The sequence below is a fragment of the Actinosynnema sp. NPDC091369 genome (genome assembly GCF_044757065.1).
Lineage (GTDB): Bacteria > Actinomycetota > Actinomycetes > Mycobacteriales > Pseudonocardiaceae > Actinosynnema.
Map to the genome: position 1 here is coordinate 1 of NZ_JBIVUG010000026.1, position 40,404 is coordinate 40,404.

The 40,404-nt window shown below is 69.8% G+C and carries 43 protein-coding genes and 4 tRNA genes; 21 read left to right on the forward strand and 26 right to left on the reverse strand.

What is annotated here, in order from left to right; translation table 11 throughout:
• Positions 1–103: 103 nt before the first annotated feature.
• Positions 104–280 carry a hypothetical protein gene (locus tag ACIQMJ_RS40135; protein ID WP_499766258.1) on the forward strand — a complete coding sequence of 59 codons (177 nt, stop codon included), beginning with the start codon at positions 104–106 and terminating at the stop codon, positions 278–280.
• Positions 281–1,069: 789 nt separating this feature from the next.
• Here ACIQMJ_RS40135 and ACIQMJ_RS40140 read toward each other — a convergent pair.
• The 7 genes from ACIQMJ_RS40140 to ACIQMJ_RS40170 are packed head-to-tail and all read right to left on the reverse strand — an operon-like array spanning position 1,070 to position 6,180.
• Positions 1,070–2,074 carry an ImmA/IrrE family metallo-endopeptidase gene (locus ACIQMJ_RS40140; RefSeq protein ID WP_499766259.1) on the reverse strand — a complete coding sequence of 335 codons (1,005 nt, stop codon included), beginning with the start codon at positions 2,072–2,074 and terminating at the stop codon, positions 1,070–1,072.
• Positions 2,064–2,789: a hypothetical protein gene (locus ACIQMJ_RS40145; RefSeq protein ID WP_499766260.1), complete on the reverse strand. Its 726-nt coding sequence runs from the start codon at positions 2,787–2,789 to the stop codon at positions 2,064–2,066. Before ACIQMJ_RS40145 ends, ACIQMJ_RS40140 begins: the two co-directional genes overlap by 11 nt.
• On the reverse strand, positions 2,779–3,375 hold the full coding sequence (locus ACIQMJ_RS40150; protein ID WP_499766261.1) for a sigma-70 family RNA polymerase sigma factor: 597 nt from the start codon (positions 3,373–3,375) through the stop codon (positions 2,779–2,781). The genes ACIQMJ_RS40145 and ACIQMJ_RS40150 overlap by 11 nt, the downstream gene beginning before the upstream one ends.
• Before the next feature lie 35 nt (positions 3,376–3,410).
• The gene (locus ACIQMJ_RS40155; RefSeq protein WP_499766262.1) at positions 3,411–4,988 is read right to left on the reverse strand and encodes a hypothetical protein; all 1,578 of its coding nucleotides are present in this window, start codon (positions 4,986–4,988) and stop codon (positions 3,411–3,413) included.
• A 9-nt stretch (positions 4,989–4,997) separates the two neighbouring features.
• The gene (locus ACIQMJ_RS40160; RefSeq protein WP_499766263.1) at positions 4,998–5,447 is read right to left on the reverse strand and encodes a hypothetical protein; all 450 of its coding nucleotides are present in this window, start codon (positions 5,445–5,447) and stop codon (positions 4,998–5,000) included.
• Positions 5,444–5,857, reverse strand: a complete 414-nt coding sequence (locus ACIQMJ_RS40165) for a hypothetical protein (RefSeq protein WP_499766264.1) — start codon at positions 5,855–5,857, stop codon at positions 5,444–5,446. The genes ACIQMJ_RS40160 and ACIQMJ_RS40165 overlap by 4 nt, the downstream gene beginning before the upstream one ends.
• Positions 5,857–6,180, reverse strand: coding sequence for an EsaB/YukD family protein (locus ACIQMJ_RS40170; protein ID WP_499766265.1), 324 nt, complete (start codon positions 6,178–6,180; stop codon positions 5,857–5,859). The genes ACIQMJ_RS40165 and ACIQMJ_RS40170 overlap by 1 nt, the downstream gene beginning before the upstream one ends.
• 993 nt (positions 6,181–7,173) lie before the next feature.
• On the opposite strand from ACIQMJ_RS40170, the gene ACIQMJ_RS40175 reads away from it, so the two are divergent.
• Both ACIQMJ_RS40175 and ACIQMJ_RS40180 read left to right on the forward strand, forming a co-directional pair.
• The gene (locus tag ACIQMJ_RS40175; RefSeq protein ID WP_499766266.1) at positions 7,174–7,560 is read left to right on the forward strand and encodes a helix-turn-helix domain-containing protein; all 387 of its coding nucleotides are present in this window, start codon (positions 7,174–7,176) and stop codon (positions 7,558–7,560) included.
• 95 nt (positions 7,561–7,655) lie between these two features.
• Positions 7,656–8,759 carry a tyrosine-type recombinase/integrase gene (locus ACIQMJ_RS40180; RefSeq protein ID WP_499766267.1) on the forward strand — a complete coding sequence of 368 codons (1,104 nt, stop codon included), beginning with the start codon at positions 7,656–7,658 and terminating at the stop codon, positions 8,757–8,759.
• A gap of 116 nt (positions 8,760–8,875) precedes the next feature.
• Here ACIQMJ_RS40180 and ACIQMJ_RS40185 read toward each other — a convergent pair.
• From ACIQMJ_RS40185 to ACIQMJ_RS40200, 4 genes are all read right to left on the reverse strand, one after another.
• A tRNA-Val gene (locus tag ACIQMJ_RS40185) sits at positions 8,876–8,947 on the reverse strand.
• 49 nt (positions 8,948–8,996) lie between these two features.
• Positions 8,997–9,425: a TIGR02611 family protein gene (locus tag ACIQMJ_RS40190; protein ID WP_499766268.1), complete on the reverse strand. Its 429-nt coding sequence runs from the start codon at positions 9,423–9,425 to the stop codon at positions 8,997–8,999.
• Between the two features lie 92 nt (positions 9,426–9,517).
• Positions 9,518–9,736, reverse strand: coding sequence for a hypothetical protein (locus ACIQMJ_RS40195; protein WP_499766269.1), 219 nt, complete (start codon positions 9,734–9,736; stop codon positions 9,518–9,520).
• A 454-nt stretch (positions 9,737–10,190) separates the two neighbouring features.
• Entirely contained in the window at positions 10,191–10,817 is a 627-nt protein-coding gene (locus ACIQMJ_RS40200; RefSeq protein WP_499766270.1) for an RNA polymerase sigma factor, read from the reverse strand.
• Between the two features lie 242 nt (positions 10,818–11,059).
• Between ACIQMJ_RS40200 and ACIQMJ_RS40205 the strand changes: the two genes are divergently transcribed.
• From ACIQMJ_RS40205 to ACIQMJ_RS40220, 4 genes are all read left to right on the forward strand, one after another.
• Positions 11,060–11,485 carry an SsgA family sporulation/cell division regulator gene (locus tag ACIQMJ_RS40205; RefSeq protein ID WP_073893954.1) on the forward strand — a complete coding sequence of 142 codons (426 nt, stop codon included), beginning with the start codon at positions 11,060–11,062 and terminating at the stop codon, positions 11,483–11,485.
• Positions 11,486–11,628: 143 nt separating this feature from the next.
• Positions 11,629–11,701: transfer RNA gene (locus ACIQMJ_RS40210), tRNA-Gly, on the forward strand.
• Positions 11,702–11,759: 58 nt separating this feature from the next.
• Positions 11,760–11,831, forward strand: a tRNA-Cys gene (locus tag ACIQMJ_RS40215).
• Position 11,832: 1 nt separating this feature from the next.
• A tRNA-Val gene (locus ACIQMJ_RS40220) sits at positions 11,833–11,907 on the forward strand.
• 847 nt (positions 11,908–12,754) lie between these two features.
• Here ACIQMJ_RS40220 and ACIQMJ_RS40225 read toward each other — a convergent pair.
• Positions 12,755–13,114 carry a tyrosine-type recombinase/integrase gene (locus ACIQMJ_RS40225; protein WP_499766271.1) on the reverse strand — a complete coding sequence of 120 codons (360 nt, stop codon included), beginning with the start codon at positions 13,112–13,114 and terminating at the stop codon, positions 12,755–12,757.
• Between the two features lie 614 nt (positions 13,115–13,728).
• Here ACIQMJ_RS40225 and ACIQMJ_RS40230 point away from each other — a divergent pair.
• Positions 13,729–13,923 carry a hypothetical protein gene (locus ACIQMJ_RS40230; protein ID WP_499766272.1) on the forward strand — a complete coding sequence of 65 codons (195 nt, stop codon included), beginning with the start codon at positions 13,729–13,731 and terminating at the stop codon, positions 13,921–13,923.
• Between the two features lie 310 nt (positions 13,924–14,233).
• Here ACIQMJ_RS40230 and ACIQMJ_RS40235 read toward each other — a convergent pair whose 3' ends face one another.
• Positions 14,234–14,962, reverse strand: a complete 729-nt coding sequence (locus tag ACIQMJ_RS40235; RefSeq protein WP_499766273.1) for a calcium-binding protein — start codon at positions 14,960–14,962, stop codon at positions 14,234–14,236.
• A gap of 894 nt (positions 14,963–15,856) precedes the next feature.
• Here ACIQMJ_RS40235 and ACIQMJ_RS40240 point away from each other — a divergent pair.
• Positions 15,857–17,623 carry an autotransporter outer membrane beta-barrel domain-containing protein gene (locus ACIQMJ_RS40240; protein ID WP_499766274.1) on the forward strand — a complete coding sequence of 589 codons (1,767 nt, stop codon included), beginning with the start codon at positions 15,857–15,859 and terminating at the stop codon, positions 17,621–17,623.
• 99 nt (positions 17,624–17,722) lie between these two features.
• Here the strand turns inward: ACIQMJ_RS40240 and ACIQMJ_RS40245 are convergent, their stop codons facing one another.
• Entirely contained in the window at positions 17,723–18,775 is a 1,053-nt protein-coding gene (locus tag ACIQMJ_RS40245; RefSeq protein ID WP_499766275.1) for a fatty acid desaturase family protein, read from the reverse strand.
• 681 nt (positions 18,776–19,456) lie between these two features.
• Here ACIQMJ_RS40245 and ACIQMJ_RS40250 point away from each other — a divergent pair.
• Together ACIQMJ_RS40250 and ACIQMJ_RS40255 are read left to right on the forward strand one after the other, a co-directional pair.
• Positions 19,457–19,870, forward strand: coding sequence for a hypothetical protein (locus ACIQMJ_RS40250; RefSeq protein WP_499766276.1), 414 nt, complete (start codon positions 19,457–19,459; stop codon positions 19,868–19,870).
• Positions 19,871–20,205: 335 nt separating this feature from the next.
• Entirely contained in the window at positions 20,206–20,436 is a 231-nt protein-coding gene (locus ACIQMJ_RS40255; protein ID WP_499766277.1) for an RGCVC family protein, read from the forward strand.
• Here ACIQMJ_RS40255 and ACIQMJ_RS40260 read toward each other — a convergent pair.
• The gene (locus ACIQMJ_RS40260) at positions 20,420–20,809 is read right to left on the reverse strand and encodes an STAS domain-containing protein (RefSeq protein ID WP_499766278.1); all 390 of its coding nucleotides are present in this window, start codon (positions 20,807–20,809) and stop codon (positions 20,420–20,422) included. The two genes, ACIQMJ_RS40255 and ACIQMJ_RS40260, sit on opposite strands and share 17 nt — an antisense overlap.
• Positions 20,810–21,249: 440 nt before the next feature.
• On the opposite strand from ACIQMJ_RS40260, the gene ACIQMJ_RS40265 reads away from it, so the two are divergent.
• The 3 genes from ACIQMJ_RS40265 (at position 21,250) to ACIQMJ_RS40275 (ending at position 23,557) form a co-directional block, all read left to right on the forward strand.
• Entirely contained in the window at positions 21,250–21,705 is a 456-nt protein-coding gene (locus ACIQMJ_RS40265; protein ID WP_499766279.1) for a DUF5994 family protein, read from the forward strand.
• A gap of 328 nt (positions 21,706–22,033) precedes the next feature.
• Entirely contained in the window at positions 22,034–22,759 is a 726-nt protein-coding gene (locus ACIQMJ_RS40270) for a GAF and ANTAR domain-containing protein (protein ID WP_499766280.1), read from the forward strand.
• Between the two features lie 51 nt (positions 22,760–22,810).
• Positions 22,811–23,557, forward strand: coding sequence for a GAF and ANTAR domain-containing protein (locus ACIQMJ_RS40275; RefSeq protein WP_499766281.1), 747 nt, complete (start codon positions 22,811–22,813; stop codon positions 23,555–23,557).
• 7 nt (positions 23,558–23,564) lie between these two features.
• Here the strand turns inward: ACIQMJ_RS40275 and ACIQMJ_RS40280 are convergent, their stop codons facing one another.
• From ACIQMJ_RS40280 to ACIQMJ_RS40290, 3 genes are all read right to left on the reverse strand, one after another.
• Entirely contained in the window at positions 23,565–24,284 is a 720-nt protein-coding gene (locus ACIQMJ_RS40280) for an AfsR/SARP family transcriptional regulator (protein ID WP_499766282.1), read from the reverse strand.
• 430 nt (positions 24,285–24,714) lie between these two features.
• Positions 24,715–25,182: a calcium-binding protein gene (locus ACIQMJ_RS40285; protein ID WP_499766283.1), complete on the reverse strand. Its 468-nt coding sequence runs from the start codon at positions 25,180–25,182 to the stop codon at positions 24,715–24,717.
• A gap of 217 nt (positions 25,183–25,399) precedes the next feature.
• Positions 25,400–26,716, reverse strand: a complete 1,317-nt coding sequence (locus ACIQMJ_RS40290; RefSeq protein WP_499766284.1) for a hypothetical protein — start codon at positions 26,714–26,716, stop codon at positions 25,400–25,402.
• Positions 26,717–27,126: 410 nt separating this feature from the next.
• Between ACIQMJ_RS40290 and ACIQMJ_RS40295 the strand changes: the two genes are divergently transcribed.
• Together ACIQMJ_RS40295 and ACIQMJ_RS40300 are read left to right on the forward strand one after the other, a co-directional pair.
• Positions 27,127–28,134, forward strand: coding sequence for an NsdA family TPR-like regulatory protein (locus tag ACIQMJ_RS40295; protein WP_499766285.1), 1,008 nt, complete (start codon positions 27,127–27,129; stop codon positions 28,132–28,134).
• A gap of 274 nt (positions 28,135–28,408) precedes the next feature.
• Entirely contained in the window at positions 28,409–29,188 is a 780-nt protein-coding gene (locus ACIQMJ_RS40300; protein WP_499766286.1) for a hypothetical protein, read from the forward strand.
• A 76-nt stretch (positions 29,189–29,264) separates the two neighbouring features.
• Here ACIQMJ_RS40300 and ACIQMJ_RS40305 read toward each other — a convergent pair whose 3' ends face one another.
• Together ACIQMJ_RS40305 and ACIQMJ_RS40310 are read right to left on the reverse strand one after the other, a co-directional pair.
• A complete protein-coding gene (locus ACIQMJ_RS40305) occupies positions 29,265–29,648 on the reverse strand; it encodes an HPF/RaiA family ribosome-associated protein (RefSeq protein WP_499766287.1) in 384 nt (127 codons plus the stop codon).
• Between the two features lie 69 nt (positions 29,649–29,717).
• Positions 29,718–30,620 carry an acyl-CoA desaturase gene (locus tag ACIQMJ_RS40310; RefSeq protein WP_499766298.1) on the reverse strand — a complete coding sequence of 301 codons (903 nt, stop codon included), beginning with the start codon at positions 30,618–30,620 and terminating at the stop codon, positions 29,718–29,720.
• 569 nt (positions 30,621–31,189) lie between these two features.
• Between ACIQMJ_RS40310 and ACIQMJ_RS40315 the strand changes: the two genes are divergently transcribed.
• The 3 genes from ACIQMJ_RS40315 (at position 31,190) to ACIQMJ_RS40325 (ending at position 33,115) form a co-directional block, all read left to right on the forward strand.
• Entirely contained in the window at positions 31,190–31,747 is a 558-nt protein-coding gene (locus ACIQMJ_RS40315; protein ID WP_499766288.1) for a DUF5994 family protein, read from the forward strand.
• Positions 31,744–31,899, forward strand: coding sequence for a DUF6307 family protein (locus ACIQMJ_RS40320; RefSeq protein WP_499766289.1), 156 nt, complete (start codon positions 31,744–31,746; stop codon positions 31,897–31,899). Before ACIQMJ_RS40315 ends, ACIQMJ_RS40320 begins: the two co-directional genes overlap by 4 nt.
• A gap of 76 nt (positions 31,900–31,975) precedes the next feature.
• A complete protein-coding gene (locus ACIQMJ_RS40325; RefSeq protein ID WP_499766290.1) occupies positions 31,976–33,115 on the forward strand; it encodes a glycosyltransferase in 1,140 nt (379 codons plus the stop codon).
• On the opposite strand, the gene ACIQMJ_RS40330 is transcribed toward ACIQMJ_RS40325, so the two are convergent.
• From ACIQMJ_RS40330 to ACIQMJ_RS40355, 6 genes are all read right to left on the reverse strand, one after another.
• Positions 33,080–34,171, reverse strand: a complete 1,092-nt coding sequence (locus tag ACIQMJ_RS40330) for an IS630 family transposase (protein WP_499766291.1) — start codon at positions 34,169–34,171, stop codon at positions 33,080–33,082. The two genes, ACIQMJ_RS40325 and ACIQMJ_RS40330, sit on opposite strands and share 36 nt — an antisense overlap.
• A 15-nt stretch (positions 34,172–34,186) precedes the next feature.
• Positions 34,187–34,993, reverse strand: coding sequence for a hypothetical protein (locus tag ACIQMJ_RS40335; protein ID WP_499766292.1), 807 nt, complete (start codon positions 34,991–34,993; stop codon positions 34,187–34,189).
• 498 nt (positions 34,994–35,491) lie between these two features.
• Positions 35,492–36,235: an SDR family NAD(P)-dependent oxidoreductase gene (locus tag ACIQMJ_RS40340; RefSeq protein ID WP_499766293.1), complete on the reverse strand. Its 744-nt coding sequence runs from the start codon at positions 36,233–36,235 to the stop codon at positions 35,492–35,494.
• A gap of 109 nt (positions 36,236–36,344) precedes the next feature.
• Positions 36,345–36,776 carry an Rrf2 family transcriptional regulator gene (locus tag ACIQMJ_RS40345; protein WP_499766294.1) on the reverse strand — a complete coding sequence of 144 codons (432 nt, stop codon included), beginning with the start codon at positions 36,774–36,776 and terminating at the stop codon, positions 36,345–36,347.
• Between the two features lie 110 nt (positions 36,777–36,886).
• Positions 36,887–38,389 (reverse strand): MFS transporter, encoded by a 1,503-nt coding sequence (locus ACIQMJ_RS40350; RefSeq protein WP_499766295.1) that lies wholly within the window; start codon positions 38,387–38,389, stop codon positions 36,887–36,889.
• Complete coding sequence (locus ACIQMJ_RS40355) at positions 38,379–39,200, reverse strand: hypothetical protein (protein WP_499766296.1); 822 nt, start codon at positions 39,198–39,200, stop codon at positions 38,379–38,381. Before ACIQMJ_RS40355 ends, ACIQMJ_RS40350 begins: the two co-directional genes overlap by 11 nt.
• Before the next feature lie 200 nt (positions 39,201–39,400).
• Between ACIQMJ_RS40355 and ACIQMJ_RS40360 the strand changes: the two genes are divergently transcribed.
• Both ACIQMJ_RS40360 and ACIQMJ_RS40365 read left to right on the forward strand, forming a co-directional pair.
• A complete protein-coding gene (locus tag ACIQMJ_RS40360) occupies positions 39,401–40,132 on the forward strand; it encodes an enoyl-CoA hydratase/isomerase family protein (RefSeq protein ID WP_499766297.1) in 732 nt (243 codons plus the stop codon).
• Positions 40,133–40,246: 114 nt separating this feature from the next.
• A partial coding sequence (locus ACIQMJ_RS40365) for an S-adenosylmethionine synthetase N-terminal domain-containing protein (protein WP_499766299.1) occupies positions 40,247–40,404 on the forward strand: 158 nt, incomplete at its 3' end.

Consider the following 40,404-nt stretch of genomic DNA (forward strand, 5'->3'; position numbering starts at 1 on the left):
AACGCCCGAGCCCAGCCCAAGACCGGCTTCGCCACCGACTCACCCATCCGCACCTGGACCCATTACCCCGCCAAGGCTGCGTGACAAGCCACTAGGTAACTGAATGGTCTTGCTCAGCCGGTCGTCCGCGGCCAAGGTCGTTGAACTGCTGGTGCTGCGGCACGAGGTCGCCGTGCTGCGCCGGACAACCCTCGCCCGCGGTTGGGCTGGGCCGATCGCGTGGTGCTCGCCGCGCGTGTTCGCCGACTCCCCCATCGGCTGCGCGAGCACCGGTTGGTGACACCGGGAACCATCCTGCGATAGCACCGGCGCCTGGTCGCGAGGAAGTGGACCTACCCCAACCGCACCGGCCTATCAGCCGCCTGCGGAGCCTCTGTGCTGAACCGGCCAATCTGGACCTGTTCGGTGAAGATGGTGCTCATCACGGCGTCGGCGGCGAGGTGATGATTCAGGTCAGCCCTTGATGGCTCCTGCCATGACGCCCGTGACCAGTTGCCTGCCGCGAACCCGAAGAGGACGAACAGGGGGATGGTGGAGAGCCGTGCTTCGGTGAGGATGAGCAGGTAGTCGGTGTAGTACTGCGACTGGAGTCCTTGGAGGGCTACGGGCAGGGTGGCGCTCTTGCTGTCGAGGACGATGTAGGGCCAGAAGAAGTTGGTCTAGCTGCCCCCGAAGGTGAAGAGGAACAGCATCGCCGCGGCCGGGCGGGCGGCCGGTAGTGCGACGTGCCAGAACGTTTTGATCAGGGAAGCGCCGGAGGTGGGCCAGCAGTGCTACCGGCATGGCGAGGACCACGTTGATTCTCGCGTCCAGCGCGTCCCACACCGACGTCATGACTCACCTCCGCTGCCCATGAGGTCGCCACCCTGGTTCGGCTTCCGGGGAGCGGCCCTCGCTGCCCCGGTTACCCACATCACCGGTCATCCATTCCAATCAACAGCGCGGCAGCGACAGCTCCTGGCGTGGCTATTTCTCCTGAGGGTGTCGAGGTCGAATCAGTAGGAGTGCCCGCCACGACTACGCAGCGGGTCGGGTCGCGGTAGCCGGTTTGGCGATGTCGTCGCGGTGTCTACCTACAATCGTCGCACACGCCGTTGATCAGCGTGTGACGCGGAAGGTGTAGCGAGCAGCCACCTCTGCACCGCTCGGTGAGCGCCGCTCTCCGCTCGCAGTCGCATCGGCCGCACTTCTTGCAGTAAGGTTTTTCGCAGTCAGGGCAAGGCCATCCGCTGACCATGCCGTTGAACCCGCACGCGCAGCTCACTGGATTTTGAGGGCGTCCGTCATCACCGAATCTGGGCCTGTTCAAGTGGAGGCTTGCGACATTCCAGAGGTCGAGCTCGGCGAGGACGCTGTAAGTGCGTTTTTGTCTGGCCGTCGCATTGAGGTAGTAGGTATGTCGCGTCCCCCATGGGGTTGACCAGAAGGATTCTCGGCACACCTGCTGCCGGGGCAGAATTCGGGACAACGGGTGGTCGGTGGGTACGTCTTGGTTCCTGCTCGGGTAGACGCTGGGGTTGTCGACCAGGGCGGCGTACACGACCTTGTTCGTCGACCGGTCGGTCAGCATGATCGCGCCCGTGCACGGTAGTCGGCTCGCCAGGGCGATCGCGCAGGCGACCTGGCTGGCACTGGTCTGGAGGAACAGGTCAAGGAGGTGTTGCCCCGTCACAGGCCCGTGGCCCACGACGCGGTCAACGACGTGCGCCGGGAGGAGCAGGATCCCCGCAATGTCGTCGCAGAGCCGCTCAAGCACGGTGTTCGGCTCGTCCTGGTCGGCCAGCCAGACCGTCGCTTCGGCGTCGTCCGAGACCAGCCGGTGCGCGTACTCGTGCAGCAGCGTGAAATTCTCGCGGCGGGAGTCGGTCGTTTGCGCATAGAGGATAGTGCCGAATTCTGTGAACGACAGTCCGTCGCACCACCCGCCAGCTCCGCGGTTGACTCTGAGTTCCGGCACCGATCTCACGTGGAGACCAATGCCCGTCAGGGCTGCATGAGGATCCGCACTGAGCAGTTGGCGCAGATAGGACGGCACCTTGTAGGCGATTCTTGTGGCATGCTGCTTACGGGTCATGGCGTTCCAGCAGGTCGGGAATCGATCTCAAGGTCCGCAGGACGCCGAGCAGCCCTTCCACCGAGCCGCTGGACTTGTTCCGAAAGGCGGCCGTGGTGAGCATCTTGCCCGTGCGTTCGCGCAAGAATTCGACCGGTACGTCGACTTCGGCTGCCCAGTCGGCGAGGAACGCGCGGACACGATCGTTGTCGAACAAGTCACCCTGCTCGTGGCTGGCCCACGGAGAGGCCACCAGGTTCCGGCGGTCGACACCGAGTTCATCGGCGATCGCATCGACGAGAGCCGGGGCCAGAACGGTCGAGTTCTGCTCCCACTGGAACGCCTGCTGAAGGGTCGCGTCCCAGCCGCGGCTGTTGAGGCGTTCGAGGAACTGGGCGAGGTTGAGCTTCGCCCTCTTACGCGCCAAGGCGAGCTTGCGGCCGTCGAGGGCGACGTCCGGGTCGGGCACGAGTCCGAGCATCTGCGCGACGGGATCGTCGCGGCGGACAGGCGGAGCGCCACCGATGGCTGTCTCCGAGGGCGGTGAGGTGGACTGCGCTGCGGCTTCCAGGGCGTCCAGCCAAGGGGCGAGGTCATCGACGAGTTGGCGTTGTGCGTCGTCGAGGGCTAGGTCGGGAGGGATCGGTTGGCCTCGTCGCAGCGCCTGGAGCGCGCGGTCGATCGGCGTCACGTCGGGATCAGATTCGTGCTCTGACCTGGCGTGGTCATTGGTCATGAGTCCGGTTCACCTCCTCCTGCAGCAACGTAAGGGCCTTCTCGTACAGTTGCCCGACTCTCTGACCGGTAAGGTCGAGTTGCGCACCGATGTCGCGGTTCGTGCGTTCTTCGATGAGCTTGCCTATCACGATGGGGCGCAGTCTGGCATCCGTCGCGTCCAAGACCTCGAACGCCGCGTTGGCCAGCCTCAGCTTCTCCTGCCGCGACATCGCGTCGACGACCGTGTCGCCCGTGGGGTCCGCAGGCGCTTCGCGGTGGATCCACGGATCCTCCGGGTCGAGTTCCTCGTGATCGCGGTCGGTCCTCAGGATGTCCAGGCAGGCGTTCTTGACCGCGAGCTTGAGGTACGCCTCCCAGTTCGGCTGCTCCTGAAGCCTGCCTTCCGCCTTCATGTCGACGAGGCGCTTGAACACGGTCATCATCCCGTCGTTGGCGTCGGCGTGCCGATCGGAGGGCAGGAACCGAGTCGCATAGGCGTGCAGCACGGCGTGGTACCGCTGGTAGAGCGCCGGGACGTCGACCCGGGTCGGCGTTCCCGATGCGGCGTCTGCTTCCTCCCCTGGCGATTCCCGGTCGACGCTCATAAGTGAAGTATGAGGTCGACCCATGTGGCTCACGGTCACGACACTCCAACGGATAGGCCGCCGTCGGTGCTGGTGTAACCGCCGTAGAGCTTGCGGTACCACCGGATGCGCGTGCCCGACCGACACAGGCAGCGACCGGTTCGGTCGGCCGCCGCCCGCCGCACCAACCCGGGAGGCAGCCCGCTCAGATCGACATCGACCCGGCGGTCCACGAGGGGCAGGCCGGTCAACTGCTTGACGACCTCCGCGGCGGCCACCACGCCCGCGAACCACGACACCTGAGGCGCCGCGACGGCGACCACGTCGTCTGCCGACGCCTGACCACCGACGCCACGAACTTCGACCTCCGCGTAAGCCTGGCGGACCAGATCGCTCAGGGGCGCCGCGATCAGGGACTCCCGCCGGGCGGCGGGCAACCTGCCCGCGGCGACGGCCGTGTCGACGTCGGCCACCGTCAGCCGTGCCCCGTCCTGGAGCAGCGCGAGCACCCGTTCGACGGTCAACCCGGTGGCTTGCGCGTATACGCCGGCCTGGGTCTGGGGCGGGTCCGCGCTGATGTAGTCACAGAACGGACACGCGAACCCGTCCGCGAACCCTTCACGCTGCGCGTGCAGCGCCAGCCCTGACACCCCGACCGACAGTGTCGAGCGCGCCAGGACGTCGGTCACGTCCAGCCGACCGCCGATGGTGTCCACCGACGAGACGATCAAGCCGTCGAACCCCGGCTCGTCTCGCTCACGAGCCCACGCTGCGACCGTCCGGGGAACCGGAACGGCTGGCAGCCCGAGGTCGGTCAGGCGCGCCGCGAAGAACTCCGCCTTCCAGCCCGTTTCACCACCGAGCAGGGCCGGGTAGCGGAACGGGTTGCGGTGGGAGTCGATCGTGTCGGCGTCGATCACGATGATCTCGATCGGCCGCGCCACGGGGTTCTGGGTCAGCTTGGGGGCGAGCGCGGTCGCCACCAGCGCCAGGGTGCTGCTGCCCACCGAGCCGGCACCCGCGACGGCGAGGCGCAGCGAGCGTGCGTCGGACACGGAGGTCGATTCGGCACGCAGTTCGGGCGCAGCGGTCAGCCTGTGGTCGACCAGGTTGGTGACGTAGGACTCCTCCACGGGCACGCCGGGAAAGCCCTGCCGTCTAAGCACTTCCAGCAGCAACTGGCTGACGATCAAGCAGCTCGCCGCGTGCACTCCGAGGGCATGGTTCGGCAACGGCCCCAACGGCTGGGGTCTGCGGCCGAGGCGGACGGTGTAGTCGTCGCCCCCGATGCCGAAGTCACCCGGTGTGACCTGGTCGCCGAACGTCACGATGATGTCCCGGCGCGCGGCATCGGCGGGCTGCGGGCGCACCGAGTGCAGCGCAGCGAGCAGTTCCGTCGTCCCGGTGCTGTTCCACCAGTTCGCCGCCAGAGTCACGGAGACCTCGACGGACACGCCGCCGAACACACGGGCGGCCATCGTGACGAACGCCGCGAGCGCCGTCGTGTACGCGCCTGCCATGTCCGGGCCGGTTCGGATCACGACATGCGTGCCGTCCAGTGCTCGCAGCAGTTGCGGCGCGACGGTGCCGCCACCTCCCGCTCCCAGGAGGCGCAGCCGTGGGTCGATGTACATCGGCTTCTCCTATTCGGTCCGAATCCACCGGTCGCGAGTGCCGACGGGGAGGTCGCGCCAGCGTCCACCTTCACGTCGCAGCACCGCGCAGGCGTCCAAGCCGCGTCGTAGCCCCAGGCCGAAGAAGGGCACCACGACCGACAGGGCGCCTTCGTGGATGAGCGCGGGGTTGGCGTCATCCGCCCGGGAGTGGAACGCCTCGTACGGGTGCGAGTGGATCCTCGCGACGTAGAGTTCGTCGGCGTCGACGGCCAAGGCGAGTTGCATCTGTCCCTTCCGGGTGACCTCGACCGAGACTCCTGTCGCGCCCCGCCTCGGAACCTGGTCCGGGATGACCAGCGCCACCCCGTTCGGACCGGCTTTGATCATGGCGGTGCCCTCGTTGCCGCAGGCACCGCACTCCTCGAAGTACGCGCCCGCCTGCGCGAGAACCTCGGCGGGCACGATCAAGGTGCTCATAGGCCGACTTTCACGAGCAGATGCGCGATGAGGGCGTCCGCCCGGAGTACGTACCGGACGGCATCCCACCTCTCGGCGTAATGGCTCTGGTGTGCGTAATAGCCGAGCGTTCCGCTCACGCACACCCACGGCACGCCCAGAACCGGGTGGATCCCGTGCGCGAAGCCCGGGATCCACCGCTCGACCGGAAGCACGGCGCCGTCCTCGTCGACCAACGCGACGTCGAACGGCTCAGCGTCGTACCGCGTCCCGTCGAGCCGAAGGATCCACGACCCATCCGGCCGGACCAGGGTCATCCGCAGAGCAGACCCTTCACGGCAAAGATCGAAGGCACGCGCGCCCAGCCGGCGGCGCGCCAGCTCCACCTCGGCGTCCAAGAGGTCGGCCAAGACGGCCGCGTGCAGCGCCATCAGCCGTCCACCTGCGGCTTGCGGTTGACAAGGACCAGCACGTCGCCCTCGACCACACCGGCTTCAGCCAGCGTCGCGGTCGGGTCCAGCTCCGCATCACCACCCGTGCGGGGCAGCGTGAGCGCGTAGTCACCCGCGGTCAGCTCACCCTTGGCGACGAAGTGCTTCACGGCCCTGTCGGTCACCTCGGCCACGGCGTCGTCCGGCTTGACATTGTCCTTCAAGCTGTGACCGGCCAACGTCCGAACAGTGACCTTGAACGGACGGTTGCCGGCGTTCTCCCGCGCGTCGTCCTGGCTCGTCGAGCTGATGGTCTCCGACATCTCGTTCTTCCTTCCGTCGTCCCCCTCACCCAGGTAGACGACGGAGGCGCCCCAAGTGAAAATCCGCAGGTCAACTCCAGTAACGCAGCACCATCGCGCTGCTCGACCAGCCCAGTCCACGCTGTCCCGCGATTCACGCCACACCTGGAAGTGATCACGACGACGGTTCCAACAATGCCTGACTCCGCGCTGGTCAGCTTGGCGCGGATCTCCTCGTACAGCGCCCGGTAGTCCGGTTCGGCAGCCTTGCCGGTGTCATCGGCGGATTCGGCTGGCGCGGGCGGTTCCGGGGCCGGTGGCGGGCCGGTGGGCGGCTGTGCGGGCGGTTCCGGGGGTGGTCGGGTTGTCGGACAGGGCGGAACCCCTTTTTCATGTGATGTGGACAGGAACGGAGGACGTCGTCCACGGGCGTCACCGGGGGTTGCTCGACGTGGCAGTCGACCGAATCCATGTGCCGTAGTGCGCCGCCGCAGCGCCATACCGTCGCCACCACGGCGATCACTGGGCGCTTGCGGCCCCGCCAGTCTGCGTCCGATCGCGTCGGTTCAGGCCACCAGGCGGCCATATCAGCAGGTCAGGGCGCGTTCAGGACGTTCGGCGCACAGTGGAAGCGGTTCACCCCAACGGGTGGCGTTTGGCGCCGGTTGGCGGGATTCACCCGTTCGGGACGACCCCATTTGGCGTTGGTCAAAGAACTGGAGCTACCCGCTCCTGATTTCGCTCCTAAACAGCGTTCACCAAGATCGTAGAGTTACCGTTCCGTGACCAAAAGAAGATCGGCACCAGCGCGCGAAAAAGCCCGCTGACCTGGGTAAACATCCAGATCGAGCGGGCTTCTTCAGACCGTCGGGACGACAGGATTTGAAACTGCGACCCCTTGACCCCCAGTAGAGGGGTCGCCGTCGAGACCCTCCGCGAGTGTCTCCAGATCGGTCAAGTCGAAGAAATTCGGGGCGGCATGTCCCTTTGGGTGCCTTTTCGCGGAGTTCAGGGGTGCTGAAGGTGTCGCACCGCGGCATCGCTCCTCTACCGGAGGCTCTCATGGTGAACGAGTTTCACGGCCGTGCGGACGGATCCGCCGACGACCACGCTGGCGGTCAAGCGGTGGTCGACCTTGACGGGATCGCTCCAGATGTCGAGGAGCAGGGGGATGGTCTGCGGCTGTTGCACACCCCGGCGCAGGCGGCGCGGGCGTTGTCGGTGCGCGAGTCGTGGTTGCGTCGTATGGCCGGGCGACGAGAGATCCCGTGCACCTTTTTGGGCAAGCATCTGCGGTTCTCCGACGCCGACCTGTTGGCGATCGTCCGGGGCGGCGCCCGCACCGCACGCGGTGATGCGGGCAGCTCGTCGTCGCGGTCGGGTGGCTTCCGGCGCCGCTGAACACAGATGTGTTGCTTTCTGGCCGATATGGAGCGTCACTGTGCGTCCGTCCGGTCCCGGACGGACGCACGGATTTGCTGAAAGGCAGGGTTTCGATGGCATGGGTTGAGAAGCACGGTGACGGGTTCCGGGTGCGCTACCGGCTGCCCGACGGCGCTTTGGTCTCCGAGAAGGGATTCGCGACCAAGCGTGAGGCCGACGACCGGGCTGCGGACGTCGAGTCCGACCATCGGCGGGGCCGGGTGGTGGACCCGCGGTTGGCTCAGCTCCCGGTCGGCGAGTGGGTGTCACGGTGGGTCGAGGCGCACGACGTGAGCGGTGTGACAGCGGCGACGTATGACTCGCATCTGCGCAACCACATCCTGCCCCGGTTCGCCACGACGGAGTTGGGCGAGCTGTCGCGGTTGGTGATCAAGGCGTGGGCGAAGACGTTGCGGCGGTCGTTGAGCGAGCGCAGCGTCGCCGACATGGTCGGGCTGCTGTCGATGATCCTGGGCGAGGCGGTCGACGAAGGGCTGATCGGGTCCAACCCGTGTCGCAGGCTGCGGCTCAACTCAGGCGATCAACCCGAGCGACCGCACGCCGACCCCGACGAAGTGACCGCGCTGGCCGAGCGCGCATCGGCCCGCAACGGCGTCCTGATCGTCACAGCCGCGTACACCGGCATGCGCTGGGGTGAACTGGCCGGGCTGCAGTGGTCACGGGTCGATCTGGACAAGCAGGAGATCCACGTCGACGCCCAGGAGGGCGCGCTGCACGAACTGCACGGCAAGCTCCACCTCGGCCCGCCCAAGACCCCCGCCAGCGTCCGCACCGTGCACCTGCCCAAGTTCCTCGCCGAACTGCTCGCCGAGCTGCGCTGCGAGAAACCCACCGCGCGGTTCGTGTTCACCGGACAGGACGGCGGGCTGCACCGACGCTCCAACTTCCGTCGCCGGGTCTGGCTACCCGCCGTGCGGGGCGACTCGACACTGGGATGGGCGCCGATCAAGCCACACATGCACTTCCACGACCTGCGCCACACCCACAAGACCTGGCTCATCGAAGACGGCGTACCCGAGGTCCTGCAGCACAAGAGGATCGGGCACAAGTTCCGCGGCGTCATGGGCGTCTACTCCCACGTCACCCGCCCGATGATCGACGCCATGCTCGCCGGACTCCAAGCCCGATGGGAGCAATATGGGAGCAAAACCCTGTGACCTCTTCGGAGCAGCAAAGGTGGTCAAGATCTTTTGCTCCCATTTTGCTCCCACGAACGATCAACGGCCCGCAGACGAAGATCGTCTACGAGCCGTTGACCAGGCAAAACCCACTGTGGGCGATACTGGGATCGAACCAGTGACCTCTTCGGTGTGAACGAAGCGCTCTCCCGCTGAGCTAAACGCCCTTATTCAGTTCTCACTCCCGCTCTCGCGGTGTGGTCATAGCTTACAACATCATCCCCGCGAACCAAAAATCGGGCTCTCCAACCAGCTCCACTCGAGCCCGAACCAGCCGCCGACCAGCGAGAACGCGCCGAGCAGCCAGCACGTCACCGCCACCACGAGACCGGTGGCGACCAGCACCAGGCCCTTCACCAAGAGGTTCTGCCGCTTCAGCCAGGCTACCCACGCGTCGTAGTAGCGCTTGGCGAACCTCAGCACCCGGCCCGCCCACTCGAACTCGGTGGCCAGGATCGCCAGGCCGGCGAAGACGACCAGCCAGCCCGGACCCGGGTACGGGATCATCAGGATGCCCGCGACCAGCACCAAGCCGCCGACCACGCCGACACCGATGCGGTAGGTCAGGTTCAGCGCGGGGTTGCTGCGGAACCGGTGGCGGCGCCCCGTCCCCTTGTCGGTGTCTTCGCGCTGCTCTGTGCTCATGCGCACATCATCGCTCATTCGTGGTTCACGCGGTGCCTACCTGGCCGGATGCGAGTACGGACGACGGTTGAACGGGCGCTGTGCGGCCTTCTTCAAGCGAGATCCCGAAGCGGTGTGCCGTCGCGCGCGTCCGCCGGCCACGCCGGCAGCCGCACGTCCCGAGTATCCGCCGTGACGTCGAATGTGGTCAACGCCACAGGCTTCACCTCGCCGGTCCCCCAGACCACGTAGAGCTGCCGCGTCACGTCGTTGGAAGGCAGGTCCATCGGCGCCACCCAGGCGGCGTCGACGTCGGACAGCAGCACGGCCACCGCGTCGCCCGATGTGTTGCGCAACACGGCCCTGCTGGTCGTCGGGTCGGCCGCGATCCGCAGCGCGCTCCAACTGCTCAGTCCGCACGTCCTGCTGCGCGACTCGATCGTTGAGCTGGGTGATCCGCAGTCCCGCGATGCCGACCCCGGCGGCCACGGCCGGCACTGCTGCGGCCACCAGCACCCCGTGGGCCCAGCCGTTGGACTGTTGCTGTGACGTCGACGACACCGACGCCTGCGGTGTGTGTTCGATCGTCTCCATCAGCCGTGCCCGCAGTCGTTGGGCGTGGCGTACTGACGGACCGACCCGCCCGGCACCGCGGTCACTTCCTGGTTCGCGTGAACCTCGTCACGACACCGCGCGCACTCCGACACGTGAACGCCTGCTCATCAGGTTCGAGCGCGTGTATCGCGTACGCGCCCGCGAGTTCCTCCCGAGGGCACCGCTGCCCGGTCACCGTTGCGCTTCTGTCGTGCCGTCCCCGCTCTCCCACGCGGACCGCAGCGACGCGCGCAGTCGGCGGATCGCGGCGAACGTGCGCGACTTCACCGTGCCGAGCGGCACACCGGTCAACGCCGCGACCTCGACCTGCGTGTAGCCGCCCAGGCAGGACAGCGCGAGCACCTGCCCCTGGTCCTCCGGCAACCCCCGCAGCGCCGCACGCACCTCCGCACTGACCACCTCGATCAACGCCGCGTGGTCCGCACCCTCCGCCGATGTGACGTTGCGCTCGGAGACCTCGTCAGTCAAGGGCGCACTTCGTCTACGCTGGGTCATCTCGCGGCGGACCGCGTCGACCGCGCGGTGGTGCACCACGGTCATCAGCCGTGTGCCGAAACCGCCGCGGGAGCCGTCGTAGGCCGCGGGGTTGCGCCAGAGGGCCAAGAACGCCTCCTGGACGACGTCCTCGGCCAGGCCGGGATCGACGCAGATCCGCCGGGCCGGCGAGTACGACGGTGTCGCGTACCGGTCGTAGAGTTCGCCGAACGCGGGGCGGTCACCCGTCGTGACCCGGGCGGCGAGTTCCACGTCGGTCGGGCGGTGGCCGGTGTCGCGTCGCGGTGGAGGTGAGTCAGCCACCAGAGAGGTCCTCACGTCCAACATTCGCGCAACAGCCGGTACCGGGGTCAGGTCAAACCCAGCAAGATGGGTGCAGCCGGACCCAGTGGATACGGAACGCATCGAGGTGGTCGCCCAGTGGAGTTGTATGGGCCCGATCGGGTGATAAACCCCCTGGAGTCGAGCGTTCCTCGCCACATATACGTCACAGGAAGAGAACTCGGTCGTTCCATTGGCCGGGAAGGGAGAAGAGGGTAACGACGATGCGCAACGACCACGTGACACTCCGCTCAACAGCGGTCTTCGACCTGCTGGCGCCGCGGACCCCGGCCGTCCCGGTGCAGGTGGAGCTTCGTTATGACACGAAAGACCCGTACGCGGTAGTCGCCGCGTTCCGCACCGGCCGCGCCGGGTGGGTGGAGTGGGTGTTCGCCCGCGACCTCCTCGCCGACGGCCTGATCGCCGACGCGGGTGACGGCGACGTCCGCATCCGCCCGGCCGCAGACGACCCCGAAGTCGTCGTGATCGAACTGAGCTCGCCGTCCGGTCACGCCATGTTCGAGGCTTCGGCGCAGGAACTGGCCGACTTCCTCGACCGGACCTACGACGTCGTGGTGCCCGGCAACGAGCACCTGTGGGTCGACGTCGACGAGGCCCTGACCCACCTCATCTCCAACGACCTGACGTAAAAGCGCAGGTAGCGGGCCTGCGAGGGGATCAAGGGACCCCCGATTTGATCCCGCTGCGGTGCATGTAATAAAGTTCCTCTCGCACCGGGGAAGACCGGAACGACAAGCCCCAAAAGGGAAGTTCCGCGAAATCCACGGAGCATGCGGATGTAGCGCAGTTGGTAGCGCATCACCTTGCCAAGGTGAGGGTCGCGAGTTCGAGTCTCGTCATCCGCTCGGCGAAGGGCCCCTTGGGCTCAAGCCTGACTCCTGAGTGCTAGCCTTCAGGAATCACGGCGGAGTGGCCGAGTGGCTTAGGCAAGGGCCTGCAAAGCCCTGTACACGGGTTCGATTCCCGTCTCCGCCTCGGACGATTAGCTCAGCGGGAGAGCACTACCTTGACACGGTAGGGGTCACTGGTTCAATCCCAGTATCGTCCACCAGAGAAGTGCAGCTCAGAGGGCTCGTCGGTGATCACGCCGACGGGCCCTCTGGCGTTGGACCGTCATCTGACCGTGGGTCTCGCCTCCACCCCGCTGACGCCGCCACCCGGCTACACCGGTCGACGGGCACGAGACCAGGGCAACTTCCGGTTCCTCGCCCTGCTTTGTGCCTTGATCGCCTGACCGTCAACCGACCGCGATACCCGCCACCGCCACAAGACGGTGACGGACGCGCTCGGAGGCCACCAAAGCCGCGTTCGTCGGACCCGGCAGTAGGCAAGTACCTCTCAGTGGCCCGCAGGCTCTCGTGGCCGAGGGCAGCCGAACCCGCCGCCCGAAGTTCGACCGGCGCAGCAGCCCTCCGTCCAGACCGGTGAAGACGTGGTTGTGCGTCTGGTCGGCCCGATGCCCGGTGATCAGGTCGACCAGGAACGGCGGCAGATGCACCGTGCGGACGCCCGCCTTCGACTCGGCGGCCCCAGCTCCAATCGGCCGCCCACCTCATGGAGCGCTCTCTTGTCCGGGTCGATCGCCGATGCCCCGCGGGCCAGGTCCACCCGGCCCCACCGCAGCCCGGCCAACTCATCCCAACGCAGCCCCGTGTACGCCGCCGTGACCACCCACACGCCGTACGCGGGTAAACACCGCTGGGCCATCGTCCGCACCCTGCCACGGCGAAGCATGAGGCCGCTCCTCCTGCTCACCGGTGTTGACCCGCGACCGCCGACACGGGTTCGCCCGATCAACCCCTCGTCGACCGCCTCACCGAGCAACATCGACAACAGCGTTACAGCATCGCCCACGGTGCGCTCGGCCACCGACCACCGCAGCGTCTTGGCCCGCCCCTTCACCGCGATCCGGGAGAGCTCCCTAACGGCACGTCACCGAACCGCGGCAACACGTGCTTGCGCAGGTACGAGTCGTACTTCGCCCACGTCGTCGCACTCACATCGTGCGCGTCCGCCCACACCGGCACCCACTCCCCCAGCGGCATTCCGCCCACCGAAGGATCCACCAACCTCCCCCGACGCTGATCCGACTCGATGTCCCTCGCCCGACCGCCACCGAACGATCGGCGAACCCGGCCTCCGAACCCAACGTCCCGTCCGGCAACCGGAACCGCACCCGGAAACCCGAACCGGGGCTTCTCCACACCCGCCACTCCTCGTCGACCACGAAACCGCGCCCCAGCGAGCGCAGCAGGCATGGGCGCTCCAGAAAGGACAGTCGCCGAGTATCCGTCGAGCACCGAACCAACATCACCTCCACTACGGCACGAACCCTCCGCAGTACAACCCGTCGGTCGTTACGGCCTTGACCGGGGCCGCCGATCACGAGTCGGGCGCGGCCCTCCGGTGACGACCGCGCGCAGGTCCTCGGCCGAGAACCGAAGATGCCTGCCGACGATCGTGCCGACAACTCCGCCGCACGTGCCGGCGTGAACAACAACAACTACCCGCCATCGCCAACGGGCTCCACGCCCGTCTCCGTGTCGACGCCGCTGCCCGAAGCCACCATCGTTCCTCCACTGGGCGCTCGATGCGCTCGCACCGATGAACGCGTCTGCCCCTGAACTTCGCAAGAGGGGCTCCCGCAGAGGACACTCGGCACTCCGCTGAGCGGACTTCAACCGAACGGGCTGTACGCCGCTGCCGTGTTTTTCGTGGCGGTGACCACTCGCAACCTGATCGACGAGCATGAGCCCGCAGGTCTTCAACACAGCTCGAAGGCGGGATCTCCGTTTCAGGCCGGTGGCCGCGGCGGGAAGACTGGATCACGGCCGGCCTCGGCGAGTTCGACGCGGACTGGCGAGCGGGCGACATGGTCGACGATCTGCTGGGCCTGCTCGCCGGCGTCGTGACCCCGGATGGCGGCCGTGCCCTGTCGGCTGACGAGATGGCTGTGCTGGAACGAGAGCAGGTGAGCGTGTGCGCGATCATCGGCTCCACGACCTCGGTCGGCCGCTCAGGCAGGACACCGGCGTTCCGACCCGTGGGGCGACTGCTCGCGAGGTAGGCGAATCGGTGGCCGGCGGTCGGCAGCAAGGTAGTGGCATAGCTCGAATGGTGCGTGCGGACGTTGCTGCACCTGGTGGCCTGGACCGTCCGGGCGGTGACCGAGTCGGGTTCGGACATCGGTGGCGTGTGGGCGATTCGATCCGGCGGGGGGGGGGGCCCCCCCCCCCCGGGGGGGGGGGCCGCCCCCCCCCCCCCGGGGGGGGGGGGGGGGGGGGGGGGGGGGGGGGGGGGGGGGGGGCGCCCCGGGGGGCCCCCCCCCCCGCGGGGGGGGGGGCCCCCCCCCCCGCCTCGACCGGTGGTGCGAGTGGTTACGGCGTGGTCGGCAGGAGGCAGGAGTAGCTCAGGGGGAGCAGGTTCACGAAGGTTCCGCCGGCTCCCGTGCAGATGGCACGGGCCTCGGAGACGCGCCGGTTGGTGGACCCGAGCGGGTTGAACACGCAGACATAACCCACCGGGTTCACGGTGAGGGTGAGCACGCCCCCCGTCGCGATGCACAGCTCGGTCGCGTTGCCCGTGCCCGAGCCCGGTCCCGATCCCGGCGGGGTGCTCGTGTTCTCGCAGCTCGCGTGGATGTCGGGGTCCGGCGCGGGTCCCTGGCAGGTGTCGGTGCCGAGGCCGCCGTCGAGGCTGTCCTGGCTGCCGTCGTTGGACGCGCCGATGAGCGTGTCGTTCCCGGCGCTTCCCGAGATGGTGTCGATGCCGAGGCCGCCGGTGAGGGTGTCGTCGCCCGTGCCGCCGGTGAGGGTGTCGTTCCCGTCGCCACCGTTGATCGTGTCGTTGAAGTCCGAGCCGGTGATGGTGTCATTGCCACCGTTGCCGTTGATCGTCTTGGCGGGGTTCGTGCCGCCGCAGTCGATCGTGTCGTTCCCGGGAGTTCCGGTGACGACGGTGTCGGTCTGGGTCACGCCCGCACTCACGACGCAGTTGACCGCGGCGTGAGCCGTCAGAGGGCTGACCGCCCATAAGAACGGGATGGCGAGGACGCCGGCCAGCGTGGCGACAGCTCCCCGACGGATCTGGCTCTGCAAGATTCTCATGTCCATTTCCTTGACACATAGTCAGCGATGATTCGCACAGCGTGACACGCCGGCGAAGAAAATCGATCGGACGGGAATGCACTCCGCCCGCAGCCCGGCGCGGCCACGGCGCCCACTTCCTCCACACACGAAAACCTCGGCTCGTGGTGCGGACCGCTCATGGCGGCCCGGTTCACGTCACCGAGGTCTGGGGTGTGACACAGGACGTTACTCCTGTTGCCGCAAGGATCGGCGCTGCGTCGCCCGAATGGACGCACGCCTTGCACATCAGCCGGACCATTCACCGCGTGCGAACGGGTGTCGCTCGATCGAACACTCCGGCCCAGGTCTCGCACCGGACACGACAAAACGAGAGCGGTTGACCTCCGGTCGATTGGCGCGATCGGCCCGAGTCCCGTGCATCGGCACAAATGATCGACGCGCCCCAGACGGGACGACACTCCCCCTCCGCGAGGACCCGGGACTCCCGCCTGGTCGGACCGGTGCGCCCCCGCCGAAGGCATGGCGGGGGCGCACCGGCCGGATTCCGGCGTCAGAGGCCGAGCAGGGGGAAGAGGACGGCGCCCGCGGCACCGAGGATCCCGGCGACGGTGCCGTTGACGATTCCGATGACGGAGTCGATCAGGCCGCCGATGATGACGATTCCCATGATGAGTTCTCCTTGTGTCGAAGATTTGGCGTGCTGTGACTTCCTCGTTTCCCGGGCACGTTCGATGACGCCGACGGGACGGCACGAGTGGCTGAATGCGCAGACGGCGCGGTAAGCGATACATCTCGAGCCGGCCGACACCGCTCCGGATGCACAAAACCCGGTGCGCGCTCCACCTCCGATCGATGCGGAGGTGGCGCCACCGGGGTCCGGGGTAACAAGCACCAACCTATACCCTCGACCGGATGATCGGCCCCTCAGTCGCCCAAATGGCCGTACGCGACGCGCGATTCGATGGGGACGGAAACCACCCAGGGGAATCCTCGGCGTATTCGGACAGTGGCGATGGTGACCAACAACACCGGAATCGGTGTTTGACCCCCTGGGCGCGCACGAGGTGGGCGCATTCCGCCGTCGCCGGGAATTCCTCGCATCGGGATGACGAACCGCTGTTCCACTTGCAAATACGACGAATGAGGCACAGGGTTGCCCCAGAGCGCAGCCGGATCCGATGCGCGGCATCGACCGCCGACGAGATCACCTCCCGATCACCGGGGGAACGCGCCGGTGAGGGCAGATCGACCACAGAAGCTGCGCTCTTGCCACAACAGACCTCCTCGAGCTTCGTCAACGGCGCCGAGGAAGGACCGAACCACTACACGATGTGGAGAAGAATCATGCGATCGACCACGCGCAGCACCACGGCGGTACGGGTCCGACGTGCCCTGATCGGGATGGGAACCGTGGCGGGGTTCGCCCTCGTGGCTCCCGGCTCCGCCTACGCCGCCGACCCCGCCGGGTGCGTCCGGTCCGGCGAGAACGTGACCTGCACGGCGGGCGTCCCGGCCGGCCAGGTCCTCGACGGCACCGCCAACGCCAACACCATCACGATCACCGGCGGCCCTGTCGCGGGCACGATCAGGGGGTTGGGCGGCAACGACACGATCACCATCACCGGCACCGCGGGCATCAACGGTGCGACAGGCCCTCCCGGTGCGAACGGCACGGCGGGCACCCCCGCGGGGACCGCCGGTGGCAACGGCGGCGTCGGGACCAGCGGCGGCGTCGGCATCAGCAGCACCGGCATCGTCGACGGCGGCGACGGCACCGACCAGGTCACCGTCACCGGCGGTGGCGGTGGCAACGGCGGCTCCGGCGGCGTCGGCGGCATCGGCCTGAACAGCGGCGCGGGCGGTGCCGGCGGCAACGGCGGCGTCGGCGGCGTCGGCGGAGCTGCCAACGTCGGGTCCGTCGTCGGCGGCGTCGGCGGCGACACCGTCAACGCGACCGGCGGCAAGGGCGGCGTCGGCGGCGTCGGTGGGCTGGGCGGCAACGGTGGGGCCACGGCAGGCGGGGCGGGTGCCGGCGGTATCGGTGGCGCCGCGGGCGTCGGTGGTGTCGGCAACTCCGGGACCATCAACGGTGGCACCACGGACACCGGCATCGACAACATCACCACCACCGGCGGTGCCGGCGGCGCGGGTTCCTCCGGTGGGATCGGCGGCTGCGGTAGCGGCGGCGGCGCCGGTGGCGTGGGCGGCGCCGGCGGCGCGGGTGGCATCGGCAACTCGGGGACCGTCAACGGCGGCTCCGGGGCGGACGCCCTCAAGACCAAGGGCGGCCTCGGTGGCCTCGGCGGCCCCGGAGCCAAGGGCGGCAACGGTCTGAGTGCCACGCAGCCCGGTGGAGCGGGTGGCGTCGGCGGTGCCGGCGGTGCCGGCGGCGGAGGCAACTCCGGGAACGTCAACGGTGACGCGGACAACGACGTCATCACCAACACCGGTGGTAACGGTGGTAACGGTGGTGCCGGCGGCAACGGTGGCACCGGGTGCGCCGGTCCCGGCGGCGCGGGCGGTCTGGGCGGCGCCGCGGGTGCGGCCGGCACGGGCAACGCCGGAACCGTCAACGGCGGCACCGGGGTGAACACCATCACCAACCCCGATGGCGCTTCCGGTCTGGTCGGCGCCAACGGCGTGGCCGGCGTCAACAACGGTGGCGTCTGCACCTGCTGACCGACGGCGACAGACCCTGTCACGGGGCCGGTGTGCCTGGCGAATCGCCAGGCACACCGGCCCCGTCGTGGTCGCCGGTGGAGTTCGCGGCGGCCGCTCTCAGCCCAATGGCGCCCGGCGCCCGGAGCGCAGGGGCGCGCCGGCGTCGTGCAGGTGGCGCAGCACTTGGGCGTAGGAGGACCGCAGGCCGGCCTTGCTGTAGGGGATGCCGTTGCGGGCGCAGAAGTCCTCGACGACGGGCTGTGCGCGGCGGAGGTTGGGGCGGGGCATGTGCGGGTAGAGGTGGTGCTCCACCTGGTGGTTGAGGCCACCGAGCAGTGCGTCGACCCACCGTCCACCCGTGACGTTGCGCGAGGTGAGGACCTGCTTGCGCAGGTGGTCCAGGCGCTGCCCCTTGGCGATGATGGGCATCCCCTTGTGGTTGGGGGCGAAGGAGCAGCCCAGGTAGACGCCCATGAGTCCCTGGTGGACCGCGATGAACACGACCGCCTTCAGCGGGGACAGCAGCAGGAACACCGCGGTCAGGTACCCGGCCGCCGGGAGGAGTTGCAGCGCGGCTTCCCGCCAGGGGTGCTTGAGCTCCCCGTGCCACAGCGCCTGCAGACCCGAGATCCGCAGCACGACCGCTTCGGCCAGCAGCAGCGGGAAGAACAGGAATGCCTGGTACTTGGTGATCCACCGGTACAGGCCGCGCTTGTCGCCGGCCTGCGCACGGCTGAAGGCGATGGCGTGGATCTCGATGTCGGGGTCGTGGTCCTCGTGGTTGGGGTTGGCGTGGTGGCGGTTGTGCTTGCCGACCCACCACTGGTAGCTGATCCCGGTGACACCGCCGTGCAGGTGGCCCACGAGGTCGTTGTGGCGGTGGCTGCGGAAGATCTGCCGGTGCCCGGCGTCGTGACCGATGAACGCGAACTGGGTGAAGACCACGGCCAGGAGCACCGCGGTCAGCACCTGCCACCACGAGTCGCCCAGCAACGCCATCGCCGTTCCTACCGCCGCGAGCAGCAGGACGTTGATCGCCATCCGCGTCGCGTAGTACCCGCGGCGCCTGTCCAGCAGGCCGGCGTCCTTGAGCTGCCGCGTCAAGCGGGCGAAGTCACTGCCCTGCCGGGAATCGGGAGGTCGTGTCGCTGCGGTGGGTGAGGAGGTCATGAACATCTGCTTTCCGGGGGACGGACGCGTCCGCTCCGCTACCCCGGTGTCCGCGACCTGGGGTTGGAGTGGGTGTGGGAGGAGAGGGACCGGCCGATCAGTCGGCGTGGCCCGTTCACGAGGATCACGGGCCCACGGAAGTGCGGGCCGTTGGACGCCCCAGGAGTGTTCGGCGGACGGGTGCGCAGCAACCGGGTTCGCCCGTCATCCAGCCAACGCGGTCGACAGGCGGCCGGTTCCCACAATTGTCTCCGTGTGCCGCGCGGCACATGCCGGTTCGTTCACCGCAGACCTCCCGATCGCGCCTGGTGTGACCACAGGCCGCCGGGGTCCGGGGCGGCATTTCCCACTGCGGGCGACGCCGTTGCAAGCCGGGGGCGTCACCGCGAGGGACCTCTACGGTCGCACCGGCCGCTCGTCTCCGCAAGCGGGGCGGCTGACCGTCGATCGCACAACGCGTACGCGGAACGTTCCGACGCGGACGATTCGAGATCATGTCGAGGGTGCCGGTGAACGGATGCGCCGAATTCATACACGAAAGAGCGCAACACCCGATTTCCGGTATCCACCGGGTGCATGCTCGACACATGAGCCGATTCCCTTCTGTCGACTTTGCTCTCGCGGTCCGACCTATTCTCCGGACCTGCCGGGGCTCACTTCCCCCTTAACAGGAGTCACCTCATGAACGTTCGACGCACCACAGCCTCGATCCTGACCGCCGGCGCTCTCGCCGCACTGGTCGTGGCACCGGTCAGCGCCGCCGCGCCCGTGCCCGAGCGGGTTCCGGCGGCCGATCGGGTGTCGGTGACCGCGCCTCCGGCCGGTTGTGCCGCCGCCATCGCCGCCGCGGTCGACAGCGCCAACGCGGCCACCGCGGCCGCCGCCAACGTCGCCGACTCCGCCGCCGCGGCAGCAGCGGCCAAGGCGTTCGCGGAAGGCGTCCTCACCGGGACTCCCGCCGCCATCAACGCGGCCGCCGCCAACCTCGGTGCGTTCAGCGCCGCCGCCGCGACCGCCGCGGCGGCCAGCGCCGCCGCCTACGCCACCTCCGCCGGCGCGACCGTCGCCGTGCTCGTCGCCTGCGCGCAGGCGTAGCGGCTCGGCACGGGCCCGACCGGAGGCCGTCGGGTGCCGCACACCGCCCGACAGCCTCCGGTCGAACTCGTGCCCGGGCGACCTGCGCGGGTGCCCGGGAACCGGTGCCGACACCGCAGCGGACGACGATTCCGTCGCGAATGCCGGAGACGTCGTCCGGTGACAACCGGTCGCGTATCCGGAGTACCCTTGAGATGTCGCCCCGGCCCCCGGCGGAATCGATCTCATTCGATGTGTTCCCGGAGAACGAGCCGGGACGTTCCCACCGCCCGCGGTCCGACATCCGCGGTGGCAGCGCATCGGACACCACGTTTCGACCACCGAAGGACGGACCGATGTCGACGACCCCCGTACTGATCGCCCCCCTGGCAACCGACGCCGCGAGGCAGGCCGAGGGGTCCTGCCCCGCGTGCACGCACCCGGCGGACGCCCACGACGCCCTCGCACAGCGGTTCTGCGCGGCGACCCGGGCGGGTGACCTGCACCGGGGTTGCCTGTGCTCCACCGAGTCGGGCAGCGCGACCTACGGCAAGTCGGGCCGGCGGGACGTCAGCGACCGGGCCTGAAACACCGGCGCTCGACTTCGGCGGGCGGAGGAAGCTGTAGCCGCCCCAACGACGGCACGTCGTCGACTCGGGGGAACACGTCGAACACGACGTCCAGTCCGGTGACGGCCATCGGCCGCAGCACGGGACGGGTCCGGGCCACGACGTGCAGCCCCACCCCGGACGCGGCGGCCGCGGCCCTGGCTTCCACCAGGACGGTGAGACCGGCCGCGCCGAGGAAGCCCACTTCGCTGAGGTCGACCACCAGGTCCGAACCGGCAACCCCGATCTGCCCCAGGAGGCGGTCACGCAGGCGGGGTGCGGTGGAGAGGTCCACTTCACCGGACACCGCGCACAGCAGGGTGCGAGCCGACAGCGGCCGCACGGCGACCACCAGGAGTCCCCTCGGCGACGCGACCACGACTCTTGGGGACAGCGGTCCATCGGCACTTCGGACATCGGCATCCACGGGCTCTCCTCGCCGAAGCGTGGCGTCCGCGGGGTCCGGGCGGGCTGACGAGTATCGGATATCGAGCGTACCGACCGGCGAGATCCCCGCACAAGGCGTCGTCAAACCTCATCCGAATGATTTTCGAGCACTTCGAACTCTGCCGCACCTCATGCGAAAAACCTCGAGAAATCGTTTCGGGGCGTTCAGTGGCGTAAGATGGGAAATACCGAGGGCGCATCGAACGCCGGCGATCGAGCCGGCACCGCCTTGGGCGCACCACGATTCCGGCCGCTCCGGCCGGAGGCGGGAACGTCGAGTTGACCTCGAACCAGCGGAGTCCCCTCACCACCGACCAGGTCACCGCGCCTCGCTGCCGGTGGGCGGTGACATCTCACCCCGACGGGTCGGGCTCCGTCGACGGCGGCTGGTGGCCGTGGTCCACCGACCCGGCTACCGAATTCCCGCCGCTGATCACCGCCATGGCCGCGCTGGGGCTGCCCGTGCAGCGGGTTTCCTACGACCTCGACGCGTGGGACGCCGTCGGACGGCGTCCCACCGTGCACGGCACGGTGGTGCGACTGGAAGGGTTCCGCACCACGCAGTCGCACACGGTCACCATGGTCGGACCCGACCGCGTCCGGATCCGGCTGCTGGTGATCCCGCCGGCCACACCGGGTGGCGCCGCACGGGCCGCGATGCGCGCCGCCGCCCGCACCGGCTCGACCACCACCGCGGAAGACATCTTGGAGTGGAACAACGTCGCCGTCCGGCATGCCCGCACGGCCGCCCTCCCGGACCGGCGGGTCGCGCTCCTCTACGAGGACGGGGTCGCGTCATGACCGCCCGCACCCCATCAGGACAGACGGCCACACCCCCAACGGCGGTGCCGGATTCACCGATCGGCGTCGTCGCGTCCCGCGGGCCGCTGTGGCGCAGGCGGGTCCGGGTGAACGTGAGTCGCCGTCGGCGACCGCCTCCCGCTCAACGCTGATCGCCCTCGCCGGCCGCGCGGACCGCACGACCTCGCCGCGCGTTCGGGTGAGAGTTCCGGCGCCCCGCTGAGGTCGGTGGGCTGCGGGGTTGCGGCGCGTAGAGTGGAACGGTCGTGTTCCACGGTGCGGGAGGTTCGGTTCGTGCCCTGCGACCAGGTGACTGGGAGGTCTCCGGATGGCCCGGTACACCACCAGTCGGTTGGTCCAGGTGAGCCGCTGGATCGCAGAGGAGGCCGCCGACTCGGGCACGCCCGTCTCGGTCGGTGCCCTCTGCCAGGCCGCCGTCGCGCGGTTGGGCGTCAGCGGTGCCGTGCTCACCGTGGACACCGCCGGGTGGCCGGAGGTCAGGTGCGCCACGGACGCGCTGGGTGAACGCTTGGCCGAGTTGCAGGTGACGGTGGGCGAAGGACCGGCCGTCGACGTCTGGCGCGGGGGCGGACCGGCGCTCGTCGCCGACCTCGACGCCCCGTCCAGCCAGGCCCGGTGGCCGATGTTCGCGCCGCTGTCCGTCGAAGCCGGGGCGGCCTCGCTGTTCGCCCTGCCGCTGTGCGTCGGCGCGATCCGGGTCGGGGTGCTGTCGCTGTACCGGCTCGAGGTGGGCCACCTCGACGCCGCGGCGCTCACCGACTCGCTGGCTTTCGCGGAGCTGGCCCTGCGGCTGCTGCTCGACGAGCACGCCGACCTGGGCACGGTGGACGCCGCCGAGGACGGCCTGCCCCTGCACAACCCCCACGTGCACCAGGCCACCGGGATGGTGGCGGCGCAGCTGGGCCTGGGGATGGCCGACGCGTTCGCCCACCTGCGCGCCCGGGCGTTCGCCGAGCAGGTGCCGCTGAGCGCGCTGGCGGCCGACGTCGTGGCCCGCCGACGGCGATTCGAACGCGACGGAGGACGACCGTGAACCTGTGCGGAACAAGACCGCGCTCTGAGCACACCAGCGGAGGTGGCTGCGATGGACGGTGACCGTCTCGTCGACACGTTCGTCGAGTTGGCCGACACCCTGGTCGACGACTTCGACGTCATCGACTTCCTGCACATGCTCGTGGACCGGTGCGTCGAACTCCTCGACGTCGACGCCGCGGGACTGCTGCTGGCCGACCAGCGGGGCAGGTTGCAGCTGGTCGCGTCGTCCAACGAACAGGCCCGGCTGCTGGAGCTCTTCCAGCTCCAGAACGACGACGGGCCGTGCCTGGACGCGTTCGCCACCGGCACCAGGGTCAGCCACCCCGACCTGGCGGAGGCGGGTGAGCGGTGGCCGCGGTTCACCGCGGTGGCCGCCGAGGCGGGGTTCGCCGCCGTGGACGCGGTGCCCATGCGCCTGCGCAGCGAGGTGATCGGCGCGCTCAACCTCTTCCGCAACCGGTCCGGCGACCTGGACGCCGGCGCGTTGCGCACCGCCACGGCGTTGGTCGACGTCGCCACCATCGGCCTGCTGCAACAGCGTTCGATCCACCACCATCAGGTGCTGACCGAACAGCTCCAAGCCGCGCTGAACAGCCGGGTGGTCGTCGAACAGGCCAAGGGGCTGGTGGCCGAACGCCTCCAGGTCGACATGGACACCGCGTTCGCCACGCTGCGCGGCTACGCCCGCGGGCACAACCTCAAGCTGAGCAGCGTCGCCCACGACGTCATCGCGGGCGACATCGACACCTCAGAGCTCCTCAGGACGTCCGTCCACACCAAGACGCTCCGACGCTGACCGGACGCTACCGGTCCAGCCCGCCGCGCCGTGGCGTCGCGTGGCGTCCGACCAGGTCTCGGAGCTCCGGGGTGGGCGCCAGTCCCAGGTCCACGCGGAGGAGGCGGCTGAACCGGTCGAACGCGTGCACCGCCTCGGACTGGTTGCCCTCGGCCAGGTGGACGCGGATGAGGGCGGTCTGCGCGCTCTCCCGCAACGGGTCGGCGCGCACGACCACACTCGCCGCTGCCGTGGCATCCCCGAAACGCCTCGCCTCCACCAAGCCGTCCACCACCGCCTCCAACGCGTGGAGCCGGAGTTGGCGCCAGTCCTCGACCTCGAAGGCGAGCCAGTCGTCGTACCAGAGCGGCAGCAGTTCCGACGACAGGGTGGCGACCGCCTCGACGCTCAGGTCCCCCGCGGCGTGCGGACCGGCTTCGAGCAGGCGGTGGGCGAGCGCCTGGGCGTCGCGCAGGTCGACCGAGACACCGGGCGCGAGCTCCAAGCTCGACGGGGTGACCAGCAGCGTGTCTCGGCAGGCGCGGTTCATGCGGATCAACGTCGACCTCAGGGCCGCGTAGGCGTGACCCTCGGTGGCGTCCGCCCACAGTGAGCTCGCCACGAACAGTCGCCCCACCGCCCGCCGGCGCATCGCCATGAACGCCAGCAGGCGCTCAGCCCCGCCCGGGACCGGAATGGCGTCGACTCCCCCGGTGAGCCGGAACCCGTCGAGGAGCGCTACGCGCAAACCCGCTTGGTGCCCTTGAGGCGCCAACCGCGCTCCCGGCGCCGCGAGTGAGGTCATGAGCCCGGCGTCGATGAGGTGTCGAAGAGGTCCGGAAGAATGGTCACGAAAGCCCTTTCGGCTTTGACTTGCGCGGTGTGCGCGGAGCCCGCGCTCGCGGCCGAGTCGGAGCCGGCTGCGGTGGAACCGTCGACTGACGCTCCGGCCAGATTACCAGCGCGGACACGGCGAGCGATCCCGCTCAGTGCTCAAATCCTTGCCACCACTCGGATCCGTCCTGCGTGAGGCAGGGTCCTCCGCCCCTCAAACCACCCATTCGGGGGTTGGTTCCCGGAGCCCCCTTGGGCGACACGAGGAGCGACCCGGTCCCCTTCCAGGGCCGGGTCGTCGACGGTTCGTCGTGTTCGCGGTTCATCTCGGTGGTTCCCGATTGCTACGACTCGCAGCTGCTGCGGAGGTCCGGCGGCACGCCGACGGGTCCGCAGGAATCGGTGTTGTCACCGCCGTTGAGGGTGTCCTGCGCGGCATCGGTGCCCGGACCGCTGAGCGTGTCGTCGCCCGCGGAGCCGTTCAGCGTGTCCGTGCCGAGGTCGCCGAAGAGCAGGTCGTTGCCGACCTGGCCGGTGAGCGTGTCGTCGCCCGCGCCGCCGTAGATCGTGTCGATGTAGGCGGTACCGGTGATGGTGTCGTTCCCCCCGCTGCCGTAGATGGTCTTGCCGGGGTTGGCGCTGGTGCAGTCGATCGTGTCGTTCCCGCCGGAACCGAACACCGTGGTGTCGTTCTGCGTCACGTTGGGACCGATGGTGCACGGGACCGCCGCCGAGGCGACACCGGCACCCAGGAAACCGCCCATGACCAAGACGCCTGTTGCCAGGATCGGGTAGAGCTGTCGAGTTCGCATTTCGTCCTCCGCTTCGTTCTCCGGGAATTCGGATGACCACAGCGTGTTCCCCGGCGCGTTACCGGCGCGTGACGCCGTCACGGTGCCCGCGGAGGACTGGTGGAGGCGACACTACGTCACGTTCGGCGCGCGGGGCGTTCGCGCGTCGCGCCGGTCGGGGCCCGGGCCCGCGGCGGCGTGGCCGCGAGCCCGGGTGTTGCCGCGTGACCGCGGTCGATCAGCAGGAGCAGACCCCGCCGTTGTTGACACCGGCCACGCCGTTGGGACCGACGGAGCCGCTGTTGCCGTTGACCACGGTGGCGCCGGCTTCGACGGTGCCGGTGTTGCCCAGGCCGCCCGCGCCCGCGGCACCGCCGAGGCCGCCCGCCCCACCGGGACCGCTGCACCCGGTGCCGCCGTTGCCGCCCGCACCCCCGTTACCCCCGTTGCCACCGGTGACGGTGATGGCGTCGGCACCCGCTTCACCGTTGACGGCTCCCGAGTTGCCGACACCACCGGCGCCGCCCGCGCCACCGACGCCGCCCGCGCCACCGGGCTGGGTCGCGCTGATGCCGTTGCCGCCCTTGCCACCGACTCCGCCGGCACCGCCGACGCCACCGTTGGCCTTCAGGGTGTCGACTCCGGCGCCGCCGTTGACGGTCCCGCTGTTGCCGATGCCGCCCGCGCCCCCGGCACCGCCGACGCCGCCCGCGCCGCCGCCGCTGCCGCAGCCGCCGACGCCACCCGCGGCACCGGACCCACCCGCACCACCGGTCACGGTGACGGTGTCGAGACCGGCGTCGGTGGTGCCGCCGTTGACGGTGCCGGAGTTGCCCGCACCGCCGACACCAGCGGCACCACCGATGCCGCCCGCGCCCGCGCCACCCGCCACGAGGCCCCCGTTGCCGCCCAGCGCACCGAGGCCGCCGTTGCCACCCTTGCCACCGGTCGCGTTGACGGTGTCGTTGCCCGTGCCACCCTGGATGGTCCCGGTGTTGCCCGCACCGCCGACACCGGCCACGCCACCATTGCCACCGGCGCCGCCGGCACCGCTGTTGAGGCCGGTCCCCCCGTTGCCGCCGTTGCCGCCGTTGCCGCCGGCACCACCGGTGACGGTGATGCTGTCCGTGCCCGGGCCGCCGTCGATGATCCCGGTGCCGCCCACGGCGACACCGCCGCCCGTGCCGACGCCGCCGTTGCCGCCCGCGCTGCCGGCCGGGGTGCCCGCGGTGCCGTCCGCCCCGGGAGCGCCGTTCGAGCCGGCGACGCCCGCGACGCCGGTGACGTTGATGGTGTCGTTGCCGGCGAGCGAGTTGACGGTCCCGTTCACCGGTCCGCCGGTGATGGTGATGATGTTGTTCGCCGTGGTGCCCGTGAGGACCTCGCCGGCCGGGATCCCGGCGGTGCAGACGAAGTTGTTGCCGGTCTGCGTGCACCCGGGAGGTTGAGCTTGGGCTGTCCCCGGCGCCACCAGTGCGAAACCGGCCACCGTGCCCAATCCGACGAGGACGCGACCCAAGCGGCCGGCCGTGCCGGTGCGCGAGTTCGAATTCATGATCAATCTCCACCCGTGAGGTGGGTCCGAGCCGATGCCGCGGACCCGCGGGGGTGATCGGATGACCGGGGGCCGGGGTCACGTGTCCGGTGCCGATGAACGAGAGCACCGGGACGACCAACACCCTCGAAGGCTCAATGTGCGCGTCTCTCCGGAACCAGCGGAAGGCACAACGCCGCCGGCCACCCGAATGCGGCAAGCACTCCCCCGGATGCGAACGAGTCCGCAGTTCACGGGTTGTTCCCGGCAGTCCCTCGGGTGATCACGCGCACACCCGGATCGCGCGTTCGGTTGCACCGCCCACCGATCAACCGCCGCACACCGCAACTGTGGGACAGTGGTTGTTCTGGTCGTTCGCTCCGGACCCCGGTGAACCACCGTCGTGTCGTCGACCGCCGGAGGTTCCTGTGATGCAGCCCGACAGCACGACGCCCGCCGAGGACTCGAGCCCTGATCGGCCGTGGGGCGTGCGGGGACGGGTCGTCATGGCCGACGTCGACTCCGTGGTGGCGTGCACCGCCGTCCTCCGCGCACTCGACCACCGCCACGGCGGAGGCCGCTGCCGCGAGGCCGCCGTGTCACGCCTCCCGTCCGCCTTGGCGCTGCTCGGACACCCCGGCGCCGACGACGTCTCGGGGCCGCTGCACGCCGCCGTGGCCGACTTGCACAACCTCGCGGGCTGGTCCTCCTTCGACACGGGGTTCCCGGACGCGGCGGCGCGGCACTTCCGCACGGCGCTCACCGTCGCGGCGCGGGGTGACCACGCGTCGCTGGCGTCCAACGTCTACTACCGGCTCGGGCGGTTGGTGCTGCACCACAACGACCCAGGGCGGGCGATGGCCGAGTTCCAGCTCGGTGAGGGGGCCGCCGCGGCTGCCGGATCCGCGTTGGCTGGGGCGGTGATCTTCGCCAACCGGGCCTGGGCGCAGGCTCGGATGGGGCGTCCGGACGACGTGGCGATGTCATTGGCCCGCGCGCGGGACGACTTCATGCGGGCGTCGGACGAGCCCGTGCCCGCCTGGGCGGCGTTCTTCACCGCCACCGACTTCACCGCGATCACCGGTGTCGTCTACACCGAACTGGCCCGGACCGCGGACCCGCGGTACGCCGGGTTCGCGGCGGCCGTGCTGTCGACCGCCGTCGACGGCTACGGGCCCGGAATGGCGCGCAGCCGGGCGTTCAGCCTCATCTCCTTCGCGATCTGCCACCTGCTCGACGGCCAGGTGGACGCTGCGGTCGAGCTCGGCAACCAAGCGGTCGACCGGTGCGAGGTGCTGACCTCGACCCGAGCGGTCGAGCGGCTGCGCCCGCTGCGCGACGAGGCGGCACGCCGCCGCGGCCATCCCGGCGCACTCGCGCTGGTGGAGCGGATCCGCGCCTTCCGCCCCGCCGCCGCCGGGGCTGCGGCGTCGACGTGAGCCGACGGGCCGGTCCCGTCGGCACGTCACGGCGTCGCCGCCCATTCGAGTGAACGCGGAGTCGCCCGTTCGGCCGAGGGCGTAGATTGGACACCGTTACCCCGGACCCCGGTGGCGAACCACCTCTCGCACTGACCGCAGCGGTGTTTGGCGCGCCGGGGTTTTCGCACGGGGCGCGAGAGGCACCAGCCACTCGAATCGTGATGGTGCCCGGCGATCCGAACGCATCGGCTCCGCCACGCCACGCAGGTCGCCCTCGATCCTGTTCCAGGAAATGAAGTCCCATGCGACACACCGCACCACCGTCGAAGCACTGCTCGGCGCCACCCTCATGACCGGGGGGCTGGTCACCGTCACACCGGTGGCGCAGGCCATCACCATTCCGGTGCCGTGCGGCGAGAACGCCCTCGTCGCGGCGGTGAACCTGGCCAACTCCACCACCACCGCCGACACCCTCGTCCTGGCAAGCGGTTGCACCTACAGCATGACCGCGGCGCGCGGTGGCGCCTCCAACGCGCTACCCGTGATCACCACCCCGATCGAGATGGTCGGCCCCGCCACCGTCACCAACGCTTCCCCGCTGGGCCTCAGGCTGTTCCGGATCGCCGAGGTCGGCCCGACCGGCAGCCTCACCCTCACCACCGGAGTCGCGTTCACCCGCGGCAACGTCGGCGGCGACGGCGGCGGCATCCTCAACCGCGGTGCGGTCACCCTCACCGGCAGCACGCTGACCGGCAACACCGCCTCGGGCAACGGCGGCGGCCTCGCCAACGCCGACACGCCGTCGGGCACCGCCCCCGCGGCGACGTCGACCAACAGCCCCGTGTCCGGCAACACCACACCGCTCGGCGAGGGCGGTGGCCTCTACAACGGCCTGCGCGGCACCCTCACCGCCACCGGCGTGACCGACAACCACGCGCTGTCGGCCCTCGGCCAGTCCGGCGGTGTCTACCGCCAAGGCGGCACCATGACCACCACCAACTCCCCCATCACCGCCAACACACCCAACAACGGCGTGGGCAGCACTCCCGCCGTCCCCCACTGCACCGGCTGACCGCTTCCGGTGGCCCACCGGGTGGGCGAGCCGGGCGGAAGGCCGATCGACTGCCTTCCGCCCGGCCTGCGTCGTGCTAGTCGTGCTCGGGCAGCGTGGGCACCGACCTCAGCGTGCGGTTGTTGCGCGGTTCGGTGCGCGTCTTGGCCTCGTCGACCTGTCGGATCAGCTCGTCGCGAACCTCGCTCAGCGCCGCGGGCAAGTCCCGCTTCGAGGACGTGGCGACGAGGTGCAGGCGGGGGTTCCGGTTGATCCAGCACTCCAGGGTGACCCGCTGCTCGACGCCCTGGCGGTCCTTCACGCTGATCTCCAAGTCCAGCTGATCGGCTCGGAACGACCGCAACCGCGAGCCGAGGGCGGCCAGGTGTCCCGAGACCCAGTCGTGCTCGGACGCGAGGAAGCCGGTCGCGAGCTTCAAGCGCTCGGCGATGACCGTTCTGCCTTCGGGGGCGTCATGCATGCGCTGTCCGTCCTTTGTGGATTGCGGTCGGCGTCGGGCGGGGAACCCGTCCGCACCGCACCGCGGTTGTCAGGAGCTGGTGGACTTGAGGGTCCGGGCCAGCCGCTCCGGTCGTGGCCAGCGGACGTGGGTGGCCCAGCCGACCACCTCGAAGACCCGGATCAGCCGCGCGGAGATGTCGATCTGACCGCGTCGCACGCCGTGGCGGGCGCAGGTGGGGTCGGCGTGGTGGGAGTTGTGCCACGACTCGCCCATCGACAGGATCGCCAGCGGCCAGAAGTTGGCGGACTTGTCGCGCGAGGTGAAGGGGCGGTCACCGATCATGTGGCAGATCGAGTTGACCGACCACGTGACGTGGTGCAGCACGGCGACGCGCACCAGGCCGGCCCAGAAGAACCCGGTCAGCGCACCCCACCAGCTCCACGTGATGAGGCCCCCGGCGATCCCGGGCGCGAGCAGCGTGACCACGGTCAGCGCGGGGAACCAGCGGTTGACGCGCTGGATGTCCTCGTCGGCGAGCAGGTCGGGGGCGAAGCGGGCGGCGTTCGTCAGCTCCCGCTGGAACAGCCAGCCCATGTGGGCGTGCCAGAAACCCTTGGCCAGCGCGCCTGCCGACGTCCCGAAGAGCCACGGGGAGTGGGGGTCGCCCTCGCGGTCGGCGTAGGCGTGGTGCCGGCGGTGGTCGGCGACCCAACCGATGACCGGTCCCTGCATGGCCATGCTGCCGACCACCGCGAGCGCGATCCGCAGTCCGCGGGTCGCCCTGAACGCACCATGTGTGAAATAGCGGTGGAACCCGATCGTCACCCCGAGGCAGGTGAGGGTGTAGAAGAAGGCGGCGAGGCCGATGTCGACCCAACCCAGGCCCCAGCCCCACGCCAGCGGAACCGCCGCGGCGAGCGCCAGCGCCGGGATCACCGCGAACAACTTGACCAGGAACATCTCCGACGGCGACTTCACGCCGGCCAGCATGGGCTGCGGCGCGGTATCGGCTCGCGGGACTTCCGATCGGACTTCAGCGCTCATCTTCATACCTCCGGCAACGGCATTCGTTCTCCGTCGCCGGGGTCCGGGGCGATCGGTGTGGGGGTTGGGCGGGTGCCGCGACAGGCAGCCGCCGGATCACGCGGGTCAGATACCCGTGGCGCGGTGTCGGCAAACCGGCGCGGTGGGACCGGTGCCCTCGACCGGTCGCGGTAGAGGGCACCGGCTTGGTGTCTCCGTCAGCGAACGTCAGCTGGTAGGAGCACGGGCGTGGCGAACACCCGGTACAACGCCGCCGCGGCCGGATTTGTTCCCGCCGTGCGGATCGGGTCGCGGACCGGCGGCGTCGTGACCGAAGTGGACGAACCGGGCGGACGGACGTCGCCGAGTGATTTTCCGGTTATTCCTCAACCGCGACCGGCGCTATTCGGTCGATCATGTCCGAACAGGTGTAGGATCACGTTGTCGAGAACATCCCGCACGTGGGCGGTCAAGCCCGCGTCGTACTCGGTGAACATTGAAACCGGTCGTTTCCCGACCGGAGACGGGAGTCCGACATGACGTCGGCACCCCACCCTCCCATCACCGCGGTCACCGAGCAGCTCGCGCAACCCCGACGACTGCGGCTGCGGCCGAAGTCGCTCACCACCACGGGGCACGTCGACGGCGCCTGGTGGCCGCGTTCCCGGGACCTCGTCACCGAGCTACCCGCGTTGCTCGCGGTGCTGGCGGTTCGGCTGGGCCACGTCATGCGGGTGAGCTACAACCACTCCGAGTGGAGCACCGCGCCCCGCCGCGCCCCCGCGGACGGCGGCCAGGTCCGGCTCGACGGGTTCAACTCGCGGCCTGCCCACACCGTCGACCTGGTCGCGGCGGACGGGCACCGCCTCACGCTGCTCGTCGTGCCGTCGGACACCGACCCGGCCGCCGCCCACCACACCATGGCGCTCGCGGCTGATCGCGACAACGCCCAAACCGTGCAGGACCTGCTCACCGCGGGGTCCGGCCCGACCACACCGACCCGGCTGACGACCGACCTGGCCCACATCGCGCTCCTGGGCTGGGAAGCGGACGGCGGCCGGGTCCCCGAGCAGACGAGCAGGCGCACCTCATGACGACACCGACCTACCTGTCCCTGTACGAGCGCAGGGTCGAGCTGGTGCAGGAAGCGCTGTCAGCGCACTCCGACCTCAGCCGGAAGGACGCACGGGGTCTCGCCGTGCACGTCCTGCACGCGCTGGACCGCATCCCGGAGAGGGTCCGCTGACAGGTCCCGGCCACTCCGCACGACGTGGTCCCGCCGGCGGTCCCGGCCCGCGTTCCACTCGCCTCGAAGGGCTTGCATGTCCCGCACCTACGGTTTTCTGAGCACGTACCCGCCCACCCAATGCGGACTGGCCACGTTCACCGCCGCACTGCTGCACCACCTCACCGCGGTGACGCCGGGTGGCGAGGGCCGGGTGGTGCCCGTCCTCGCGGGACCGGACGACGAACCCGCTGTCACCGGGGGAACAGCGGTGGCGCACCGGATGGTCCCCGGTGCGTCCGAGACCGCGGCCGAGGTCCTCAACGACTGCGACGTGGTCGTGGTGCAACACGAGTACGGGATCTACGCCGGTCGCGACGGCGAGGACGTGCTCGGCGTGCTCGCGCGGCTGAGGGTGCCCGTGGTCGTGGTGCTGCACACGGTGCTCACCGCGCCCACACCCGGCCGGCGGCGCGTGCTCGAAGAGGTCGTCAACCACGCCGACGCCGTAGTGACGCTGTCCGAGGCCGCGCGGCGCCGCCTAGTGGACGGCTACGCCGTCGAGCGGCCCGATGAGGTCGTCGTGATCCCGCACGGTGCGCTCCCCGTCGAGTCGCCCGCCCCCGGACCGTCCACCGACAGACCGCTGATCCTCACCTGGGGCCTGCTGCGGCGGGGCATGGGCATCGAGTGGGCCATCTCCGCGCTGGGTGCGCTGCGCGACCTGAGGCCGCGTTATCTGGTGGCGGGTCGGACCCATCCCGAGGTGTTGGCGCACGAGGGTGAGGACTACCGCAGGAACCTGCGCAACCGCGCCATCGCTTGCGGCGTCGCGGACCTCATCGAGTTCGACCCGACCTACCGCGACGTGGACGCGGCGGCGGAGCTGGTCGGTCAGGCTGATGTCGTCCTGCTGCCCTACGACCCGTCCGAGCAGGTCGCCCCCGGGGTGCTCGTCGAAGCCCTGGCCGCTCGCAAACCGGTGGTCGCGACCGGCTTCCCGCACGCCGTCGAACTGCTGGCGGACGGCGCGGGACTGCTGGTGCCCCACCGCGATCCGGCCGCCATCGCGGCGGCGCTGCGGCGCGTGCTGACCGAACCGGGACTCGCGGCCGGGATGAGCGACCGCGCGGCGGGCCTCGCCCCCGCGTCGAGCTGGACCGCGGTCGCCAACCGGTACCGCGACCTGGCGGAAAGCCTCCTAGTGTCCTGCGCCAGGAATTCGATCAAGATATGAGGCGAGGCGGTCGAGGATCTCGTCCGCGTCCTTGGTCCAGACGAAGGGCTTGGGGTTCTCGTTCCAGGTCTTGATCCAGTCGCGGATGTCGTTTTCCAGGGCGCGCAGTGACTTGTGGGCGGCGCGGCGTAGTCGTTTGTCGGTGAGCAGGCCGAACCACCGCTCGACCTGGTTGAGCCAGGAGGAGTAGGTGGGGGTGAAGTGCATGTGGAATCGGGGGTGCGCTTCCAGCCACTTGCGGACGGTGGGGTGTTTGTGGGTGCCGTAGTTGTCGCAGATCAGGTGCACCTCGAGGTCGGCGGGCACCTCCTTGTCCAGTTTGGCGAGGAACTTCTTGAACTCCACGGCCCGGTGGCGGCGGTGGATCGAGCCGATGACCTCGCCGGTGGCGATGTCGAGCGCGGCGAACAGGGTGGTGATGCCGTGCCGGATGTAGTCGTGGGTGCGACGTTCGGGCAGGCCCGGCATCATCGGCAGTGTCGGCGCGGACCGGTCCAGGGCCTGGATCTGCGACTTCTCGTCCACGCACAGCACCAGCGCCTTCTCCGGCGGGTTCAGATAGAGCCCGACCACGTCGCGGACCTTGTCCACGAACTGCGGATCGTTGGACAGCTTGAACGTGTCGACCTGGTGCGGCTTGAGGTTGAACGCCTTCCAGATCCGCCCGACCGTGGAGCGCGACAACCCGCTCTCGGCCGCCATCGACGCGCGCGACCAGTGGGTGGCGTCGGCCGGCGTCCGTTCCAGCGTGGCCACCACGACCTGCTCGACCCGCTCGTCGGTGATCTTGCGCGGGGCGCCGGGACGCTGCTCGTCGACCAGCCCTTCAAGTCGCCGCTCCATGAACCGGCGTCGCCACTTGCCCACCGTCTGCGGCCAGATCCCCAACTCGGCGGCGACGTCCTGGTTCGACTTGCCGTCGGCACAGCCCAGCACGATCCGGCACCGCTGCGCCAACGCCTGCGACGACTTCGCCCGCCGCGCCCACCGCGTCAGCGTCTCGCGTTCCTCGTCGGTCAACACCACAGCGGCCACCGGCCGACCCGTCCGAGCCATCGGACAAATCTACACTTACTCAACGAATTTCAGGCGCAGGACACTAGCCGCCCGCGTCGTCGTGACCACGTGACCGGCTCGAGCTTCGCCCACCGGCTCCGGCTCAGCGACGACGCGGGTCTGCACGAGCGCGCCGACGGGCCGCTGCCCGGCAGGTAGCACGGCTACTGCCCGGACGACGTCGCCCGCGGCCGGGTCGTCCTGCGCCGCGACCAGCGAACGCTTCCATCGCCGCTGCAGCCCGTCGAGCGTCGCGTCCACCATGACCTGCGACACATGCGAGTAGGTACCCGGGTGGCCGCCATCCGGTGGCCCAGCCGCTTGCACTGGAAAATCTCCGGCACGCCGTCCTCGATGAGCCACGTCTTGTGCGTGTGACGGGTCATGGAAGTGCGAACCTGCGTGGATCGGTGCCCATCCTCGGGTCGGATCGCCGTTGGCGAAGGGCAGCCAGGCCCGCCGCCGGGAGTTCGACCGGCGCAGCAGCCCTCCGTCCAGACCGGTGAAGACGTGGTCGTACATCCGGTCGGCCCGGTGCTCGGTGAGCAGGTCGACCAGGAACGGTGGCACGTGCATCGTGCGGATACCGGCCTTCGACTTCGGTGGCTCCAACTCCAACCGACCACCCACCTCGTGCAGGGCACCGTTGTACGCCGCCGTGACCACCAACACGCTGTCCGCGGGCGAACACCGCTGCGCTGCCACCCGCGCCTGCCACGGCGAAGCACACGGCCGCTCACCATGATCACCGGTATTCACCCGCGATCGCCGACACGGATTCGCTCCGATCACTTCCTCGTCGACCGCTTCACCCAGCAACATCGACAACAGCGTTACGACATCACCCACGGTGCGCTCGGCCAGCGACCGCCGCAGCGTCTTGGCCCACCCCTCACCGCGATCCGCGGAACTTCCTGCAACGGCACGTCACCAGACCGCGACATCTCCTCGTCGATGACAACCCCCGTCTCAGCGGACGCAGCAGGTATGGACGCTCCACAAAGGACAGGTGTCAACTCGCATGTGGTCACCACACCCATCCGAAGCCGAGTGTCCGCCGAGCACCGAACCGACATCACCTCCACTGCGGCACACAGCACGACGAGCGTTCCGCAGCACACCCAGTCGGTCGCTACGGCTTGACCGGGGCCGCCGATCACGAGTGGGGCGTGGCGGAGCGCAGTGTCCACTTCAGGCCAGGTTGCCGCGGCGGTCGTCGAAGGAGAGCCCGGCGGAGGCTCGGAGGTGCACGGCCCACCCGTCGGGCTGGGAACCCGGATGCGCTTCCCTCATCTCGGTCTGCCCGACCGCTGCGAGGCACTAGAGCTGTGTGACACCGCCGTCGACGAACAGTTCCGCGCCGGTGGTGAAAGTGCTCTGGTCGCCGGCCAGGTAGACGGCGGTGGCGGCGACCTCGTCGGGACGGCCGGCGCGACCCAGCGGGGACGGTTCGGCCGCGGTGGGTCCGTCGCCCTGCGGGAAGGCGGCGCGGAGCTCGTCCCCGCCGGGGGTTTCGACGAAGCCGGGGGTGAGGGTGTTGACGCGGATCCCCCGGCCCGCCAGCTCGGCGGCCCAGGTGCGGGCGAGGTTGCGGATCGCGGCCTTGGTGGCGGCGTAGACCCCCAGGCCGGGGACGGCTCGCAGGGCCGCGCTGGAGGAGAGCAGCACCACCGAGGCACCGGACTTCAGCAGCGGCAGCGCCTTCTGGACGGTGAAGATCGTGCCCTTGAGGTTGATCGAGGTGGTGCGGTCGTACTCCTCCTCGGTGATCGCGCCGAGCGGGCCGTACTCCCCGACCCCGGCGTTGGCCACCACGACGTCCAGTCGACCGCTGCGGTTCGCGATCTCGGTGAAGAGCCGGTCGAGGTCGCCGAGGTCCGAGACGTCGCCCTGGACGGCGATGCCCCGGGCCCCGACCTGCGCGACGGCGGCGTCCAGCTCGGCCTGGCGGCGGCCGGTGAGGTAGACCGTCGCGCCCTCGGCGGCGAAACGGCGGGCGATCGCCAGGCCGATACCGCTGGAGCCACCGGTGACGAGGGTGCTCTTACCGTCCAGCTGTCCCATGAGATCCTCCGATTCCTTGTTGTAACCATTTTTGTTACATCGATGGGTGCACGGCACGCCTCCCCTCGACCGGAGAAGTCAACGGGCCGCGCTCAGGCGATTTTCGAGGTCAGGCGTCTTTCAAGACGTCCCGCAGCACGTCCTCCAACGTGGTCTTGGCCAGCTCCTCGCGCAAGACGGCCTCCACCTCGTCGTACACGGCGGCCATCACCGGCCCGATGCCGTGGCCCACGACGCACTCGGGGTTCGGCGTCGCGCGATGCAGGGCGAAGAGCGGCCCCGGCTCGATCGCCCGGTAGACGTCGAGCAGGGTGATCGCCCCCAGGTCCCGCACGAGGGTCCAGCCCGCCCCCGTCCCCCGTTGCGAATCGACCAGGCCGGCCCTGCGCAGTTCGGCCAGCAGGCGGCGGATCACCACCGGGTTGGTGTTGACGCTCGCCGCGATCTGGTCGGAGGTGGCGACCTCGTGGCCGCGCCGCTGGTACAAGCCGATCCAGGTCAAGGCGTGCGCCGCTATGGTCAGTCGGCTGTTGGCGCTCACGTCGACCTCCTCCCCTCGAACCTAGTCGTAACCGTAATAGTTACAACGCCGTGCGGCAAGTCCGGCGGAACCGAGGGTTCGCGTGGAGCGGGATCACGGGACGCGCGACGTCACGACGTTTCCGCGTCACCGGGCATCGCAGGGTCGCGCAGGTCGCGGCGGTCGATGTAGGCGAAGGCGATCGGCGTGAAGACCGCGCCCACGGCCAGGCAGAGCGTCGCGATGAAGGCCAGCGAGTCGGTGGACGCTTCGCGCACGAGCCCGAAGGCGGTAGTCAGTCCCGGTGCGGCGGTGGGGATGCCTTCTTGTCCGACTTGCGTGACGACGCGGTACTGGAAGAGGGCGCCGAAGGCCGTGACGCCCACGACGAGGCCGAGGTGGTGGCAGGTTTCGTTGACCCGGGTGGCCAGGCTTCCTCTCGACGGGGCGACCGAGCGGGCGGACAGGTCGAAGCGCAGCGAGGTGCCCAAGCCCACGCCGATGCCCAGCAGGATCATGCTGGGGAGGAGTTCCAGCCAGGTGGTGGCCGGGGCGACGACGATGAGCAGGCCCGCGCCGAGGGTGACGAGCGCGGCCGACACGCCGACGGCGGCTCCGGGTGGAACGTTCGTGGTGATCCCCCGGGTGAACAGGGTCGTGCCGATCAGCGCCGCGGTGAGAGGCAGCAGGCGTACGCCGGTGGCGAGAGGTGAGTGGCCGAGCGTGTCCTGGAGGTGGAGGATCGCCAGGAAGACCGCGGCCAGGCTGATGGCGCCGAACACGAACGTCGTCAGCGACGTGCCGAGGAAGGTGCGGTTGCCGAAGAGGGCCAGGTCGAGCACGGCCCGGTCGCCCCGGGCGCGCTGCGTCAGGAGGAACAGGAACAGGAACAACGCCGCGCCGGTGAACATCGCCAGGACGGGGGTGCTGGTCCAGCCGAGGGCTTGGCCGCGGAGCAGGCCCAGGACCAGGAGGGCGACGCAGGCGCTGGACAGGGTGAATCCCCACCAGTCCACGGCCGCCGAGGTGGTCGGGCGGACGTCGCGCAGTCGCACCTTGCCGATGGCCTGGAGCAGCACCCCGACAGGCAGGACGGACAGGAACACCAGTCGCCAGTCGACCTCGGCCAGGAGACCTCCCACCGGTGGCCCGAGCGCCAAGCCCGCGGCCGCGGCGGTGGACAGGAGGCGGAGCGCCCTCGCGCGCGCCGTTCCGGGGAACTCGTGCGCGGCGAGGGTCGAGGCGGTCGCGAGCAGGAAGGCGGAGCCGATGCCCTGGATCCCGCGGGCGACGGCGAGGACGAGCAGCGTGCCGGCGGCGCCCGCGGCCACCGAGCCGGCGGTGAACAGCAGCGCTCCCCACCGGAACGCCGATCGGTGACCGAAGCGGTCCGCCAGCGCGCCGCCGGTCGACAGGAACGCGGCCAGCGGCATGGCGTGGGCGGCGATGACCCACTGCTGTCCGCTGAAGTCGGCATCCAGTTCGGCGCGCAGAGCGGGGAGGGCCATCATCACCGCGGTGCTGTCGAGCATCACCAGAAAGGTCGCGGTGGCCGCGGCGACGAGGGTCCACCGACGGGTGAGGAGCGGGGCGTCCACCCGGGATGTCCGTCCTGGAGTCGACTCATCCGCCATCGAGCTCTCCTCCCGAGCGCTTCCGGCCGGCGGCCCGCCCTGGCGTCTTGGCGCCGGTTCGGTGGCGCCGCATGGTGGAGAGGTCGCGGCTGGAAGTGGTCACGCCTCGCAGGCGGACCAGGACGGTGCCGTCCGCGCTCGTCGCGGTGTGTTGCTCGCCGTCCCTTGTGGAGTACCGGCGCAGGTCCACGTGCGGCCCCAGCAGCCTCGCCACCTCGCGGTCATCCGCTGGGACCGGGATGTCGATCGTCCGCACCGAGGAGAGCGATTCCTGGGGGCCGGTGGCGCGGAGCAGTGCGTCCAGCGCGTCGCCGGGAAGCAGGTAACCGGTGAACCGGTTGTCCGCGGCGGGTTCCGCGTCGATGTCGTGCCATTCGGCTGTTTCCGGCATTTCGGGCACGCAGAGGTGTACGGACACCCTGGCGTGCTCGACCGTCGGAACGGCGTTGGCGGGCGGGCTGCCGATGCGGACGTCCACGTCGTCGCCCCTGCGGGTGGCGGTGACGTCGACGCGTCGCGGCCACCGTTCGGCCGGTGCCCTGAGCAGGCGCGGCAACGAGAGGTCCGAGTACCGGACGGGTGCCAGGTCTCGGGCGAACGAGGCGGCCGCCTCGGCCGCGATCTGCACCAGCGACGCGACGGGCATGGTCGGCCGGCCGTTGACGAGGTGGTGGCGGACCTCGTCGTGGCGGTCGAGGTCGACCTCGACGTGCCACAGCGCCTCGGTGCCGTCGTGGCGCTCGGGCTCCGGCAGGAACACGGCCGTCCTCGTCCACCGGTCTTCGTCGTGCGGTGTGGAGGGGTTGGACATCAGGGCGTCCCGTCTCGGCGGGTCGGAGGGGAGGTGAGATGAAACCACGGATCGCACTTCACCGGAAACCGTGTGTTCGCACCCTTGCGCCCGTGGCGGGATGTGCTTCGACCGGTGAACTCCCTCCTCCTGTCGGCGGTACTCGCCGCTCCTGCCGGCTGCCAGGGTCGGGATCTCCGTCAGTCCCATGAGGAGGTCCGATGCAGGCCACGCACGTCGAGGTGGAACGGCACGATCGCGTTCGCGTCCTGCGGCTGGCCCACGGCAAGGCCAACGCCCTGAACCCCGACGTCTGCCAGGAGCTCACCGCCGCGCTCGGAACCGCCGCGGCCGAGGGGGACGCCGTGGTGCTGACCGGTGCCGGAGCGATGTTCAGCGCGGGCATCGACCTGCACCTCCTGCTGGCCCACACCGAGCGCGTCGGCGAGTTCCGCGCCGCCTTGGTGGAGAGCTTCTCCGCGCTGTTCGACCATCCTCACCCGACGGTCGCGGCGGTGAACGGCAACGCGGTCGGCGGCGGGGCGATCTACGCCGCAGCGTGCGACTACCGCGTCATGTGCCGAGGTCGTGGTCGCATCGGCACGCCGGAGCTGCGCGCCGGGATCCCCTTCCCCGACCTCGGCATCGAGATACTTCGGCATTCCGCAAGCCCCGGCGTGCTGGCCGAGCTGGCCCTGCGGGGCGCGCTGTACAGCGCCGACCAGGCGCGCGCCATCGGGCTGGTCAACGAAGTGGTGGACCCGGACCGACTGCTGGACGCCGCTCTCACGATCGCGCGCGAGATGCGGCAGGCACCGGCTCCCCTCTACTCGTGGACCAAGCGCCAACTGCGCGGTGACGCGGACCGGCCTGATGTGACCGCGGTGTGGAACGACGACGCGGTCCTCGCGAGCATCACGTCCTACGTCGAGAGCCTCGGCGAGCGCCCGTAGGCGGGACGCCCGTGCTTCGACCACGGCTTCGGCGGCTTGACTTGAACTCGGCTTCAACGCCGAGACTGGGCCGAGGTCCGAGTGCCCCGCACGGTGCCGAACGCGAGGAGACGCATGCTCGAGCACGGCAGGCTGTTCACCAGTGAGTCCGTCACGGAGGGGCATCCGGACAAGATGTGCGACGCGATCAGCGATTCGATCCTCGACGCGTTGCTGGCGAAGGACCCGCGTTCGCGTGTCGCGGTGGAGACGATGGTGACCACCGGTCAGGT

Excerpts from the sequence above, each read along its gene's own strand:
- ACIQMJ_RS40315 (WP_499766288.1), top strand. The coding sequence starts at position 31,190 with ATGACGTCGGCACCCCACCCTCCCATCACCGCGGTCACCGAGCAGCTC.
- ACIQMJ_RS40340 (WP_499766293.1), bottom strand. The coding sequence starts at position 36,235 with ATGGGACAGCTGGACGGTAAGAGCACCCTCGTCACCGGTGGCTCCAGC.
- ACIQMJ_RS40190 (WP_499766268.1), bottom strand. The coding sequence starts at position 9,425 with ATGAGCACAGAGCAGCGCGAAGACACCGACAAGGGGACGGGGCGCCGC.
- ACIQMJ_RS40270 (WP_499766280.1), top strand. The coding sequence starts at position 22,034 with ATGGCCCGGTACACCACCAGTCGGTTGGTCCAGGTGAGCCGCTGGATC.
- ACIQMJ_RS40240 (WP_499766274.1), top strand. The coding sequence starts at position 15,857 with ATGATCGGCCCCTCAGTCGCCCAAATGGCCGTACGCGACGCGCGATTC.
- ACIQMJ_RS40305 (WP_499766287.1), bottom strand. The coding sequence starts at position 29,648 with ATGCATGACGCCCCCGAAGGCAGAACGGTCATCGCCGAGCGCTTGAAG.
- ACIQMJ_RS40140 (WP_499766259.1), bottom strand. The coding sequence starts at position 2,074 with ATGACCCGTAAGCAGCATGCCACAAGAATCGCCTACAAGGTGCCGTCC.
- ACIQMJ_RS40310 (WP_499766298.1), bottom strand. The coding sequence starts at position 30,620 with ATGCTGGCCGGCGTGAAGTCGCCGTCGGAGATGTTCCTGGTCAAGTTG.
- ACIQMJ_RS40155 (WP_499766262.1), bottom strand. The coding sequence starts at position 4,988 with ATGTACATCGACCCACGGCTGCGCCTCCTGGGAGCGGGAGGTGGCGGC.
- ACIQMJ_RS40225 (WP_499766271.1), bottom strand. The coding sequence starts at position 13,114 with ATGCCTGCTGCGCTCGCTGGGGCGCGGTTTCGTGGTCGACGAGGAGTG.
- ACIQMJ_RS40170 (WP_499766265.1), bottom strand. The coding sequence starts at position 6,180 with ATGTCGGAGACCATCAGCTCGACGAGCCAGGACGACGCGCGGGAGAAC.
- ACIQMJ_RS40290 (WP_499766284.1), bottom strand. The coding sequence starts at position 26,716 with ATGAATTCGAACTCGCGCACCGGCACGGCCGGCCGCTTGGGTCGCGTC.
- ACIQMJ_RS40285 (WP_499766283.1), bottom strand. The coding sequence starts at position 25,182 with ATGCGAACTCGACAGCTCTACCCGATCCTGGCAACAGGCGTCTTGGTC.
- ACIQMJ_RS40250 (WP_499766276.1), top strand. The coding sequence starts at position 19,457 with ATGAACGTTCGACGCACCACAGCCTCGATCCTGACCGCCGGCGCTCTC.
- ACIQMJ_RS40255 (WP_499766277.1), top strand. The coding sequence starts at position 20,206 with ATGTCGACGACCCCCGTACTGATCGCCCCCCTGGCAACCGACGCCGCG.
- ACIQMJ_RS40330 (WP_499766291.1), bottom strand. The coding sequence starts at position 34,171 with ATGGCTCGGACGGGTCGGCCGGTGGCCGCTGTGGTGTTGACCGACGAG.
- ACIQMJ_RS40245 (WP_499766275.1), bottom strand. The coding sequence starts at position 18,775 with ATGACCTCCTCACCCACCGCAGCGACACGACCTCCCGATTCCCGGCAG.
- ACIQMJ_RS40135 (WP_499766258.1), top strand. The coding sequence starts at position 104 with ATGGTCTTGCTCAGCCGGTCGTCCGCGGCCAAGGTCGTTGAACTGCTG.
- ACIQMJ_RS40230 (WP_499766272.1), top strand. The coding sequence starts at position 13,729 with ATGGTCGACGATCTGCTGGGCCTGCTCGCCGGCGTCGTGACCCCGGAT.
- ACIQMJ_RS40180 (WP_499766267.1), top strand. The coding sequence starts at position 7,656 with ATGGCATGGGTTGAGAAGCACGGTGACGGGTTCCGGGTGCGCTACCGG.
- ACIQMJ_RS40275 (WP_499766281.1), top strand. The coding sequence starts at position 22,811 with ATGGACGGTGACCGTCTCGTCGACACGTTCGTCGAGTTGGCCGACACC.
- ACIQMJ_RS40235 (WP_499766273.1), bottom strand. The coding sequence starts at position 14,962 with ATGAGAATCTTGCAGAGCCAGATCCGTCGGGGAGCTGTCGCCACGCTG.
- ACIQMJ_RS40325 (WP_499766290.1), top strand. The coding sequence starts at position 31,976 with ATGTCCCGCACCTACGGTTTTCTGAGCACGTACCCGCCCACCCAATGC.
- ACIQMJ_RS40165 (WP_499766264.1), bottom strand. The coding sequence starts at position 5,857 with ATGGCGCTGCACGCGGCCGTCTTGGCCGACCTCTTGGACGCCGAGGTG.
- ACIQMJ_RS40360 (WP_499766297.1), top strand. The coding sequence starts at position 39,401 with ATGCAGGCCACGCACGTCGAGGTGGAACGGCACGATCGCGTTCGCGTC.
- ACIQMJ_RS40150 (WP_499766261.1), bottom strand. The coding sequence starts at position 3,375 with ATGAGCGTCGACCGGGAATCGCCAGGGGAGGAAGCAGACGCCGCATCG.
- ACIQMJ_RS40300 (WP_499766286.1), top strand. The coding sequence starts at position 28,409 with ATGAAGTCCCATGCGACACACCGCACCACCGTCGAAGCACTGCTCGGC.
- ACIQMJ_RS40355 (WP_499766296.1), bottom strand. The coding sequence starts at position 39,200 with ATGTCCAACCCCTCCACACCGCACGACGAAGACCGGTGGACGAGGACG.
- ACIQMJ_RS40335 (WP_499766292.1), bottom strand. The coding sequence starts at position 34,993 with ATGTTGCTGGGTGAAGCGGTCGACGAGGAAGTGATCGGAGCGAATCCG.
- ACIQMJ_RS40350 (WP_499766295.1), bottom strand. The coding sequence starts at position 38,389 with ATGGCGGATGAGTCGACTCCAGGACGGACATCCCGGGTGGACGCCCCG.
- ACIQMJ_RS40295 (WP_499766285.1), top strand. The coding sequence starts at position 27,127 with ATGCAGCCCGACAGCACGACGCCCGCCGAGGACTCGAGCCCTGATCGG.
- ACIQMJ_RS40145 (WP_499766260.1), bottom strand. The coding sequence starts at position 2,789 with ATGACCAATGACCACGCCAGGTCAGAGCACGAATCTGATCCCGACGTG.
- ACIQMJ_RS40320 (WP_499766289.1), top strand. The coding sequence starts at position 31,744 with ATGACGACACCGACCTACCTGTCCCTGTACGAGCGCAGGGTCGAGCTG.
- ACIQMJ_RS40160 (WP_499766263.1), bottom strand. The coding sequence starts at position 5,447 with ATGAGCACCTTGATCGTGCCCGCCGAGGTTCTCGCGCAGGCGGGCGCG.
- ACIQMJ_RS40205 (WP_073893954.1), top strand. The coding sequence starts at position 11,060 with ATGCGCAACGACCACGTGACACTCCGCTCAACAGCGGTCTTCGACCTG.